Source organism: Burkholderia sp. 4NA327C6 (genome assembly GCF_005502655.1).
Classification (GTDB): domain Bacteria; phylum Pseudomonadota; class Gammaproteobacteria; order Burkholderiales; family Burkholderiaceae; genus Burkholderia; species Burkholderia contaminans.
Window position 1 is genome coordinate 1 of sequence record NZ_SCNZ01000029.1, and the last position, 56,537, is coordinate 56,537.

General features: G+C 68.3%; 49 protein-coding genes and 4 pseudogenes (1 of these 53 running past the window's edge). 28 read left to right on the forward strand and 25 right to left on the reverse strand.

Annotated features, from left to right (window positions below; genetic code table 11):
- The coding region (locus tag FFS49_RS25945) for a glycosyltransferase (RefSeq protein WP_137951024.1) at positions 1-254 on the reverse strand (254 nt) is incomplete at its 3' end.
- Between the two features lie 317 nt (positions 255-571).
- Here FFS49_RS25945 and FFS49_RS25955 point away from each other — a divergent pair.
- Positions 572-940, forward strand: a pseudogene (locus FFS49_RS25955) (phage protein NinX family protein); the annotation flags it as partial.
- A gap of 28 nt (positions 941-968) precedes the next feature.
- Here the strand turns inward: FFS49_RS25955 and FFS49_RS25960 are convergent.
- Together FFS49_RS25960 and FFS49_RS25965 are read right to left on the reverse strand one after the other, a co-directional pair.
- On the reverse strand, positions 969-1,955 hold the full coding sequence (locus FFS49_RS25960; RefSeq protein WP_137951025.1) for an ABC transporter substrate-binding protein: 987 nt from the start codon (positions 1,953-1,955) through the stop codon (positions 969-971).
- Positions 1,956-2,112: 157 nt separating this feature from the next.
- On the reverse strand, positions 2,113-2,991 hold the full coding sequence (locus FFS49_RS25965; RefSeq protein WP_105816134.1) for a LysR family transcriptional regulator: 879 nt from the start codon (positions 2,989-2,991) through the stop codon (positions 2,113-2,115).
- Between the two features lie 100 nt (positions 2,992-3,091).
- Here FFS49_RS25965 and FFS49_RS25970 point away from each other — a divergent pair, with 100 nt between their 5' ends.
- Complete coding sequence (locus FFS49_RS25970) at positions 3,092-4,663, forward strand: MFS transporter (protein ID WP_105816133.1); 1,572 nt, start codon at positions 3,092-3,094, stop codon at positions 4,661-4,663.
- 39 nt (positions 4,664-4,702) lie between these two features.
- A pseudogene (locus FFS49_RS42685) lies at positions 4,703-4,867 on the forward strand (AEC family transporter); the annotation flags it as partial.
- Positions 4,868-4,945: 78 nt separating this feature from the next.
- Here the strand turns inward: FFS49_RS42685 and FFS49_RS25980 are convergent.
- The 4 genes from FFS49_RS25980 to FFS49_RS26000 all read right to left on the reverse strand — a co-directional run bounded on the left by FFS49_RS25980 (position 4,946) and on the right by FFS49_RS26000 (position 9,107).
- The gene (locus tag FFS49_RS25980) at positions 4,946-6,139 is read right to left on the reverse strand and encodes a LysR family transcriptional regulator (protein WP_105816132.1); all 1,194 of its coding nucleotides are present in this window, start codon (positions 6,137-6,139) and stop codon (positions 4,946-4,948) included.
- A 61-nt stretch (positions 6,140-6,200) separates the two neighbouring features.
- On the reverse strand, positions 6,201-6,929 hold the full coding sequence (locus FFS49_RS25985) for an aspartate/glutamate racemase family protein (RefSeq protein WP_039370162.1): 729 nt from the start codon (positions 6,927-6,929) through the stop codon (positions 6,201-6,203).
- 22 nt (positions 6,930-6,951) lie between these two features.
- Positions 6,952-8,502, reverse strand: a complete 1,551-nt coding sequence (locus FFS49_RS25990; protein WP_105816131.1) for an NCS1 family nucleobase:cation symporter-1 — start codon at positions 8,500-8,502, stop codon at positions 6,952-6,954.
- A gap of 251 nt (positions 8,503-8,753) precedes the next feature.
- A complete protein-coding gene (locus FFS49_RS26000; protein ID WP_076841375.1) occupies positions 8,754-9,107 on the reverse strand; it encodes a hypothetical protein in 354 nt (117 codons plus the stop codon).
- Positions 9,108-9,195: 88 nt separating this feature from the next.
- Here FFS49_RS26000 and FFS49_RS26005 point away from each other — a divergent pair, with 88 nt between their 5' ends.
- Positions 9,196-9,744, forward strand: coding sequence for a DUF3005 domain-containing protein (locus tag FFS49_RS26005; protein WP_039370157.1), 549 nt, complete (start codon positions 9,196-9,198; stop codon positions 9,742-9,744).
- 64 nt (positions 9,745-9,808) lie between these two features.
- On the opposite strand, the gene FFS49_RS26010 is transcribed toward FFS49_RS26005, so the two are convergent.
- Both FFS49_RS26010 and FFS49_RS26020 read right to left on the reverse strand, forming a co-directional pair.
- Entirely contained in the window at positions 9,809-10,570 is a 762-nt protein-coding gene (locus tag FFS49_RS26010) for a DUF4397 domain-containing protein (RefSeq protein WP_105816130.1), read from the reverse strand.
- A gap of 293 nt (positions 10,571-10,863) precedes the next feature.
- Positions 10,864-12,171, reverse strand: coding sequence for an MFS transporter (locus FFS49_RS26020; protein ID WP_105816129.1), 1,308 nt, complete (start codon positions 12,169-12,171; stop codon positions 10,864-10,866).
- A gap of 533 nt (positions 12,172-12,704) precedes the next feature.
- Here FFS49_RS26020 and FFS49_RS26025 point away from each other — a divergent pair.
- Entirely contained in the window at positions 12,705-13,151 is a 447-nt protein-coding gene (locus FFS49_RS26025; RefSeq protein WP_039370146.1) for a MarR family winged helix-turn-helix transcriptional regulator, read from the forward strand.
- Positions 13,152-13,214: 63 nt separating this feature from the next.
- Here FFS49_RS26025 and FFS49_RS26030 read toward each other — a convergent pair whose 3' ends face one another.
- The 5 genes from FFS49_RS26030 to FFS49_RS26050 form a co-directional block, all read right to left on the reverse strand.
- Entirely contained in the window at positions 13,215-15,500 is a 2,286-nt protein-coding gene (locus FFS49_RS26030; RefSeq protein ID WP_137909916.1) for a molybdopterin cofactor-binding domain-containing protein, read from the reverse strand.
- 219 nt (positions 15,501-15,719) lie between these two features.
- On the reverse strand, positions 15,720-16,373 hold the full coding sequence (locus FFS49_RS26035) for an isochorismatase family protein (protein ID WP_105816126.1): 654 nt from the start codon (positions 16,371-16,373) through the stop codon (positions 15,720-15,722).
- Positions 16,374-16,392: 19 nt separating this feature from the next.
- Complete coding sequence (locus tag FFS49_RS26040; RefSeq protein WP_039370136.1) at positions 16,393-17,433, reverse strand: 2,5-dihydroxypyridine 5,6-dioxygenase; 1,041 nt, start codon at positions 17,431-17,433, stop codon at positions 16,393-16,395.
- A gap of 48 nt (positions 17,434-17,481) precedes the next feature.
- Positions 17,482-18,312, reverse strand: a complete 831-nt coding sequence (locus FFS49_RS26045; protein WP_105816125.1) for an alpha/beta fold hydrolase — start codon at positions 18,310-18,312, stop codon at positions 17,482-17,484.
- 27 nt (positions 18,313-18,339) lie between these two features.
- Complete coding sequence (locus tag FFS49_RS26050; protein ID WP_039370131.1) at positions 18,340-19,092, reverse strand: Asp/Glu racemase; 753 nt, start codon at positions 19,090-19,092, stop codon at positions 18,340-18,342.
- Between the two features lie 299 nt (positions 19,093-19,391).
- On the opposite strand from FFS49_RS26050, the gene FFS49_RS26055 reads away from it, so the two are divergent.
- The 4 genes from FFS49_RS26055 (at position 19,392) to FFS49_RS26070 (ending at position 24,196) form a co-directional block, all read left to right on the forward strand.
- Complete coding sequence (locus FFS49_RS26055; protein WP_105816124.1) at positions 19,392-20,549, forward strand: FAD-dependent monooxygenase; 1,158 nt, start codon at positions 19,392-19,394, stop codon at positions 20,547-20,549.
- A gap of 142 nt (positions 20,550-20,691) precedes the next feature.
- Positions 20,692-21,195, forward strand: a complete 504-nt coding sequence (locus FFS49_RS26060; RefSeq protein ID WP_039370125.1) for a (2Fe-2S)-binding protein — start codon at positions 20,692-20,694, stop codon at positions 21,193-21,195.
- Positions 21,185-23,599: a c-type cytochrome gene (locus tag FFS49_RS26065; RefSeq protein ID WP_105816123.1), complete on the forward strand. Its 2,415-nt coding sequence runs from the start codon at positions 21,185-21,187 to the stop codon at positions 23,597-23,599. Before FFS49_RS26060 ends, FFS49_RS26065 begins: the two co-directional genes overlap by 11 nt.
- Positions 23,600-23,863: 264 nt before the next feature.
- The gene (locus FFS49_RS26070; RefSeq protein WP_039357398.1) at positions 23,864-24,196 is read left to right on the forward strand and encodes a hypothetical protein; all 333 of its coding nucleotides are present in this window, start codon (positions 23,864-23,866) and stop codon (positions 24,194-24,196) included.
- A gap of 119 nt (positions 24,197-24,315) precedes the next feature.
- Here FFS49_RS26070 and mmsB read toward each other — a convergent pair whose 3' ends face one another.
- The 3 genes from mmsB to FFS49_RS26085 form a co-directional block, all read right to left on the reverse strand.
- Positions 24,316-25,206 (reverse strand): 3-hydroxyisobutyrate dehydrogenase, encoded by an 891-nt coding sequence (gene mmsB / locus FFS49_RS26075; protein WP_039357328.1) that lies wholly within the window; start codon positions 25,204-25,206, stop codon positions 24,316-24,318.
- A gap of 16 nt (positions 25,207-25,222) precedes the next feature.
- Complete coding sequence (locus FFS49_RS26080) at positions 25,223-26,749, reverse strand: CoA-acylating methylmalonate-semialdehyde dehydrogenase (protein ID WP_039357325.1); 1,527 nt, start codon at positions 26,747-26,749, stop codon at positions 25,223-25,225.
- Positions 26,750-26,861: 112 nt separating this feature from the next.
- Positions 26,862-28,181 (reverse strand): MFS transporter, encoded by a 1,320-nt coding sequence (locus FFS49_RS26085; RefSeq protein WP_105816122.1) that lies wholly within the window; start codon positions 28,179-28,181, stop codon positions 26,862-26,864.
- 159 nt (positions 28,182-28,340) lie between these two features.
- On the opposite strand from FFS49_RS26085, the gene FFS49_RS26090 reads away from it, so the two are divergent.
- The gene (locus FFS49_RS26090; RefSeq protein WP_105816121.1) at positions 28,341-29,300 is read left to right on the forward strand and encodes a LysR family transcriptional regulator; all 960 of its coding nucleotides are present in this window, start codon (positions 28,341-28,343) and stop codon (positions 29,298-29,300) included.
- Between the two features lie 282 nt (positions 29,301-29,582).
- Positions 29,583-30,080 (forward strand): SRPBCC family protein, encoded by a 498-nt coding sequence (locus FFS49_RS26100; protein ID WP_105816146.1) that lies wholly within the window; start codon positions 29,583-29,585, stop codon positions 30,078-30,080.
- A gap of 64 nt (positions 30,081-30,144) precedes the next feature.
- Here the strand turns inward: FFS49_RS26100 and FFS49_RS26105 are convergent, their stop codons facing one another.
- Positions 30,145-30,867, reverse strand: a complete 723-nt coding sequence (locus FFS49_RS26105; RefSeq protein WP_071333647.1) for a haloacid dehalogenase type II — start codon at positions 30,865-30,867, stop codon at positions 30,145-30,147.
- A 477-nt stretch (positions 30,868-31,344) separates the two neighbouring features.
- Between FFS49_RS26105 and FFS49_RS26110 the strand changes: the two genes are divergently transcribed.
- Positions 31,345-33,597, forward strand: coding sequence for an EAL domain-containing protein (locus FFS49_RS26110; protein WP_105816119.1), 2,253 nt, complete (start codon positions 31,345-31,347; stop codon positions 33,595-33,597).
- Positions 33,598-33,616: 19 nt separating this feature from the next.
- Here the strand turns inward: FFS49_RS26110 and FFS49_RS26115 are convergent, their stop codons facing one another.
- Both FFS49_RS26115 and FFS49_RS26120 read right to left on the reverse strand, forming a co-directional pair.
- Positions 33,617-34,684, reverse strand: coding sequence for a PleD family two-component system response regulator (locus tag FFS49_RS26115; protein WP_071332830.1), 1,068 nt, complete (start codon positions 34,682-34,684; stop codon positions 33,617-33,619).
- A gap of 66 nt (positions 34,685-34,750) precedes the next feature.
- Positions 34,751-35,755 (reverse strand): chemotaxis response regulator protein-glutamate methylesterase, encoded by a 1,005-nt coding sequence (locus FFS49_RS26120; RefSeq protein WP_039357305.1) that lies wholly within the window; start codon positions 35,753-35,755, stop codon positions 34,751-34,753.
- Between the two features lie 339 nt (positions 35,756-36,094).
- On the opposite strand from FFS49_RS26120, the gene FFS49_RS26125 reads away from it, so the two are divergent.
- Positions 36,095-36,523 carry a hypothetical protein gene (locus tag FFS49_RS26125; RefSeq protein WP_105816118.1) on the forward strand — a complete coding sequence of 143 codons (429 nt, stop codon included), beginning with the start codon at positions 36,095-36,097 and terminating at the stop codon, positions 36,521-36,523.
- 51 nt (positions 36,524-36,574) lie between these two features.
- Here FFS49_RS26125 and FFS49_RS26130 read toward each other — a convergent pair whose 3' ends face one another.
- Positions 36,575-36,799, reverse strand: a complete 225-nt coding sequence (locus FFS49_RS26130) for a hypothetical protein (protein ID WP_039357299.1) — start codon at positions 36,797-36,799, stop codon at positions 36,575-36,577.
- 336 nt (positions 36,800-37,135) lie between these two features.
- Here FFS49_RS26130 and FFS49_RS26135 point away from each other — a divergent pair, with 336 nt between their 5' ends.
- The 4 genes from FFS49_RS26135 to FFS49_RS26150 all read left to right on the forward strand — a co-directional run bounded on the left by FFS49_RS26135 (position 37,136) and on the right by FFS49_RS26150 (position 40,244).
- On the forward strand, positions 37,136-37,825 hold the full coding sequence (locus FFS49_RS26135; protein ID WP_039357296.1) for a DUF969 domain-containing protein: 690 nt from the start codon (positions 37,136-37,138) through the stop codon (positions 37,823-37,825).
- Positions 37,822-38,772 (forward strand): DUF979 domain-containing protein, encoded by a 951-nt coding sequence (locus FFS49_RS26140; RefSeq protein ID WP_071332827.1) that lies wholly within the window; start codon positions 37,822-37,824, stop codon positions 38,770-38,772. The genes FFS49_RS26135 and FFS49_RS26140 overlap by 4 nt, the downstream gene beginning before the upstream one ends.
- Before the next feature lie 10 nt (positions 38,773-38,782).
- Positions 38,783-39,805 (forward strand): DUF2891 domain-containing protein, encoded by a 1,023-nt coding sequence (locus FFS49_RS26145; RefSeq protein WP_105816117.1) that lies wholly within the window; start codon positions 38,783-38,785, stop codon positions 39,803-39,805.
- A gap of 115 nt (positions 39,806-39,920) precedes the next feature.
- Complete coding sequence (locus FFS49_RS26150; RefSeq protein WP_011355604.1) at positions 39,921-40,244, forward strand: hypothetical protein; 324 nt, start codon at positions 39,921-39,923, stop codon at positions 40,242-40,244.
- 42 nt (positions 40,245-40,286) lie between these two features.
- Here FFS49_RS26150 and FFS49_RS26155 read toward each other — a convergent pair.
- Positions 40,287-40,514 (reverse strand): annotated as a pseudogene (locus FFS49_RS26155) (IclR family transcriptional regulator); the annotation flags it as partial.
- Between the two features lie 45 nt (positions 40,515-40,559).
- On the opposite strand from FFS49_RS26155, the pseudogene FFS49_RS26160 reads away from it, so the two are divergent.
- Positions 40,560-40,724: pseudogene (locus FFS49_RS26160) on the forward strand (phosphonoacetaldehyde dehydrogenase); the annotation flags it as partial.
- A gap of 45 nt (positions 40,725-40,769) precedes the next feature.
- On the opposite strand, the gene FFS49_RS26165 reads toward FFS49_RS26160, so the two are convergent.
- On the reverse strand, positions 40,770-43,010 hold the full coding sequence (locus FFS49_RS26165) for a TonB-dependent receptor (protein WP_105816116.1): 2,241 nt from the start codon (positions 43,008-43,010) through the stop codon (positions 40,770-40,772).
- A 323-nt stretch (positions 43,011-43,333) separates the two neighbouring features.
- Here FFS49_RS26165 and FFS49_RS26170 point away from each other — a divergent pair, with 323 nt between their 5' ends.
- Positions 43,334-44,398, forward strand: a complete 1,065-nt coding sequence (locus FFS49_RS26170; RefSeq protein ID WP_105816115.1) for an asparaginase — start codon at positions 43,334-43,336, stop codon at positions 44,396-44,398.
- Between the two features lie 99 nt (positions 44,399-44,497).
- Here the strand turns inward: FFS49_RS26170 and FFS49_RS26175 are convergent, their stop codons facing one another.
- Positions 44,498-45,472 carry a LysR family transcriptional regulator gene (locus tag FFS49_RS26175; protein WP_105816114.1) on the reverse strand — a complete coding sequence of 325 codons (975 nt, stop codon included), beginning with the start codon at positions 45,470-45,472 and terminating at the stop codon, positions 44,498-44,500.
- Positions 45,473-45,626: 154 nt separating this feature from the next.
- Between FFS49_RS26175 and aspA the strand changes: the two genes are divergently transcribed.
- A complete protein-coding gene (gene aspA / locus FFS49_RS26180; RefSeq protein WP_105816113.1) occupies positions 45,627-47,033 on the forward strand; it encodes an aspartate ammonia-lyase in 1,407 nt (468 codons plus the stop codon).
- A gap of 108 nt (positions 47,034-47,141) precedes the next feature.
- On the forward strand, positions 47,142-48,653 hold the full coding sequence (locus tag FFS49_RS26185) for an amino acid permease (RefSeq protein WP_105816112.1): 1,512 nt from the start codon (positions 47,142-47,144) through the stop codon (positions 48,651-48,653).
- Positions 48,654-48,714: 61 nt separating this feature from the next.
- Here the strand turns inward: FFS49_RS26185 and FFS49_RS26190 are convergent, their stop codons facing one another.
- A complete protein-coding gene (locus FFS49_RS26190) occupies positions 48,715-49,398 on the reverse strand; it encodes a phospholipase (RefSeq protein WP_105816111.1) in 684 nt (227 codons plus the stop codon).
- Positions 49,399-49,612: 214 nt separating this feature from the next.
- Here FFS49_RS26190 and vapB point away from each other — a divergent pair, with 214 nt between their 5' ends.
- The 7 genes from vapB to FFS49_RS26225 form a co-directional block, all read left to right on the forward strand.
- Positions 49,613-49,855, forward strand: a complete 243-nt coding sequence (gene vapB, locus FFS49_RS26195; RefSeq protein WP_071333646.1) for a type II toxin-antitoxin system VapB family antitoxin — start codon at positions 49,613-49,615, stop codon at positions 49,853-49,855.
- A gap of 65 nt (positions 49,856-49,920) precedes the next feature.
- Positions 49,921-50,229 (forward strand): PIN domain-containing protein, encoded by a 309-nt coding sequence (locus FFS49_RS26200; protein ID WP_224755997.1) that lies wholly within the window; start codon positions 49,921-49,923, stop codon positions 50,227-50,229.
- Positions 50,230-50,547: 318 nt separating this feature from the next.
- On the forward strand, positions 50,548-50,856 hold the full coding sequence (locus FFS49_RS26205) for a DUF485 domain-containing protein (RefSeq protein WP_039357260.1): 309 nt from the start codon (positions 50,548-50,550) through the stop codon (positions 50,854-50,856).
- Positions 50,853-52,583, forward strand: coding sequence for a cation acetate symporter (locus FFS49_RS26210; protein ID WP_105816110.1), 1,731 nt, complete (start codon positions 50,853-50,855; stop codon positions 52,581-52,583). The genes FFS49_RS26205 and FFS49_RS26210 overlap by 4 nt, the downstream gene beginning before the upstream one ends.
- A gap of 457 nt (positions 52,584-53,040) precedes the next feature.
- Positions 53,041-55,422 carry an MCP four helix bundle domain-containing protein gene (locus FFS49_RS26215; RefSeq protein WP_105816109.1) on the forward strand — a complete coding sequence of 794 codons (2,382 nt, stop codon included), beginning with the start codon at positions 53,041-53,043 and terminating at the stop codon, positions 55,420-55,422.
- A 22-nt stretch (positions 55,423-55,444) separates the two neighbouring features.
- Positions 55,445-56,173, forward strand: coding sequence for a methyl-accepting chemotaxis protein (locus tag FFS49_RS26220; protein WP_046548509.1), 729 nt, complete (start codon positions 55,445-55,447; stop codon positions 56,171-56,173).
- Positions 56,170-56,537: the 5' portion of a hypothetical protein gene (locus FFS49_RS26225; protein WP_105816108.1), read on the forward strand. 214 nt of this gene lie beyond the right edge of the window; only the first 368 of its 582 coding nucleotides appear in the window; it begins with the start codon at positions 56,170-56,172; the stop codon falls past the right edge of the window. Before FFS49_RS26220 ends, FFS49_RS26225 begins: the two co-directional genes overlap by 4 nt.

Sequence of the window (56,537 nt, forward strand, 5' to 3'; positions counted from 1 at the left end):
GTGAGCGCGGCTTCCTTGCCGAAGCGGCGGGTGAGATCGACGATGCGCACGCGCGGGTCGCCGGCGGCGACGTCGATCAGCCTGCCGAGCGTGTCGTCGCGGCTGCCGTCGTTCACGCAAACGATTTCGAAGCGCGTGGCGTCGATGGATTCCAGGATGGGAAGGGTGGTCGCGAAGAATGCTTCGATCGCTTCCGCCTCGTCGTGAAAGGGTACGACGAGCGATACCAGTGGTTTTCGGGTGTGCCTGGACATATGTCCCCCCGTGAAATCCGGTCTGCGCCGCATTGTCTGGTCCGGTTGTCGCCGACCTTGCGGAAACGGGTCCGGATCGGCGCAATTCTTGTGTGTTTTCTGTTTGTAATGTCCTCGTCCGTTCGCCGCGAACCGCGGCGGCAAGCGGTACAGATCATTGTACGCACGAATGACGTGGCGGTGACAGCGTGCGCGGGTTTGCTCGGGGCAGGGATTTCAGCGATAGGGCAGCGCGGGGCGGCGCCATCGGAGACCGCAGCGGATGCATGCGCAACGGTCGGCATGTCGATTCCACGACGACGGTGATGGAGAGAGGCATGCAAGTCGAGGATCTGACAGGCGCGCCGCTGGATTTCTGGGTCGCGGTCGCGGAAGGCCACGACGCCCCGCGCGCCGATGCTTCCGGATGTACGTCGATTCGCGCGGCGGCCGGTGTGCCGGCGCCGTTCGCGCCGTCGACGTCGTGGGCGGACGGGGGCCCGATCGTCGAGCGCTTGCCGTTTGCCGGGGGCGGGCGCGACGGGCGGCGCGGCGCATGGCGGGCGGTGCTGCACCGGGCCGTGCCGGCCACGGGCAAGCGCCGCACGTTCAACCCGTCCGGCCCGACGCTGCTGGTCGCCGCGATGCGCACGCTCGTCGCGTCGACGTACGGTGACGACGTGCCCGACCTCGATATGGCACGGCCATGCCGATCGCAGCCAGGCGCGTCATCGTTCAGGCCGATACGTTGCGGATCGCGATCGATGCGACATCGACGCGCCTCGGCAGGATCGCGTCGGCCGCCGCGCGGTCGGCGACACGCTGCAGCACGTCGATGTCCGCGCCGCTGAGGCTGCGCTGCGCAAGCGCGGCCCGGCGTGCGATGTCGGTGGCCGCGTCGGGCGGCAGGCGCGTGAGCGACGCATAGACGCTCGCATAGTCGGCCGGATGCGCGAGCGCCCATTGGCCCGCGCGGGCGAGCCGCTCCAGCACGTCGGCGAGCGCCGCGCGCTTCGCGCGATCGTCGAGGGTTTCGATCGGCGACGTCAGGAATGCCAGCCCGGAATTGATGCCGCTGCCGTCGCGGACGATGCGCGCGCCGCGCCGTACCGCGTGCCCGTAGTACGGGTCGAACGTCGCCCAGATGCCGATCCGCTTCGCCTCGAATGCAGCGAACGCATCGACGGGCAGCACGAAGCGCACGTCGACATCACGCGGCGCGAGGCCGTGTTCGCGCAGCGCACCGTACAACTGGTACTGCGAGATGCTGCCGCGCGCGGACGACACGACGACGGTTTGCCCTTTCAGGTCGGCGACCGTGCGGACCGGCGAATCGGGCTGTACGACGATGCCGAGCGACGCCGGCGAGCCGACGCGCGTCGCGACGATCCGCAACGACGGGTCGCCGAGTGCGGCCGTCAGCACGGGCAGGTCGCCGGCCGGCGCGAGATCGATCGCGCCCGCGCGCTGCGCCTCGAACAGCGGCGCCGCGCCCTGGAAGTTGGCCCAGCGAAACCGGTAAGGCGTGCCGTCGAGCACGTGCGCGGCTTCCGCGAGCGCGCGCAGGCCGCCGGCCTGGTCGCCGAGCACGAGCGTCACACCCGACAGGTCGGCGCCGGCCGCGTGGGCGGGCCGTGCGAGGCCGCCGGCGAGCGGTGCGGCGGCGAGGGCGGCAAGCCGCTGCAGCACGCGGCGGCGCGGCGGGGCGGAGGTGGGATTCATCGGCGGGGTGTCCTCGGTGATCCGCGCGCAGGCGGCGCGGCTGCCGGGCAGGTTACGGAATCGGTTTCCGGCCGACAAACATCGAATCGTGCAATGCATATTCGTGCGGCGACGGCCGGCATGGCAACGATCGCCGCACGCGGGCTTCAGGCGGGGCTTACGCGGCGGACGGAACCGTCCGCAGGAACGCGCGTACCGCCGGCGCCTTTTCGAAGCGCCGGTGCGCGAGCGCCAGTTCCGACGTGATCGGCTTGCCGACGATCGGCCGGTACACGACGCCCGGCAGCGACACGCAGCCCGCGAGCGCATCGGGAATCACCGCAACCCAGCCATTCACGGACACGCATGCGAGCACAGCGAGCAGGCCGCCCGGGCGGGCGGCGATCAGTGGTGCGAAGCGGCCGCGGCGCGCGACTTCGAGCGTGCCGCGCTCCTGTTCGGGCACCGCGAAGCGCGCGTCGGCGAGGTCGGCTGCGCGAATGGCGGCCATCGATGCGTAGCGCGACCCGGCCGGCACGGCCGCGACGAACACGTCGCGCTGCAGTGTGACGACCCGCAGGCCGCCGGGCAGCGGCAGCGGCGGACGCACGTACGCGAGGTCGATCCGGCCGGTGTCGAGCTGGTTCGCGACGTCGTCCATCGGCACTTCGCGCAGGTTCAGCTCGATGCGCGGGTGCGCGTCACGAAACGCGCCGACGGTGCGCTGCAGCGTGCCCGAATAGACGGCCGACGACACGTAGCCGATCTCGATCCGGCCGAGTTCGCCGCGCTCGGCCAGCGCAGCGAGTTCGCGGCCGCGCTGCAGATGCTCGACCGCGGCGCGTGCCTCGGCGAGGTAGGCCTCGCCGGCCGCGCTCAACGTGACGGCGCGGCGCGACCGGTGAAAGAGGCGCACGCCGAGCACGCGCTCGGCCTCCTGGATCTGCCGCGTGAGCGCGGGCGGCGCCATGTCGAGCGCTTCGGCCGCGCGGGCGAAGTGCAGGTGCTGCGCGACGCTCAGGAACGCGCGCACGTGGCGGAATTCGAGTCGGTCCATGATTGCAATTTTTGTCAATAAAACAGCATCGGTGTGTCAATGACAGGCAATACGGGCCGAGCCTAGCATACGGCTCGTTCTTCCTGTTCCGGAGTAGCCAATGTCCCAGCCTTCCCTGGCGTCGCGCGCAGGCGCGGCTGCCGCTCCGCCCAAGGGCGCCCGCCTGCCCGCCGCCGCGACGCTCGCCGTCGCGTCCGCCACCTGCTCGCTGATCGTGCTCGATACCAACGTCGTCGCCGTGTCTCTGCCGAGCATCGCGCGCAGTTTCCACGCGAGCTTCGCCGATATCGAATGGGTCGTGAGCGCCTACATGACCGCGTTCGCCGCATGCCTGCTGCCGGCCGGCGGGCTCGCCGACCGCTTCGGGCGCAAGCGGATGCTCTTCACGGGGCTCGCGCTGTTCTTTCTTGCATCGCTCGGCTGCGGCGTCGCGCCGACGGCCGGCTGGCTGATCGCCGCGCGGGCGGTGAAGGGCGGTGGCGCCGCGCTGCTGCTGACGGCCGCGCTCGCCGTGATCGCGAACCGCTTTCCGGACGGGCGCGAACGGGCGCGCGCATGGGCGATCTGGGGCATGTGCATGGGGATCGCGACGGCCATCGCGCCGCTCGTCGGCGGCGCAATCACGCAATGGATCGGCTGGCGCTGGGTGTTCCTGCTGAACCTGCCCGTGTGCCTGCTGCTCGCGGCCGGTGCGCACGTTGCGATCGACGAGTCGCGCGATCCGCACGCGAAGCGCGTGGACGCGGCCGGCAGCCTGCTGTTCGGCGCGGCGCTCGCGTGCGCGATCGCGGCGCTGATCGGCGCGCCGTCGCACGGCTGGTGGTCGGTGGCGACGCTCGGCCGGCTCGCGCTGGCCGCCGCGCTGTTTGCGGCGTTCATCGGCGCGGAGCGCTGGCAGGCGCGGCCGATGATCGATCTCGCGCTGTTCCGCCAGCCGCGCTTCGTCGGCGCCGTGCTTGCGATGTTCGGCTATGCGGCGTGCGCGCAGGTGATGATGACGTTCTTGCCGCTGTACCTGCAGAACGCGTTCGGGATGCCGGCGATCGACGCGGGGCTCGGGATGCTGCCGTTCGCGTTCGCGATGATCGCGGGGCCGTCGCTCGGCGCGGCGCTGGCCGCGCGCGTGTCGTCCGGCGGCGTGCTGGCGGGCGGGCTCGCGCTGATCGGCGCGGGCAACCTTGCGACCGCGGCGCTGACGGCCAGCGGCGACTACCGGCTCGTCGCGCTCGGCATGTTCGTGACGGGTTGCGGCGCGGGCATCATGAACGGCGACACGCAGAAGGCGATCATGGCGTGCGTGCCGCCGAACCGCACCGGCATGGCATCGGGCATCAGCACGACGACGCGTTTCTCGGCGATCGTGACGGCCGTCGGCGTGCTCGGCGCTGTGCTGGCGGCGAGCACGCAGGCGCGGCTCGACCGGCTGCTGTCCGCCGCGCCCGGCCTGAGCGCATTCGCCGACGCACAGTTCATGTCGAGTCTGCTGGCCGGCGACCTGGCGCGGGCGCTCGAGCGTGTGCCGCCGTCGGCCGCCGGTGCGCTTGCGCAGGCGGCGCCCGTCGCGTTCGCGAGCGGGTTCGCCGATGCGCTGACGGTGAGCGGCGTGCTTGCGCTGGGCGCGGCCGTCGTTGCCTACAAGTTGCTTGAGCAACCGATGCGCGACGGCGCGTGACGCACGGGGCGGCCCGCGCCGCGTATTGAGCGCGACCCGGTGGAACCATCAAGCTCGCGCGTTCCGGTTTCACGCGGCGTATTCCGGATGTCATCGACGTTCGAGATTCTGCTGCCCGTGTTCGGGCTGATCGAGGCAGGGTTCCTGTGCAGACGGCGCGGGGTGCTTGGGCCGGCCTCAGCCCCGGATCTCAACCGATTGATCGGTTGTCGGGCCGTGCGGCGGGTCGACGGAGATTGAAATGCGTATCGGCTGGTCGTCGCGCCTGTCGATCACGCGCGATCAATGCGACTTCGTCGAGAGGCGGTGGATGCGTGCCGCATGGGCGACACGCCGAGGATGCGACGCGTGGCAATGCGTTGCCTGCCTGCGGCGCGTGCGTCGCGCGTGTTCGGGTGTATCGGCCGCGGCCGGCGTGCTGTTCCGCGCGTCCACGTCCACGTCCACGACCGCACCGGCCGCCAGTGCCGCAACCGCCGCCACCGCCGGCTGCATCGCGTCGGCATCAAGCCACGCACGCGTAGCTTCCGCGATCAGCCCGCGCAACCAGCGCACGCCCTCGACGCACTCGCCCGATTCGTTCCAGGTCATCCTGTACACGATGTCCGGCGGTTCGGCCGGCAGCGCGACGGCGGCGAGCGGCAGCAGCTTCGCGTAGTGCCGCGCGAGCCGGTACGTGGTGGTCAGCAGCATGTCGGTGCGCACGAGTGCATGCGCGGCGAGTTCGAAATGCGGCAGCGTGACGACGATCCGCCGCTGCAGGCCCACGCGTTCGAGCTGCCTGTCGATCGCGCCGGACGCCTCGAGCCACGACGGTGTCGGGCACAGCTGCGGCGCTTCGGCAAATTCGGCCGCCGTCATCGTGCCGCGCCGCGCGAGCGGATGCGTCGCACGCATCAGGCACACGACGCGATCGTCGAACAGATCGTCCTGCCGGAACCGCGACGAGCGTGCGGGGCGATTGTCGATCACGACGTCGAGTTCGCCGTCGGCCAGTGCGCGCTCGTCGTCGAAGCCGTCGCCGAGCGGGTGAAACACGAGTTGCGCGTCCGGTGCGCGTTCGCGGAACAGCGCGACGAGCTTCGGCACGAACAGCACGTTCAGGTAGTCGGGGCAGCCGATCCGGTAGGTGCGCACCGACGTGCGCGCGTCGAACCTCGGCTGCTGGATGCGGATGAAGTCGATCACGCGCAGCGCGTTGCGCAGCGGCTCGATCAGCCGCGCGCCGAACTCGGTCGGCACCATCCCGTAGCGGCTGCGCACCAGCAGCGGATCGCCGAGCAGCGTGCGCAGGCGCTTGAGCGCGGCGCTGGTGGCCGGCTGCGACATGTTCAGGCGCACGGCCGCACGCGACACGGTGCGCTCGGTCAGCAGCACGAGCAGGATGCGCATCAGCCGCGCATCGAGCACGTCGAGCGAGACCGCGGCGTCAGGCGCGTCGCCGGGCAGGGCGTTCGGGTCTAGTGGGGCCCGCATGCCGATCCGCCTCCCGGCGACCCGATGCCCGAGTGCGACGCAGCAGCGGGCCGGCGCCGCGTCATTGCGCGAAGGTGCCCGGCCAGCCGACGATCCGCTTCGGGCGCGGCGGCGCGTACGTGCGGACTTTCGACGTCTTCAGCTTCAGGCGCACCAGCGACTCGGCGAGCGCGACGGCCGCCGATACGCCGTCGACGACCGGCACGCCCGTGCATTCCTCGATCTGCCGGTCGAGGCCGGCCATCCCGCCGCAGCCGAGGCAGATCACTTCCGCGTGATCGTCCTTCACCGCGCGCTGCGCCTGGCCGACGATCGACTCGATCGCACGGGCCGGATTCTCCTCGAGTTCGAGCACCGCGAGGCCGCTGGCGCGCACCGACGCGCAGCGCGCGTCGAGCCCGGCGAGCTTCAGGCGATCCTCGATCAGCGGCACCGTGCGGTCGAGCGTCGTGACGACCGAGTAGCGGTGGCCGAGCAGCATCGCGACGCTCGCGGCTGCTTCGGTGATGTCGACGACGGGCACCGTCAGCAGTTCCTGCAGGCCTTCGCGGCCGTGTTCGCCGTAGCCGGCCTGGATCACCGCGTCGTACGGCTCGTCGTAGTGCATCACGCGATCCATCACGGCGATCGCCGCGAGGTAGCTCTCGAAGTTGCCTTCGATCGACTCCGCGCCGAAGCGCGGCGTCAGCCCGACGATCTCCGTACCCGGCGATGCGGAGGCCTGCGCCTGCGCGGCGATCGCGTCGGTGATCGACTCGGTCGTGTTGACGTTGACTACCAGGATCCTCATTGCGACTCCGTATGCAGGTGTTTCAGTGTCGGGCGCAGGCGACCGCGATGGGTTCGCCCGAACGCTCCTCGTAATGCCGGTTGCGATCGGCCAGCAGCCAATACACGCTGCCCGCGATGGCCGCGCCGAGCAGCCACGAGAACGGCGTCATCGCGCTGAAGGCCGGCACGACGGCGAGCGTGATCGAGATCAGCGCGGACGGCACGAGCGCCGCGAGCGCCTTGCGGTTCACGCCGCGCGTGTAGAAATAGGCACCGGTCGGCGCTTCGGTATAGAGGTCGGGCACGTTCACGCGCTGCTTGCGCACGAGCCAGTAGTCGACGGTGATGATCCCGTACAGCGGGCCGAGCAGCGCGCCGAGGCCGGACAGGAAGTAGACGATCACGATCGGGCTGTTGTACAGGTTCCACGGCAGGATCAGCACGGCGACCGTCGCGCTGATCAGGCCCGCGCGGCGGAACGACAGGCGGTGCGGCGCGAGGCTCGTCAGCACGAACGCCGGTGCGACGAAGTTCGCCATGATGTTCACCGCGACCGTCACGATCAGGAACGCGAGGCAGCCGAGCACGAGGAACAGCTTGTTCGGCACCGTCGCGATGATTTCCGTCGGGCTGTGGATGATGTGGCCGTTCAGCTTGAACTGCGCGCCGGCGAGCACGAAGCTGATCGTCGCGAACACGAGGATGTTGACCGGCAGGCCCCAGAAGTTGCCCACGCGCACCGTCTTCGCGCTCGGCGACGAGCGCGCGAAATCGCAGAAGTTGAGCACCAGCGTGCCGTAGATCGCGAGCCACAGCGAGCCGCCCGCGAAGATCTCCGTCCACATCCTGAAGCCGGTCAGCGGCTTGCCGATCGACATCGCGAGATGGCCGCCGGTGCGGCTGAACATCCATGCGGCGAGCGACAGCGTCGTGACGAGGATCACCGGGCCGGCGAGCCCCTCGTACTTGCGCACCATTTCCATCCCGTACGTGAGGATGCCGATCTGCACGAGCCAGATCGCGACGAACGTGACCCAGCCGAGCGTCGACAGCCCGAAGATCGCGTTCTGGTCGAATGCGGCGAGGCCCGGCCAGATCGCGGTGAGCAGCACGCGCAGCACGACCGACGCGAGATAGGTCTGGATTCCGAACCATGCGATCGCGATCACCGCGCGGATCATCGCGGGCAGCAGCGCGCCGTAGATGCCGAAGCTCATCCGGCTGATCACCGGGAACGGCACGCCGGTCTTCTGGCCCATGTAGCCGGTGAGGTTCATGAAGCAGTACACGAGCACCGCGCCGATCGCGAGCGATGCGAGCATCTGCCAGCCCGACAGGCCGAGCGCGAACAGCCCGATCGCGAACGAGTAGTTCGCGATGTTGTGCACGTCGTTGGTCCACAGCGCAAAGATGCTGTAGCGGCCCCACGTCCGGCCCTCGGCCTTGGTCGGCGCGAGGTCGGGGTTGTGCAGCCGCGGGCTCAGCACGGGGTCGCGCGCCGCCGAACCGGTTCGATGCGATGCGTCGTCCGCGCCGGGCACGATGCCCGGGCGGTGGGTGGCTTCCAGTTGCACGCCGTTGTCTCCTTCCATGTGCGGGGCGCGAAACCGGCAACGTGGGAACGCTGCGCCGGCCCGGCCGCCGTGGACGTTATGTCTCGTATGTGTTCGCGAGTATGGGAGGCCGGCAACGCGATGGGAAATTAAATATTCGGTTGGCCGTCATTTGAGAAATGAATGGAAGCGGCCAGCCGCGGTGGCTGGACAAGGCACGCGAATTGCGCGCCTGCGGGCTCCATCCACATCGACATCAGCGGAGGTGTCATGCAGCGATATTCACTTCGTCACGTATCGCGAGCCGTCTTCGCCGGCCTCCTGATTGCGGGCCTGGCGGCAGGTGCGGGCTGCCAGAAGAAGAGCGACAACGGCGGCGCAAGCTCGGACTCGAGCGCAACGGGCGGCATGTCGGCCGCCCCGTCCACCGCACCGTCGGGTACGCCGAGCAGCGGCGCGGCCGGCAGCAGCGGCGACAGCGGCGCGAGCTTGCCGGGTGCGGCTTCCGCGCCGGGCGGCGCGAGCGGCGGCTGACGCGCGGAGCGGACGTCGCGCCGGCTGCGCGCGGGTGCGCCGTCCGTACGAAGGGTGCCGTGCCGGTCCGGCACGTGCGCCCGGAGACGTGCGTGCGCAGCCGCGCACATGAAAGATTTGCAAGGACCGTTGTAGCGATTCCCGGGCCGTCGGCGGCAGCCCTGATGCCGACGCGCGCGGGCCGGACAAGGAGGTGCAATGCAGAACGCGGAATCGAACCCGACCCCTGAAAAGCAGCGGGAACAGATCGAGAAGAGCCCGGTGAAGACGCCGGCGGCCGGCGACATGCCCGACGCGGCGACCCAGGCGGCGCAGGTCGCGCAGCATCCGCTGACACCGGAGAAGATTGCCGGGAAGATGCCGACCGGCCTGCCGCCGATCGAGCGCGGCACGCAGGCGCCCGACAGCGGCGATCCCGTGCGGCGAGCGGCCGCCCGGATCCCGACGCTCGACAACGCGAACATGGCGATGACCGACAACACGGTCGACGTCGACGGCAAGGGCATGGAAGCCGCCGCGGGCGCGTCGAAGTGGCACGACAACGTGATTTATTCGAACGCGTCGCTCGACGAAGCGGTCGAGACGCCCGACGAAGGGCTCGGCGGGATCGAGAGCCGACCGTCCGGCAACATGCCCCAGATCGCGACGCGGCCGGGCTGGCGCGTCCGCCATATCGGCGATGTCGACGTCGAGCACGGCGACCGCACGCGCGCCGAGCATGTGATCGTCCTGGAGCGGAACAACTGACCGCGTGACGGGAAGATGCGGCGGGCGGCACGATCGCGCCGCCCGCCGCCATCATCGGCGGTCCTTATTGCGGACCGAGTTCCTGCGCGGACGTATCGGCGTCATTGCCCTGCGCAACCAGCACGTGGATATCGTTCGGCGTCACGTCGCCGACTCCGCCCGACGGGATCGTCAACAGCAGCCAGTCGGCGTTGTTGTTGATGGTGACCGGCGCGGTCTTGAGGATCGGCGTCTTGCTGCCGGTCGTCGTGACGATCACCTGGTAGCTGCCGCCGTTCAGGTAGATCGAATCCTGCGTCGATGCCGGCACCGCGTTCTGGTAGGCCGCGCCCGCGAGCGTCGGGCTTTGCGTCGTGATGTCGGTGCCGGGCGGGACGACGTACACGTCGACGTTCTGCGCGTTCGGCGACGCGTTGAAGCTGCGCACGCGCGCCTTGTCCGACAGCAGGCCCTTGGCGTACGGATCGTCGATCACGGAGATCAGCGACGTGGTGCTCGGCAGCGCGATCGTCGTGTAGTGATGGCCGTTTGCCGCGCTGAACGATTGCGCGGCGATGGTCGACGTCGTGCCGGAGAGGTCGTAGCTCGCGTTCTGCGTGCCCGAGTCGACGTCGTGATAGCGCGTCACGCCCTTGTACGCGATGTTGCCCTGGTCGAGCTTCGCGTTCAGGTAGTAGTCGAGGTTGGGCCCGGCCGGCACCGCGTTGATGAAGCGCGCCTGCGGCTTCGAGATGCCGAGTTCGGTCCCGGCGTCATCGCCGCCGCCGCACGCTGCGAGTACGGAAATGACCGAGCACAGGGCCACTATCGTTCGTATTGATTTCATGTCGTCCTCTCGTTCAGGAAACCTGCTTGCGATGCGGGATCGCCGCGCGAAGGATCGCGCGGTGCGCAGCGCCGGTTGGAAGGAAGATGGCTGTCCGCCGGATGGCGGGCGCGGAGATGACGCAAGCGATGTGCCTGCGCGGAGAAAAAGCCGGCGAACGACGGCCGCGCGGGGGCGCGAAGTGCGCACGCGCCGGGCTGGCGGCGTGCGCGGGATGACACGGGGAGCGTTGGGGCGGGCCGCGCGACCGGCGCGGTTGTAAAAAGGCAGCGTCGCGCAGGCGGCGCGCTGTGTCAGCGGTTCACGAGCCGGGCCGGATACGCGAGCGCGAGTGCGCAGCCGACCAGCATGCACGCGGCGAAACCGTACAGCCCCGCGCTTTGCGAATGGAACGTGTCGCGCAGCCAGCCGATGAAGTACGTGCTGCCGAACCCGCCGAGGTTGGCGATCGAGCACGCGAACGCGATCCCGCCGGCGGCGGCCGAGCCCTTCAGGAACGTCGAAGGCAGGGCCCAGACGACCGGCATGGCGGCGGCCGCGCCCGCATTGATCAGCGAGAACAGCAGGACCGTGCCGAACGTGCCGTGCGACGACGATGCCGCGATCGCCAGCGCGACGGCCGACACCACGAACGGCACGACGATATGCCAGCGGCGTTCGCGCGCGCGGTCGGAACTGGCGCCGCAGTAAAGCGTGGCGAGCACGGCCGCGGCATTCGGGATCACCATCAGCCAGCCGATGTGATACGCATCCTTCACGCCGGTGTCGCGCAGGATCGTCGGCAGCCAGAAGCTCACCGCGTAGAGGCCGAGCAGCACGCAGAGGTCGATCAGGCCGAGCGCCCACACCTTCGGATCGGAGAACGCCTTGCCGAGTGCATGGCTCTTGTTGCCGGACGGATCGGCATCGAGGTTCGCACGCAATGCATGCTTCTCGTCGGCGTTCAACCACTGCGCGGATTCGATGCTGTTGGGCAGCCAGCGCAGCACCGCGAAGCCGAGCAGCACCGACGGCAGCGCTTCGAGCAGGAACAGCCACTGCCAGCCGCCGAGCCCCTGCGTGCCGTCGAACGCGCGCATGATCCACCCGGAGATCGGGCTGCCGATCATGCTCGACAGCGGCAGCCCGACCATGAACAGCGCGACGATGCGCGCGCGGCGTGCATCGGGATACCACTGCGTCAGGTACAGCAGCACGCCGGGCAGGAAGCCGGCCTCGGCCGCGCCGAGCAGGAAGCGCACGATATAGAACTGCATCGGCGTGTGCACGAACATCGTCGCACCCGACAGCAGGCCCCACGTGATCATGATCCGCGCGATCCACAGCTTTGCGCCGACGCGTTGCAGCACCAGGTTGCTCGGGACTTCGAACAGGATGTAGCCGGCGAAGAACAGGCCGGCGCCGAGCCCGTACACGGTATCGCTGAACTTCAGCGCGTCGAGCATCTGGAGTTTCGCGAGCCCGATGTTGATGCGGTCGAGATAGGCCGCGAAGTAGCACAGGCAGAAGAGGGTAATCAGGCGCAGCGTGACCTTGCGATAGAGATTGCCGTGCAGCGCGTCGTCGGGGGAAACGGCGGCGCTCGGGTGTGCGGTAGACATGGGATTGCCCCTGTTCGAATGTGACGGATGAATGGGTGGCCGATCGACGCGAGCGGGCGTTCCGCTGCGCACTGGAGTCTGTATATCACGGCAATTAAATAGCGTACACACTAGAAAATACCGAATCGAACAGGCACGATTCCGGTCGTGTGACGGAAAGCGATTTCGTGAGAAACACCACGTGTTTAACGAGGTTTTTGATGGATTCGTATGCACGTTGAAAGCGGGCGGCGAGACGAGGTCGCATGCACAAAATTCGTGCGTATGCGCTTAAAAGTAAAGTGTGTGCACGAAAGTCCGCCGATGTGCGCAAGCACGTGCGCGGCAGCAGGTCGAACGCGCATGGCTCGCCGTCTCGGCGGCATTCGCGGCCGGCAATGCGCAGCCGTCGGGCGATCGTCAGGCGCGCTGCGCGCCGGCGGCCGCGAATCCTGATGCACCGCAATGAAGCGGCAACCCGGCTGAGGGCCGGGTCGAATTGAGGGTGTACACTGCTTGCCTTTCCATTACACGTGGCGCGGGCCTGCACTTTCATGGCGTCTTCCAAGGATTCCTACGACTTTCACGACCAGGTCGGGCACCTGCTGCGCCGCGCGTATCAGCGGCACGTGTCGATCTTCCAGGAGGCGATCCCCGATTCGGATCTCACGGCCGCGCAGTTCGTCACGCTGTGTGCGGTCAAGGAGCGCCAGGGGTGCTCGCTGAACGACATCGTCAAGGCGACCGCGATCGACCAGGCGACGATTCGCGGCGTGGTCGACCGGCTGAAGGCGCGCGCGCTGATCGAGGTGCTGCCTGATCCGAACGACGGCCGCAAGCTGATCGTGCGTGCAACCGCGACCGGCCTCGCGCTGATCGACCGCACGGTGCCGTTCGCGCGGCAGGTGACGGAGCGCACGTATGGCGCGCTCAATCCGGGCGAGCGGGTCGCGCTGCAGTTCCTGCTGCGCAAGATGATGGAAGAGGAAGGCGACGCGTGATGCGCGTCGCTCGCGGGGAGGGGGAGCCGCTCCGCCCGGCCCCCGCGACGCAGCCCGCGGCTTCTAAGCCGTGCCGGTTGCCACCTGTACGCCACCGCCATCGGCCTTCATCAACCGGCCTGCGTCGCGTAACGCCGCCCGGACCGTCTCCGGCGTAAACGGCGGCGCGTAGAACCGCACACCGGTTGCATCGAACAACGCGTTCGCGACGGCGGCCGGGCCCGGCACCGACGCCGATTCTCCCGCGCCGAGCGGCGGCTCGCCTTGTCTCGGCATCAGCACGACGTCGACATCCGGCACCTCCGCGAAGGTCAGGATCGGATAGCTCGCCCATTCGCGCGACGCGACCTTGCCGTCGGCGAAGCGCACGCGCTCCTTCAGCGTGCGGCTCAATACCTGGATCACGTTGCCGTGGATCTGGTGGCGCACGCCATCGGGGTTGATCATCGTGCCCGTGTCCTGGCCGACCGTGACGCGTTCGATGCGGATCTCGCCCGACACGCGATCGACGCTCAGGTCGACGATCCATGCCGACCACGCCGCGCCGAAGCCGGGGAAGCGGCTGTGCACGTAGCGCGCGTAGGCGATCCCGCGGCCGCGCACGAGCCGCGACGTAGCGGGATCGTGCGGCGCGCCTGGCACGTGCGGCGTCCAGCCCGCGCGGTCGGCCACGGCCTGCAGCAGTTCGGTCGCGCGCGTGTCCCGCAGGTGGCGCAGTCGGAACGCGAGCGGGTCGACGCCGGTCAGCGCCGCGCATTCGTCGACGAACGAATCGTGCGCGAACGAGTTCGGCAGCGCCGACACGCCGCGCAGCCACGATGCGCGCACCAGCGGCGCGAGATCCTCGCAGACGAAGCGGCGATGCGGGCTCGCGTACGGCGACACGGCCGTGCGGTCGCCCATCTCGAACACGCGCGGCTCGGGCGCGATCGTGCCGGTCAGCAGCGCCGCGAGCAGCGGCGCGTCGTTCGACGGGTAGCGCGTCGTGAAGTCGTAGCCGAGCAGGCGGCCGTCGCGCGTGACGGTGCCGCTCACCTGCATCGACTGGCCCGCGCCTTTCGGTTCCCACAGATGTTCGTCCGCGCGCGACAGCTGCACGCGCACCGGGCGGCCGACCGCGCGCGACAGCAGCAGCGCGTCGCCGCATACGTCGTCCGCGCCGTTGCGGCCGTAGCAGCCGGCCGCTTCCATCCGCACCACGTCGAAATCGGCTTCGTCGCGCGCAACGAGCGTCGCGAGGTCATGGCGCAGCGACACGGGATTCTGCGTGCCGGACCACACGGTGATCCGGCCGTTGCCCGGTTCGCGATAGTCGGCGAGCGCGCATGACGGGCCGATCGAGCCGTGCATCTGGAACGGCCACGCATAGGTGCGGGACAGCGTGATCGTGTCGGGCTGCGCGCGCGCCGCATCGACGTCGCCTTCGTCGAGCAGCACGCGGCGTTTGGCCGGCGCGGCGGCGATCGCGGCAGCCGGTTCGTCGAGCGGCGGCAGCGCGGGGAGCGGCCGCCATGTCACGCGCAACTGGCGCGCCGCGCGGATCGCGTGTTCCTCGCGCTCGGCCACCACGCCGACGAAATCGCCGATGGCAACGACGGCCACGAGCCCCGGCACGTCGGCCACCGATGCGCGATCGACGTCGATCAGCGAATCACCGACGAACGAACCGCTGTCATGCCCCGCATAGGGCGGCCGCACGACACGGCCGTGCAGCATGCCCGGCACGCGCATGTCGTGCACGAACGTGAGCTGGCCGGTTGCCTTCGCGGGCAGGTCGACGCGCGGCGACGACCGGCCGACGATCCGGTATAGGGCGGGATCTTTCGTGCGGGTGTTCAGGTCCAGCGTCAGCGCGATCCGGCGTGCGGCGACGAGCGTGGCGAACGTGGCCGTTTGCCCGTTCGCCGAGATCGTCGCGTCGTCGATCTGCAGTTGCGCCGCGTCGACATTGAACCGTTCGGCGGCAAGCGCCAGCAGCGCATGGCGCGCCTGCGCGGCCGCACAGCGCAGCGGCGTCGCGGAAATCTGGATCGTCGCGCTCGCGATGGTCGGGCCCTGGTTCGGTGTCGCGGCCGTGTCGCCGAGCACCATCGTCACGCGCGCGGCCGGCACATCGAGTTCCTCGGCGACGATCTGCGCGAGCGACGTGCGGATGCCGGTGCCGAGATCGACGTGGCCGTTGAACGCGAGGATGCGGCCGTCGTCGAGGATCGCGACGAACACTTCCGGCAGCGCCGGCACGTAGGACGACAGGCTGCCCGGCTGGCCGGGCGCCGGCTTGACGGGCGGCGCGGGCGGCCGGATCACGGTGAGGCAGCCGTCGCGCGCGATCAGGTCGGAGCGATTCACGGATGAAGGGTCCTGTCGAGGGAGAGGCGTCGCGCGGCCGGATGCAGCGTACGCGGGGCGAGGCGGCCGGCGGCCCGGGCGTCCTGCTCGCGGTGTGCGTCGAGCGCCATGACGGTGACCGTCGCGAGCGCGCGCGTCCCCAATCTAGGCCGCCAAAAGCGCAGCGTCAATCGCACGGGCGGGCGCCGGCCGGTCATGCCGCCGGCCCGCCGCGACGATTCAGCGGGCGCGTGCCTGCACCGCATCGATTGCCGCGATCGCATCGTCGAGCGGCATTACCGCCGCGTATTTCTGCTGCATGTCGAACAGGTTCGCGTCGTGCGGCGCGATCGCGCGATCGCCGACACAATCGGCCAGCACGAGCGGGCGGAACCCGTGCGACATCGCGTCGACCACGCTCGCGCGCACGCAGCCGCTCGTCACGGCGCCCGCGACGAGCAGCGTCTGCACCGCGCGCTGCGCGAGCCACGGTGCCAGATGCGTGCCGAAGAACGCCGACGGCACGGTCTTGCGCACGACGAGTTCGCCCGGCGCGGGCGTGAGCTCGGGCACGATCGCGCTGTTCGGGTGGTGCTCGGTCAGCGTCGCCATGCCGGGCACCTTCAGCGAGAACACGTTGTCGTCGCTGCCGTCGTCCGCATACACGATGCGGCTGTGCGCGACGGGCCAGCCGCGTTCGCGCGCCAGCGCGAGTGCGTGCGTCGTGCGCGCGATCGCCGGCGCGATGTTGCCGCCGCCGAACGTCGCGGGATCGGCGAAGCCGACCACGAAATCGACGATCAGCAGGCCGATGTTGCCGTGCGGCGGCAGCGGCGTGCCGAAACCCTGCTGGCGGTAGACGTTCGCTTCGGCGTGGCGGGAAAGGTCGTTCATGATGTCGGTCGCTCGTCGGTCAGGCGGGTTGGTCGGTCACGCGGCCGTCGCGCACGACGGTTGCGCCGTCGAGTTCGACCGTGCAGCGGCGCAGCGGAATGTCGATGTGGCAGGTGGTCGTGCGGTTGCCGCCGCCTTCGTTGTTCGGGCCGAGCGAGAACAGGAAGTTGCCCTCGAACGCGCGCGCGTCCATGCCGATCGTCGCCTCGCGGTCGTACAGCCCGAGCGTCGACCAGCGCGCGCGCGGCTGCAAGCCCCAGCCGATATGCGAGATCGCATAGCCTTCCGGGTCGGCGAAGGTCTCCATGTAGTCGCGCAGCAGATCGGCGTCGACGCCGCCTTCGATGCGCGTCGCATAGCCGGCTTCGACGGTCAGCGCGATCGGCTCGCGCACGTAGTGCTTCTGCGGCAGCAGGATGTCGCCGCGATCGATCACGATCGTGCCGCGCGCGGTGCGGTCGTTCGGGTAGGTCAGCGCGAAGCCGCTCGGCCAGTGATCCCAGCGGCCCGGCGCGTCGACGAAGCCGTATTCGGCCGTTGGCGGGAACTCGCCGAGCGGGCACACGAGCGCGGTGCCGGCCGCGGAGGTCACGCGCATCTCGCGGGCGGCGGCGATCCGTTTCGCCGCGGCGAGCACGCGCGTGCGGTCGGCCGGCGTCGGCACCATCCGCACGAGCACTTCGGGCGGCTCGACCGCGAGCAGGATTTTCGTGCCGGACTTCAGGATCTCGTGCTGCTCGGGCGAGAACAGCAGCGTCATCAGGTCGAGCACGAGGTCGCTCTCGCGCAGCGCGGCGATCGCGGCCTTGTTGCCGGTCAGCGGCGTCGTGCCGAGATACGCGAGCGGATCACGGCTGAACGCCTTGTCGCCGTTCACCGGCGGCAGGTCGAGGCGGTTGACGATCGCGCCCATCGCTTGCGTCGCGATCAGCGCGCACGACAGCGTCTGCGGATGGGTGGCCGCGCTCGTCAGGATCGTGACGGTCTGGCCCGGTTCGAGGCGCGACAGCGTGAGGACCTGCTTCCACGCGTCGATCAGTTGGGAATCGCTGACTGGCATCGTCGGCTCCGGTAAAGGCATGAAGGAAAGGGGCGGGGCGCCGCGCGATCAGGCTGCGAGCGGCGCGCCGAGGAAGTCGCCGAACGCCGCGTAGAAGCCCGGTGCGTTGTCCCACGGAATCATGTGGCCGGCGCCGGGCACGCGCACGTGCCGCATCGACGGTGTCGCGCGCTGCAGTTCGGCGACGTCGTCGTCGCGCACCACGTCGCCGCGTTCGGCCGTGATCAGCAGCGACGGCACGGCCAGTTGCGCGGCGTCCGCGTGGAAATCGTCGGCATGAAAGCCTTCGTACGACGCGCGCACCGCGCGCTCGTCGCAGGTATGCAGCCATTCGGCCCGCAACTGCAGCTCGGCGTCCGTCCAGGTCGGGCAGAACGCGCGCATGCCTTCGGCGTCGGTGCCGGCGCGCGCGAGCGCCATCGAGTCGATGTACCACGGCAGCTTGCCCGGATAGTCGCGGCGGTTCGGGCCCGACACGGGCGGATCGACGAGCACGACCGATTCGAGCCCGTGGACGCCGCGGCGAGCGGCGCGCGCGGCGATCCGCGCGCCCATCGAATGGCCGACGAGGCTGGTGCGCGGCAGGCCGAGCGCGGCGACGAGCGCCGCGATGTCGTCGGCCTGCGCATCGAGGCTGTAGTCGAGCGACGGCGACGCGTCGGACAGCCCGCGGCCGCGCACGTCGAGCACGTAGGTATCGAACGCCGCGCCGAATACTTCGCCGACGAAACCCCACGTGATCGCGGGGCTCGTGATGCCGGGAATCAGCACGATCGCAGGGCGCGACGCGCGTGCGCCGGTCGCGCCGCCGTAGCGCAGGTAGTGCTGGCGAATGCCGTTCGCGCGGATGTTCGCGCCATACAGGAAAGTCGAGGGCATGAAGGGACTCCGTCGAAAGGGCCGCGCTCAGTACGCGCCGGACAGCAGCGCGCCGGCGCCGGGCACGATCGGCTCGAGGTCGAGCTCGCGCAGCATCGCGTAGGTCGTCGCGATCGCGGCCGTGATCACGGGCTTGCCCGTCATCGCCTCGACCTTCGCGACGGCCGGCAGCGACGGCATCTGCACGCAGGCGGACAGCACGATCGCATCGGCGTCCTGGTAAGGCAGCGTCTTCACGATGTCGGGCAGGCGCGCCGGATCGTGGCGGCCGACGTCGAGGTTGTCGGGGATCTCCAGCGCGCGGTACGCGAGCACGTCGAAGCCTTCGTTGCGGATGTAGTCGACCACGAGTTCGGTCAGCGGCAGCATGTACGGCGCGACGACGACGATCCGCTTCGCGCCGATCACCTTCAGTGCGTCGACGAGCGCGCCTGCGCTCGTCAGCACGGGCGCTTGCGCGCCGTTGTCCGCCGTGTGCTTCGTCAGGCGTGCCTGCGACACACGGTGGTAGCCGTGCCCCATCGCCATGATCGCGACCAGGCACGCGTAGCCGAGCACGTCGACGCGTGCATCGCTCAGTTCCACCGCGCAGCGGTCGGATTCGGCATCCATTGCCGCGAGTTCTTCCTTGACGACCTTCTTCATCCGCATCCGGCTCGAATGGTACGTGAAGCGCTCGGGGCGGATCGTTTCGCGCAGCCGCAGCATCGCGGGAATCTCGGTTTCCATCGTCGTGTTGGAACTCGGCACGATCTGGCCGATGCGGTAGGTCTTGCTCATGACGGGGAGGCTCCGTGTCGGTAAGAGTGGGGCGGCACGCTGGCGCGGGATCGCCGGATGTCGAGCAAAGTCTAGTGTGTACATTTGAAAATGGCAATGAATCAAAATGATCTCGATCGAGCGGCGTCCGCTTTATGGTGCGTATATTCGAGGAATTGTTGGTGTTTTCCCGAATGTCGGCATGGCCGGCAACAATCCTCTTGTTCTGAATAAATTGAGTGTGTACGCTACATAAATGCCATTCAATCCGCCCGTTCTCGTGCCGCATTCGGCGACGGGCCCACGATCAGGAGATCCGCATGAGCACACCCCGTATCGCAATCATCGGCGCCGGTCTCGGCGGCACGGCCGCCGCGGCGCTGCTCCAGCGCGGCGGCTACGACGTCGCGCTGTACGAGCAGGCGCCGGCGTTCTCGCGCCTCGGCGCGGGCATCCACCTCGGCCCGAACGTGATGAAGATCATGCGGCGCATTGGTTGCGAGGACGCGCTGGAGACGATGGGTTCGCATCCGGATTTCTGGTACAGCCGCGACTGGCAGACGGCCGACGTACTCGCGCAGATCCCGCTCGGCGACTACGCGCGCAAGGCCTACGGCGCGCGCTACCTGACCGTGCATCGCGGCGATTTCCATGCATTGATGACGCAGGCGGTGACGCCCGGCACGATCCGCTTCGGCAAGCGGCTCGCCGCGGTGGAGGACACCGGCGACGCGGTGCGCCTGACGTTCGCCGACGGCAGCGTCGAGACGGCCGACATCGTGATCGGCGCGGACGGCGTGAATTCGCGAATCCGCGAGCACCTGCTCGGCGCGGAACCGCCGCGCTATACGGGCTACGTCGCGCACCGCGCGGTGTTCCCGGCGTCGCTGCTCGGCAACAAGCCGTACGACATGTGCGTGAAGTGGTGGTCGGAGGATCGCCACATGATGGTCTACTACGTGACCGAGAAGCGCGACGAGTATTACTACGTGACCGGCGTGCCGCAGGCCGAATGGCCCGAAGGCGTGTCGATGGTCGACAGCAGCCGCGATGAAATGCGCGAGGCGTTCGCGGGTTTCCATGCCGACATCCAGCACCTGATCGACGTGTCGCCGTCGATCACCAAGTGGCCGCTGCTCGAACGCGATCCGCTGCCGTTGTGGAGCCGCGGCCGCCTCGTGCTGCTCGGCGACGCGTGCCATCCGATGAAGCCGCACATGGCGCAGGGCGCGGCGATGGCGATCGAGGATGCCGCGATGCTCGCGCGCTGCCTCGATGAAGTCGGCGTCGGCGACTACGCGGGCGCATTCGCGTTGTACGAGGCGAATCGTGCGGCGCGCGCGTCGAAGGTGCAGCTCGTGTCGCACAACAACACGTGGCTGCGCACGAACGAGGATCCGTCGTGGGTATTCGGTTACGACGTGTTCGACGTGCCGCTCGTCTCGCCGTCGCGCGACAGCGTCGCGGCCGTGGCCTGACGCGTACGCGGTGCCCGCGCCGTCCGGCGCTTCGCCGTCGCGTGCGCCGCTGCGTCGGTACGCGTGTTTTCGGCGTGTTATATGTCAGGCGCGCCGGCGGCAGTGCCCGCTGCCGGTCGCTCGCCGCATTCCGGATCCATTCATGTCCCATCCCGCTTCTCCGTCGCGGCCGCTGGCGTTTCGCGTGAACGGCACGCCGCACACCTTCGCCGAGGCCGCGCCCGACGCGCCGCTGCTGCTGGTCCTGCGCAACGACTGCGCGCTCAACGGCCCAAAGTACGGCTGCGGGCTCGGGCAGTGCGGCGCGTGCACGGTGCTGGTCGACGGGCAGGCGACGCGTTCGTGCGTCGTGCCGGCCGCCGCCGCGAGCGGGCGCGACGTCACGACGCTGGAAGGGCTCGGGTCGCGCGACGCGCCGCATCCGATCCAGCGCGCGTTCATCGACGAGCAGGCCGCGCAGTGCGGCTATTGCCTGAACGGGATGATCATGAGCACGAAGGCGCTGCTCGACCGCCATCCCGCGCCGGACGACGCGGCGATCCGCGATGCGTTGCGCTTCAATCTTTGCCGCTGCGGCACGCACTTGGAGATCATCCGGGCCGTGCATCGCGCGGCACGCTATCTGCGAGGCGGCGATGAAGCCTGACGCAGGCTTGCCCGTTGCACCGGAGCGCGTGGCGGGCCCCGCGCCGCGCGATGAAGTCGGCACCGATGCATTGCGTGCGCACCACGCGCGCTACACCTGGCCGATCGGCGATGCGCATGCGGACGCGCAGGTATCGCTCGACGTCGAAACGCGGACTGCGTCCGACGGGCGGATGACGACCTGGCGCTATCGCGCGCGGGCGACCACGGACGATCGTCCCGCGCCCCACGGTGCGAAGACAGAACGTGCGGATACCGGCCCGACCGAGCCGTTCGTCTACCGGCACGCGCAGACGTCGATCGAACTCGCCGAATCCGGTCACACGATTCCCTGGCATGCGCACGTGTTCGCGCGCGAATCCTTCGTCGACGAACTCGCGGGCGCGTTGCGGCGCGATCCGGTTGCGTTGCGCCTGCAGCATCTCGATGCGGCGCGGGACGCCGGGCCGCGCGAGATTATCCGGATGGTCAGTGAGCGCGCTGCGTGGGGCGCGCCGGCCGCGGTCGGCCCGGCTGCCCATGCGCGCCTGAGCGGGCGCGGCTTCGCTTTCGATGGTGCCGCAGCGTCTTCCCGCAACCCGCCGTCGACCGCCGACGCGATGCGCGACGGCGATGCGCGCTGGTCCGCATGGGTCGTCGATCTCGATGTCGACCGCGCGACGGGCGACGTCGCGGTGCGGCGCGTCGTGGCCGGGCAGGGTGCCGGCGCACCGGGCGACGCGTCGATGGCGGGCTTGCCCGCATGGCAGATCGAGGCGGCGATTTCGCGCGTGATGGGCGCGCGCCTGTCCGCGCGGCCCGCGCACGACGAAACCGGCCGGGGGGCGCAGCCGGATGCGATCGCGCATGAACTGATTGCGCTCGGCGGCACGGCCCGTCGCGCACACGGCGAGCTGTCGGTGCACGACGCGCGCCGGATCGAGCAGGCGGCGGCGCCCGCGGCGGCGGCGATCGCGAACGCCCTGTACGACGCGACGGGCGTGCGGTTTCGCGCACCGCCGTTCGACGCCGGGCGCATTCGCGCGGCGCTCGCGCAACCGGTGCCGGCCGATTCCGCCGAAGCGGGGCGCAGCGACCCGCGTCGCGCATCGCGCTGGCGCCGCTGGCTGGCCGGCGGCGGCGTGGGCGCGGTGGTCGGCGGGCTGATCGGCCTCGCCTGCGCGATCCTGCCGGGCTTCGCGCCGATCGCACCCGTTGCGCCCGGCGGCGCGGACGGCGCGATGTGGAGCGCGGCGACGCTCGAGCGCGGCCGCCTGGTCGCCCTCGCCGGCGACTGCGCGGTGTGCCACACGGCGCCCGGCGGCGCGACCAACGCGGGCGGGCTCGCGCTCGATACGCCGTTCGGCAGGATCTACACGACGAACCTCACGCCCGATCCGGAAACCGGCATCGGCACGTGGTCGTATCCGGCGTTCGCACGCGCGATGCGCGAAGGCATCTCGCGCGACGGCACGCACCTGTACCCGGCGTTCCCGTACACGGCGTTCGCGAAGCTGAGCGAGCCCGACCTGCTCGCGCTCTATGCGTACCTGATGTCGCAGCCGCCGGTGAAACATGTGCCGCCGAAGACGAAGCTGCCGTTCCCGCTCGACCAGCGGCGCATCGTCGCCGGCTGGAACTGGCTGTTTCACGATGCGCGGCCGTTCGCGCCGGACCCGGCGCGCTCCGCGATGTGGAATCGCGGCAAGTATCTGGTCGACGGCGCCGGGCATTGCGGCGCGTGCCATACGCCGCGCAACGCGCTGGGGGCGGAGAAGGGCGGTTTGGCGTACCTGTCGGGCGGCGAGGCCGAGGGTTGGGTCGCGCCGCCGCTCGTCGGGTCGCCGGCTTCGCCGGTGCCGTGGACCGAGGGCGCGCTGTTCGATTACCTGCGCACGGGCTTCTCTGCGCAGCATGGCGTCGCAGCCGGGCCGATGGCGCCCGTCGTCGCGGGGCTCGCGTCGCTGCCCGAGGCCGACGTCCAGGCGATCGCGCACTATCTCGCGTCGCTGTCGCCGCCCGTCGACGCAGCGGCCGCCGCCGATGCGGCCGCCCGGCAGGTGCGCGGCGCGGAAGCCGTTGCGACGCTCGGCCTCGAAAACGGCCGCCGTGCGTTCGACGCCGCGTGTGCGGTCTGTCATGCGGAATCGGGCGGCGTCGGGCATTTCGGCGTGCGCCCGCTGATGGGGCTCAACACGAGCGTCAGCCAGGCCGCGCCGGACAACCTGCTGCGCGTGCTGCATCACGGGATCGACCAGCCGGCGACCGGCGAACTCGGCTACATGCCGGGCTTCGGCGACGCATTCGACGACCGGCAGATGGCCGAGCTGGCCGCGTATATCCGCGCGCGATACGCGCCGGGGCAGCCGGCGTGGCGGAACCTGGCGGAAGCGTCGGCCAGGATCCGGCAGGCAGCCGCGCACTGATCGGCCGCCAGGCAACGGGCTGCGGGAGGCGGGCGACGGGCGACGGGCGACGGGCGACGGGCGACCGGCCGACCGGCCGACCGGGCAAAACTACCCGTTGGCGCGATCTGGCCCGGAATGGGGCGGAAATATTGCCCCATTTTCATCATCGTTTAACCATTCGAAACAATGTGTTCACCGAAAGGGGCATGATCTCCGGCGATCGAGCGGGCATAATGGCGCCTATGTTGCTCAATGCGCGTCGAACGGCGCGCGCCTGCCCTCATGTCCACTCCAGTTTCCTTTCGAACCTTGCGATGGTTGACCGTCGCGGCTGCCGTATGCTTGCTCGCCGCGTGTTCGACCGCTTCCGACGTGACCGCGACGTCGAACCCGAACGTGTATACCGTGACGACGCGCACGGTCGGCGTGTCGACGACGTGGGCCGATGCCCATACGAAGGCCGTCGACGAGGCCACCAACTACTGCACGCAGCGCGGCATGCGCGCGAGCATGAAGCAGGAATCGCTGACCAGCGGCAGCCGTGTCGGCGCTCGCTCGGAACTCGCGTTCGAGTGCCATCCGACCTTCGAGACGGCGTCGAACCCGCGCGGTTGACCAACCGGCGGCGTTGACGCACCGCCTCTGCCGCTCGTTTTCCTTCCCCCGCATGCAAAACGACCCGCGATGCCGTTCAGGCACATCGCGGGTCGACGCACGTCCGGTGCAGGCGGCGGTTACGCCGGCTGCGCCTCGTACAGCTTCACGCACGCGGAGAAGTCGAGCGTGCCGAGCCCCTGCTGGCTCATCGACTGATAGAGCTGCTGCGCAAGCGCGCCCATCCACACCGGCTGGTGGGCGCTGCGCGCCGCTTCGGTCGCGAGCCCGAGATCCTTCAGCATCAGGTTCGCCGCGAACCCGCCCGCGTAGCCGCGCGCGGCCGGCGCGGTGTCGCTCACGCCCGGATACGGGTTGTACGTGTCCGAGCTCCAGCAGCGGCCGGTCGACGTATTGATGATGCCGGCCAGCACGGCCGGATCGATCCCGAGCGCCGCGCCGAGCGCCATCGCTTCCGATACGCCCATCATCGAGATCCCGAGCAGCAGGTTGTTGCAGATCTTCGCGATCTGCCCGGTGCCCGTGCCGCCGCACTGTACGACGTTCTTGCCCATGTCGAGCAGCACCGGGCGGATGCGCTCGAACAGCGCGGCGTCCGCGCCGACCATGAAGGTCAGCGTGCCGGCCTGCGCACCGCCGGTGCCGCCCGACACGGGCGCGTCGGCGAGCGGGAAGCCGCGTTGCGCGGCGGCGTCGGCCACCGCGCGCACGGTGCCCGGATCGATCGTGCTGCAGTCGATCAGCGCAGCGCCGGCGCGTGTGCCGGCCAGCACGCCGTCATCACCGAGATAGACCGCGCGCACGTGCTGCGCGGCCGGCAGCATCGTGATCACGATGGCGCCGCGCGCGGCCGCTTCGCGCGGCGAGCCGGCGGCCGTCGCACCGGCGCGCACTGCGACGTCGACCGCGTGCGCGTCGAGGTCGAACACCGTCAGTGCGTGGCCGGCTTTCAGCAGGTTGGCGGCCATCGGGCCGCCCATGTTGCCGAGTCCGATGAATGCAATTTCCATGGTCAGGCTCCGTGGGTCAGCGCAGCGCGATCGTCGTGTTCACGCCACCGGCCGTCGCGTCGTCGTCGAACCAGCGCGCGGTGACCGTCTTGGTCTGCGTATAGAACTGCACGACCTGCTTGCCGTACGGGCCGAGATCGCCGAGCTTCGAGCCGCGCGAGCCGGTGAAGCTGAAGTAGGGCACCGGCACCGGGATCGGGATGTTGATGCCGACCTGGCCGATGTCGATCTCGCTCTGGAATTTGCGTGCGGCCGCGCCGCTCTGCGTGAACAGGCCGACGCCGTTGCCCATCGGGTTGCGGTTGACGAGCGCGATCGCTTCATCGAGCGTGTCGGCTTCGAGCACGACCACCACCGGCCCGAAGATTTCTTCCGTGTAGATCGACATGTCGGTCGTCACGCCCGAGAAGATCGTCGGGCCGACGAAGTTGCCCTGCTCGTAGCCGGGCACCTTCACGTTGCGGCCGTCGAGTTCGAGCTTCGCGCCGGCTTTCACGCCTTCGTCGATCAGCGCGGTGATGCGCGCATGCGCGGCCTTCGATACGACCGGGCCGACATCGGTACCCGGCTCGTGGCCCGCGTTGATCTTCAGCGCCTTGGCCTTCTCGACGAGTTCAGGCAACCAGTCGCGCGCCTTGCCGACCAGCACGACGACCGACGTCGCCATGCAGCGCTGGCCGGCCGCGCCGAAGCCCGCGCCGACGAGCGCGTTGATCGACTGCTCGCGGTGCGCATCGGGCAGCACGACCGCGTGGTTCTTCGCGCCCATCATCGACTGCACGCGCTTGCCGTGCTGGCTGCCGAGGTTGTACACGTGCGTGCCGACGCGCGTCGAGCCGACGAACGAGATCGCCTTGATGTCCGGGTGCGTGCAGAGCCGGTCGACCACCGTCTTGCCGCCGTGCACGACGTTCAGTACGCCTTGCGGCACGCCGGCCTCGATCGCGAGTTCGACGAGCTGCATCGTCGACAGCGGGTCCTGCTCCGACGGCTTCAGCACGAACGTGTTGCCGCACACGATCGCCATCGGGAACATCCACAGCGGGATCATGCCGGGGAAGTTGAACGGCGTGATGCCCGCGCACACGCCGATCGGCTGGCGCAGCGTGTAGGTATCGACGCCGCCCGCGACGTTCTCCGCGAATTCGCCTTGCTGCAGCGTGCCGATCGAGCACGCGTGCTCGACCACTTCGAGGCCGCGGAAGATGTCGCCCTGCGCGTCGGGCAGCGTCTTGCCTTGCTCGGCCGTCAACGTGTGCGCGATCCGTTCGAGATTGCGGCGCACGAGATCCTGGAATTTCAGCATGATGCGCAGCCGCGCGCCGATCGGCGTCGTCTTCCACGTCTGGAACGCGCGCTGCGCGGACGCGATCGCGGCATCGACCTCGTCGAGCGTCGCAAACGGCACGCGGCCGATCACTTCCTGCGTCGCCGGGTTGACGATGTCGCCCCATTCGGCGCTTTGCGATTCGACGAACGCGCCGTCGATCAGCAGCTTGGCGGTGGGCAGGGCGAGGGTGGTCTGGGGAACTGCGGCGTTCATGGATGTCTCCGTAAAGCGGTGTGACGATGAAAAGAGTGTCTGCTTCCGCCGCGCATGGATGCGCGGCGGGCAGCAGGCCGAACTGAAATCGATCGAATGCAGGCCGGCGTGCTCAGGCGCGTGCCGGTCGCATCAACGCGGTGCACATGAGCGCGAACACGCCGAAGCCGACGAGGTACGCGATCACGTAGTGCGGCTGGCCGCCGCCGGCCTTGAGCAGCGACGTCGCGATTATCGGCGCGAATCCGCCGCCGATCACGCCCGCCAGCTGCACCGACAGCGAGATGCCGCTGTAGCGGATTTCCGCGGGGAACTGCTGTGCGAACAGCAGCGATTCCGGTGCGTACAGGATCGGGAACACGACGCCGAGGCCGAGCACGATCGCCCACCACGCGTACGACACCTGCTGCGTGCCGAGCATCAGGAAGAACGGCGCGGCGAACGCGCACATCAGCACGAGGCCGATCGCGAACATCCGGCGCTGGCCGATGCGGTCGCTCAGGTGTCCGCACAGCGGCATCGTGACGAGCGAGAGCGCCGCGCCGGCCGTGATCGCGTGCAGCATCTCGGCCTTCGGCAGGTGCAGCTGCTGCGTCGCGTAAGCGAGCGCGAACGTGACGACCATGTAGAACCAGGTGTTCTCGGCGGCGCGCGCGCCGACGATCGTCAGCACCTCGCGCGGATGACGGCGCAGCGCGGCCGTCACCGGCGATTTCTCGGCCTTGCCCTGGCGCTGCATCTTCTCGAAGTCGGGCGATTCGGGCACCTTCGCGCGGATGAACCAGCCGAGGCCGACGAGCGCGATGCTCGCGAGGAACGGCACGCGCCAGCCCCACGACAGCATGTCGGCTTCCGGCAGCGCGGCCACCGCGGCCATCGCGACCGACGACAGGATCAGGCCGAGCCCGACGCCCGTCTGCGGCAGGCTGCCGAACAGCCCCTTGCGGCCCTTCGGCGCGTGCTCGACGGCCATCAGCACCGCGCCGCCCCATTCGCCGCCGACGGCCATCCCCTGCAGGAAGCGCATGGCGATCAGGAGCGCGGCGGCCCAGTAGCCGATGTGGTCGTACGACGGGATCAGCCCGATGATCATGCTCGGCACGCCCATCAGCAGCAGCGTGATCATCAGCATCGACTTGCGGCCGATGCGGTCGCCGAAGTGGCCGAACACGATGCCGCCCATCGGCCGCCCGATGAAGCCGACCGCGAACGTGCCGAACGCGGCGAGCGTGCCGACGACCGGGTCCAGCGACGGGAAGAAGATGCGATTGAAGACGAGGGCGGCGGCGGTGCCGTAGAGGAAGAAGTCGTACCACTCGATCGTGGTGCCGGCCATGCTGGCCCAGCCGGCCAGCAGGTAGTGCTTCGCGGTGCGCTCGGGCGCCGGCGCCGCGATGGTCGCATGCTCATCGAGGGTGGATCGGGTCTGCATGGTGTCTCCGTATTTATTGCCCGCGGCTCATGGTCCGCAGGTCACGGTCGAGTATAGTTATGCGCAGATTCATGATGTACCGATAAAGAAACCGGTTGGATATGCATTTATGCATATCGACGTCCGGCCCGGAGACTCCAGCCCCTTTTTCCCTCGCTAATGCGACACGCCACCGAGCCGGTTTCCGGCAACCTGAACTGGGACGACCTGCGCTTTTTCCTCGAAGTCGCACGCACGCAGCGCGCGAGCGGCGCCGCGAAGCGGCTGGGCGTCGACTACACGACCGTCGCGCGGCGCATTCGCGCGCTCGAGGCCGCGATGGGCACGCTGCTGTTCGACAAGTCGCGCTCCGGCGGCTTCACGCTGACGGCCGAAGGCCAGCGCCTCGTCGCGTATGCGGACGCGATGGAGACGACCGTGCAGTCCGCGTGCGACCAGGTCGCGAATACGGGCGAGGCGCTGTCGGGCCATGTGCGGATCGGGTCGACCGAAGGGTTCGGCTGCTTCTTTCTCGCGCCGCAGCTCGCGCAGTTTCGCGCCGAGCATCCGCACGTGACGGTCGACCTGCTGCCGGTGCCGCATTTCGTCAACCTGCCCAAGCGCGAGGCGGACCTGGCGATCACGCTCGAGCGGCCCGAGCGCGGGCCTTACGTGGTCACCAAGCTGTGCGACTACCAGCTGCGGCTTTATGCGACGCGCGACTATCTCGCGAACCACGCGCCGATTACGTGCAAGGACGATCTCGCGCAGCACGCGTTCATCAGCTACGTCGACGATCTCGCATTCAGCAACGAATTGCTGTACCTGGACCGAGCGGTGCCGGGCGCGACGGCCGGCCTGCGCACGACGAGCGTGATCGCGCAGTATTTCGCGGCGCTGCAGGGCGGCGGGCTGGCGATCCTGCCGTGCTTCATGGCGGCCACACAGCCGGCGCTGGTGCCGGTGTTGCGGGACGACGTGGTCGTCACGCGGTGCTTCTGGCTGACGTGCCGCGAGGATCTGCGCAAGCTGCGGCGCGTGACCGCGCTGTGGGATTACCTGCGTGCGGCGGCGGATGCGAACCGCGCGCTGCTGTCGGGGGAGTCGGGGAAGCTGAGATTCGTCGGCGAGCCGGAATAGCGGAGCGAGGGGGCGACGGCGACGGCGACGATGTGATCGATCTGGACGAAAAAAGCGGCCGACGAAGATCCGGCCGGTTATCGGGGAAACGCAGATCTGGGCGCGCGGGAATCCGCAGCAGTGGCCGGTGTGGGTGCTGGCGCTCACCCTGCTGTTCGCGCTCGCACTGCTGCCGTTGCTGCTCATCTACGCGCGAACGGCTTGGCGCGCGGTCGTGAAGTAGCGGAGGCGGCGGGGCGGTTGTGCCATGATGTCGGCACCGACAGCCGCCAGGAGACGGTCGTGGAAATTCACTCGCAGTGGACGTTCGATTGTCGGCCCGAGCATGTCTGGCCGCATTTTCTCCATGCGCGGATGGACGACACGCGGCCGTTGCTGTTCCACCTCGGCGTGCCGAAGCCGGTCAGTTGCCGCGTGCTGGAAGGCGTGCCGGCCGTCGGCAACACGCGGCAGTGCACGACCGATCGGGGCACCATCGACCAGCGGATTCTCGTGCTCGACGAGCATCGCCGGCTGCGTTACCGGATGGTGGCGTCGACGGTGTGGTGCCGCGACTGGGTCGGCCTGCTCGAGGACGAATTCACGCTGACGCCCATCGAAGGCGGCAGGACGCGCGTCGAGCGGCGCACCGTGTTCAGTGCACGCGGCCTTTTCAGGCCGGTCCGGCAGATCGGGTTGTGGCTCGCGTTGCAGCAGGCGCACCGGTATGCGGCCCGCAACTGGCGGCGTCTCGCGACGGCGGCGCAAGGGCAGGCGGTCGGGATGGCGCCGGCGCGCTAGGCCGTGGGAGCCGGCGTTCGACAAGCCGCCGGCCTCCTCGCGATCGCGCACCGGAACCCGGTTTTCAACGCGGGCACTCGAGCCGGTCCGCGAGTTCGTTCAGGTCCTTGACGTCGAAGTCCCACGCGTCGTCGGCTTTCAGGTCGGTCGTCTGGCCGGGCCCGTGTTCGGTCGGCCGCAGCACGAACGCGGTCGACAGCCCCTGCCGGCGCGCGGCCGCGAGATCGCCGTTGTGCGCGGCGACCAGGCACAGTTCGGCTGGTGCGACGCCGAGAATCTCGACCGTATCGCTATAGACCTGCGGCGACGGCTTGTACGCGCGGACGACCTCCGCGCCGAGAATCGCATCCCACGGCAGCCCCGCGCGTTTCGCGACGTCGACCATCAGCCGGATGTTGCCGTTCGACAGCGGCGCGATGATGTAGCGTCGCTTCAGCCGTTGCAGCGCCGCGACGGCGTCGGGCCACGGGTCGAGGCTGTGCCACGCGAGGTTGAGCGCGTCGATGTCGGCGTCCGGCACGTCGACGATCCCGTAGCGGTCGAGCGTGCGGACCAGGTTCTCGCGGTGCAGCACGTCGAGGCGCACGTAGCGGCGGCGCCCGCTGCGGATTTCTTCCATCGACGGCGAATATTCGGCCCGCCACGCATCGGCGAATTCGAGCGGGTCGAGCGAGGGGGCATGGCGGTCGAGGAACGCGGCGGCGCCGCGTGCGACGCCGCTTCTCCAGTCGACGATCGTTCCGAAGACATCGAAAACGAGCGCCTTGATTTCGGCAGGGTTCGTCATGGTGATCCAGTGAGGGTCGATCGATGAGGTGGCGAATCGCCGTGCCGCCGGAATGCGCGACGCCGGCTCGATCGTCATTGAATCACGGATAGGGAATGGCGGCTTGGCCGACAGCGAGGTCGTGCGGCCTGCTCGTCGAGTTCGCGGACGCAGGCCTGTCGCCGCCACAATCTGACGAACGGTTTGCATGCTCGCCGCGCACCACGCTCGGCGTGGCCCCGGGCCGTCGCGCCGCGCGCAAGTCTTTCGGCGAGCTGACTGCCGGCTGCAACCGCCGAGCGGACCACGCGTAACCCCTATGCACGCGGATGCGCCGCTTGTCGCGGATTGGTGTTAAATGTACTTCGGCGCGCGTTGGCACCGCGCGCAATACGGGGCGCACCGGGCATCGGCGTAAACCCGGAGCGAAAAGCGGCACGAAGGATCGAAAACGAATCGGGCGCATCAGACCCGATCGGACAGACGGCAGGATTCATCTTGAATACCGAACCGCAAAGTTCTCGTTACAGTCTCGGGCTCGCGGCGGAAGTGCTCGCGTCCGAGCAAAGCGTGCTGAGGCTGATCACGCGCAACACACCGCTGCCGGAGCTGCTCGTCGAAGTCTGCCGGCGCGCTGAAGCTTTGCTCGGCGACGGTGCATCGTGCACGATCCTGCTGCTCGATAGCGACGGCACGCATGTGCACGTCGGCGCAGCGCCATCGCTGCCCGCGCAGTACAGCACGGCGATCGAAGGCGCGCCGATCGGGCCCGCGGCCGGCTCGTGCGGCACGGCGATGTACCTGCGCCGGATGGTCGTCGTCGAAGACATCGAAACCGATCCCCTGTGGGCCGATTACCGTGCGGTCGCACTGCCGCTGGGCTTGCGCGCATGCTGGTCGGTGCCGTTCCTCGACGAGGCGGGCGTCGTGCTCGGCGCGTTCGCCGTCTATCACCGCGCGCCACGCCGGCCGGGCGACGAGGAAACCGCACTGTTGCGCGATATCGGCAACAGCGTCGGCCTCGCGGTGCACCAGGACCGGATCGCGCGACAGCTCGCGCGCAGCGAGGAACATCACCGGCTCGTGGTCAACAGCCTGAACGAAGGGATCCTCGTGGTATCGCGCGACGGCGTCGTGATCGCGAGCAACCCGAGTGCGAACCGGATGATGCGCGTGAAGGGCGACCTCGTCGGCCGCCGGCTGACGACGGTGATCCTGCGCAAGCTGCACGAGGACGGCACGCCGATCGCACCCGACGACTGGCCGAGCCGGCGCGCGCTCGAGACGGCCACGCCGCAGCTCGACTACACGGTCGGCTTCGGCCTCGCGGACGGCGACATCATCTGGGTGCGCGGCAACGCGGTGCCGATCGTGAGGCCCGGCGAGAAGCAGGCCGACTCGGTGCTCGTGTCGTTCAACGACATCGGCCCCGTGCGCGAAGCGCAGCAGCAGTTGCGCTACCTGGCGACGCGCGATGCGCTGACGGGCCTCTACAACCGCCGCTGGCTCGGCGACCGCATGCGCGAGCTGTTCGGCGGACACGATGCGGCGGCCGGCGGGCCCGCGCGCGTCGCGATCCTGTTCATCGATCTCGTCGGTTTCAAGAAGGTCAACGACACGGCCGGTCACGACGTGGGCGACGCGCTGCTGCGCAGCGTGGCGGCGCGGCTCGCGGCGTGCGGCGGCGGCCAGTACGCGCTGACGCGGGTCGGCGGTGACGAGTTCGTGATCCTCGTCGACGATTGCGACGATCCCGACCGGCTCGCGGTGCTCGCGCGGGAGGTGATCGACGCGATCGCCAAGCCGTTTGCCATCGCGAACAACGAATACTGGCTCGGCGTGTCGATCGGGATCAGCGTCGCGCCGCGCGACGGCGACGATGCCGTCACGCTGATGCGCAATGCCGATTCGGCGATGTACGACGCGAAGCAGCGCGGCCGCAACCACTTCACGTTCTTCACCGCGCAGCTCAACCTGCGGCTGCAGCGCCGCTTCGCGATCGAGCAGTCGCTGCGGCGCGCGCTTTCGTCGGACATGCTGCGGCTCGCGTACCAGCCCGTCGTCGATGCGCGCAGCGGCCGCACGGTCGGCGCCGAGGCGCTCTTGCGCTGGACGAGCCCCGAGCTCGGGCCGATATCGCCGGCGGAGTTCATTCCGGTCGCGGAAGATACGGGGCTGATCGTCGCGATCGGCCAGTGGGTGCTCGAAACCGCGTGCCGGCAGGCGGCCGAATGGCGCCGCACGATCGCGCCCGACATGATGCTGGCCGTCAACCTGTCGCCGCGGCAGTTCCACGAAGGGCTCGTCGAATCGGTCGAGCGCTGCCTCGCGCAGACTCGGCTCGATCCGTGCGCGCTCGAACTCGAGATCACCGAAGGACTGCTGATGAACGACACGGACACCGTGCTGCCGATGCTCGAGGCGCTCACGGACATGAACGTGCGGATCTCGGTCGACGATTTCGGCACCGGCTATTCATCGCTCGCGTACCTGAAGCGCTTTCCGCTGCACAACCTGAAGGTCGACCGCTCGTTCGTGTCAGGCGTGCCCGATCATCACGACTCGGTGGCGATCACGCAGGCCGTGGTCGCGATGGCGCATTCGCTCGGGATGAAGGTCACGGCCGAAGGCGTCGAGACGCAGGCGCAATCGTGGTACCTGCAGCAGATCGGCTGCGACATGCAGCAGGGCTATCTGTTCAGCCGCCCGCTGGACCCGAACGACTACGCGCGCCGGCTCGGCGCGATGTGAGCGGGCACGCGTTCGGTGTTCAGTCGACGCGTGGGCCGCCGAAACCGCCGGGGACCGGCGTCGTCGGCGTCGCATCGATCTCGACACGGTTCTTGCCTTCGTGCTTCGCGCGATAGAGCGCGCGGTCGGCGGCTTCGATCAGCACGGTCGTCGGCAGGCCCGGCGTCGGCACGATGCTCGCACCGCCGATGCTGATCGTCACGGTGTTGCCGGTCGACGAATGCGCGTGCCGCAGTCGCAGCGCCTCGATCGCGAGGCGGATCTTCTCGCCGAGCAGCCGCGCGGCGCCCGGTGACGTGGCCGGCATCACGACCGCGAATTCCTCGCCGCCGAAACGCGCGGCGAGATCGCCCGACTGGCCGAGGCAGCGCTCGATGGTCGACGCGATCTGCTTGAGCACGCTGTCGCCCGACACGTGGCCGTACGTGTCGTTGTACAGCTTGAAGTTGTCGACGTCGATCATCAGCAGCGACAGCTCGCTGCGCTCGCGCGTGCCGCGCCGCCATTCGGCGGCGAGGTATTCGTCGAGATAGCGCCGGTTCGACAGCCCGGTCAGGCCATCGGAATGGGTGAGGCGCCGCAGCTCGAGATTGGCTTCGAGCAACTGCTGCTGCGATTGCCGCAGCGCGCGATAGGCCTCGTCGCGCTGCAGCAGGTTCATGTACGAGCGCGAGTGGTAGCGCACCCGCGCGACGAGCTCGATGCGGTCGGGCAGCTTCACGAGGTAGTCGTTCGCGCCGGCCGCGAACGCGGCGCTCTTGATCACTGGCTCTTCCTGCGTCGACAGCACGATGATCGGCACGTCGCGCGTCGCCGGGTTCGCGCGGTACGCCTTCACGAGGCTCAGCCCGTCGGTGCCGGGCATCACGAGGTCCTGCAGGATCACGGTCGGCCGCGTCTCGATCGCGGTGGCCATCGCGTCGTCCGAGCGCGGGCAGTAGTGGAAATCGATGCCTTCCTCGTCGACGAGCGCGCGTCGCACGGCTTCCGCGACGATCGTCTGGTCATCGACCAGCAGCACCATCGCCGGCACGTCGACGGGCGGCGTGTAGTGGCCGCCTGGCGGGCGAGTCGGGTCAATGGTCATGGTCGATGCGGGTTGTTGCGGTTGTTGCAGGGGCAGGCATGGTGTTGCGCGTGTTCATCGTCGGGCTCAGATTCTCGCGAGCGCCGCCAGCTCGCCCGCGATGCGCCCGAGCGGCAGGATCGCGCGCGCCGCGCCGAGTGTCGCGGCCGCTTTCGGCATGCCGTACACGGCGCTCGTCGCCTCGTCCTGCGCGATCGTATGGTAGCCCTTCATCCGCAGTGCCTTCAGGCCGATCGCGCCGTCGCGGCCCATCCCGGTGAGCAGCACGCCGATCACGCGGCCGGGCCAGTGCTCGGTCAGGCTGTTGAAGAACACGTCGACCGACGGGCGATACGGCGTGGCGGCCGGCTCGCGCGTGTATTCGAGCGTGCCGGCACGCGTGATGCGCAGGTGGTCGTCGGTCGCGGCGAGCAGCGCGACGCCGGGCTGCGGGCGGTCGCCTTCGTGCGCGACGCGCACGGTGAGGGGCGTCTGGCCGTCGAGCCATTGCGCCATGCCCTCGGCGAACGCGCGGTCGACGTGCTGGACGATCACGATCGGTGCACTGAAATCGGCCGGCAGGCCGCCGAGAATCGACGCGAGCGCGCCGGGGCCGCCGGCCGATGCGCCGATCGCGATCAGCGGCCCGCCGCCGGCGCGGGAGGCCGTGCCGGCGAGGCGCGTGCCGCCGGGTGCGTCGAGCAGGCGGCCGATCTGGTCGATCTTCGCGAGCAGCAGGCGGGTCGTGTCGCCGGCTGCGCCGTCGCCGAGCCGCGGCGTATCGACCGCGTCGAGCGCGCCGGCGCCCATCGCCTCGAACACGCGCCATGCATTCGCGCCGATGCAGCTCGTCACGATCAGGATCGCGCACGGTCGTTCGGATCGCATGATCCGCCGCGTTGCTTCGATCCCGTCGAATTTCGGCATGATCAGGTCCATCAGCACGACATCGGGCGGCTGCGCGGCGCACAGCTCGACGGCTTGCGCGCCGTCGGTCGCGACCCACAGCACGCGGTGCTCGGGCCGGCGCGCTATCGCGCGGCGCATCGCCTCGACGGCAAGCGGGAGGTCGTTGACGATGCCGATGTTCACAAGCGGAATTCTCCGGTCGGTTCGTAATGTTGGAGGTGGGCCGGGTTCATGGAAGGGGCTGCCTGTTCGGCGCCGCGGGACGGCATCGGCGGCCGGACGGCACGGCATTCTTTGGGTTGGCGACGCCCGAATGCTGTCATGCGGCGCGGGCGGCGGCAATCGAAAAATTCGCGCATTGTGCCGTTTCAGTGCGTTTCCTCTATGACTGTGGGGTGTTTGCCGAGCGCCGTGGAGCCGGGGCGGCCCGCGCATGCGTGTCCGGCGGTTTCCGCGCGACCGGCCGCGGAAGCAGCCATGTTACCGTGGCGGCTTCGATAAAAAAGACGGGGAGCATGCCGGATGAGCGCGCCCGACACCGTACTGGTCAGCCGCGATCCGTACGCGCCGATCGTGATCGAGCACGACGGCCGGATGCTGTACAGGATCCATATCGAGAGCGGGCACGCGTCGTTCCACCGCGATTTTCCGGTCGATCCGGACGCGGTGCGCGTGCTGCGCGACGACGCCGAGCGCTTCTATTTCCTGTTCGCGGCGCTACACCATCCGTATCAACTGCGCGCAACGAACCTGTCCGACGCGCAGCGCGAACGCTACTTTCACACGATCCTGTTTGCCGGCCGCGACGAAGTCGAAGCGTTCATGACGGAACTCGACCGGACCAGCAACGGCGCGGTCGCGAACCTGCTGAGGATCTTCACGCAGGCCGACTACCGGCAACTGCGCGCGGGCCGGTGGTTCGACACGGGCGCCGGTACGCCGGCCGCGTAGCGCTCGCGTCCGGCCGTCCCGTCGTCCGCTTCGACGGGCGCAGCCGCGCCGTCAATGGCTGCGCGCGTACCCCTGGATCAGCGCGCGCATCATGCCTTCGACCGTCGCGTCGAGCAGGTCGGCTTCCTGCTCGGACTCCTCGACGAGCGCGGCATACGCGGTCGCGAGCGTCACGCGGTCGACCTCATGGCGTTGCTCCATCAGCGTCACCATCCCGTCCTTCGCCAGATGAGCGGAGAACGCGCGGCTGCCGATGGTCTGGAATACGTCAATCATGGCGGCTCTCCCGTCCGTTGCCGATGCTTTCCAGTGTAGTCGGCGCACCGGTGCTCCGCCACGCGCGGCGGCCCGCTGCGCGCCGCCTGCGGGGGCGCTGACGCGCGTGCCGCGACCGGCGCGTTCGCGCCGTCCGGCACCCCCCGATTCCTCCGACGAAACGCCACCGACACATGGCCCGGGCACGGTGTCCGCACGTTTCAACGTTTACCCGAAGCAATAAATTGTCGACTTTTTGTCGATAAAGTCTCGTGTTAGATTGCGCCGTCAGAGCCCGGTCCAAACCGGGCAGGCGGCGCAGGCCAAGGCGCCGCGCGTCCGATCCAAGGAGGAGCAATGCTGGTGCTGATTGGGGTGCCGATCGTCGTGATCGGCTTTGCGCTGCGCTTCAATGCGCTGCTGGTGGTCACGATCGCGGGGCTCGCGACGGGGCTGGCGGGCGGGCTGAATCTCGTCGACATCGTCAGCGCGTTCGGCAAGGCGTTCACCGAAAACCGCTATATGGGGCTCATCTGGCTGACGCTGCCGGTGATCGCGCTGCTCGAGCGCAACGGGCTCAAGGAGCAGGCGAAGCGGATGATCTCGCGCGTGCACGCGGCCACCACGGGCCGCGTGCTGATGCTGTACTTCGTGCTGCGCCAGGCGACGGCCGCGCTCGGCCTCACGTCGCTCGGCGGCCATGCGCAGATGGTGCGGCCGCTGATCGCGCCGATGGCCGAGGCCGCCGCGGTCAACCGGCATGGCGAACTGCCCGATTCGGTGCGCCAGCAGATCCGCGCGCACGCATCGGGCGCCGACAACGTCGCCGTGTTCTTCGGCGAGGACATCTTCATCGCGATCCAGTCGATCCTGCTGATCAAGGGCTTTCTCGAACAGAACGGCATCTCGATCGAGCCGCTGCACCTGTCGGTGTGGGCGATCCCGACCGCGATCGCGGCACTCCTGATCCACTGCACGCGCCTCGCGCTGCTCGACCGCCGGCTCACGCGCGGCTTCGGCCTGGTGGGGCAGGAGGGCGCACGATGATCGGCCTCGAATCGCTGTACACGCTCGCGGGGCTGATGTTCGCCGCGTTCGCGTTCTTCAACCTGACCGATCGCACGAACCCGCGTCGCGTCGTCAATTTCGCGTTCTGGGCGATCTACGCGGTCACGTTCCTGTTCGGCGCGTTGCTGCCGCATTTCGTGACGGGCTGCCTCGCGATCGCGCTCGCGGTGATCGCCGGCTCGGGCAAGCTCGGGCGCGGCAAGTCCGACGAAGCAGGGGAAGCGGCGGCCACGCGGCGCGAGACGCTCGCGCAGCGTTTCGGCAACAGGCTGTTCCTCCCCGCGCTGCTGATTCCGGTCGTCACGCTGATCGGCACGTTCGCGTTGAAGCTCGTGCCGTTCGTCGAGCAGAAGAGCGTGACGCTGATCTCGCTCGTGCTCGGCACGCTCGTCGCGTTCGCCGTCGCGCTCGCGATGCTGCGCGATTCGCCCGTGCATGCGGTGAAGGAGGCACGCCACACGATGGACGCGGTCGGCTGGGCCGCGATCCTGCCGCAGATGCTCGCGGCGCTCGGCGCGCTGTTCGCGGTCGCGGGTGTCGGCGGCGTGGTGTCGGGGCTCGTGAGGGAGTGGGTGCCGATCGATTCGCCGTTCGCGGTGGTCGCGGCCTACACGGTCGGCATGGCGCTGTTCACGATGATCATGGGCAACGGCTTTGCCGCGTTCCCCGTGATGACGGCCGGCATCGGCCTGCCGCTGATCGTCCACCAGTTCCACGGCAACCCGGCGATCGTCGGCGCGATCGGGATGCTGAGCGGCTTCTGCGGTACGCTGATGACGCCGATGGCCGCGAACTTCAACATCGTGCCGGCGGCGCTGCTCGAACTGAAGGACAAGAATGGCGTGATCAAGGTGCAGTGGCCGACGGCCTTGCTGCTGCTCGCCGTGAACACGCTGCTGATGTATGCGTTCGCATTCCGCTTCTGACGAGACCCCAATGACCGACCGACTGACTCCCGAACTCGCCTCGAAATTCGCGTCGCTCGCGCTCGCGCACCTGACCCGCGAATATCCGAACAAGCTCACGCATTCGCTCGCAGGTCCGCACGACGTGCAGGGGCCGCGCGCGCTGCACCCGATCTTCTACGGCAGCTACGACTGGCATTCGTGCGTGCACGGCTACTGGCTCGTGCTGCGCGTGCTCGAACGCTACCCGGCATTGCCGGAGGCCGAGCGCATCGTCGCGATCGTCGATGCGCACTTCACCGATGCGAACGTCGCCGGCGAGCGCGCGTATCTCGCGCTGCCGCACAACAGCGGCTTCGAGCGGCCGTACGGCTGGGCGTGGCTGCTTGCGCTGTCGGCGCAACTGGAGCGGCTCGCGCTGAAGGGGGCGATGCCGCAGGCCGCGCGCTGGGCGAAGACGATGGCGCCGCTGACCGACCTGTTCGTGTCGCGTTTCGAGACCTTCCTGCCGAAAGCGACCTATCCGCTGCGGGTCGGCACGCACTTCAACACCGCGTTCGCGCTGGCGCTCACGCTCGATTTCGCGCGCGACACGCAGCGCGACGGGCTCGCGGCGCTGATCGTCGATACCGCGAAGCGCTGGCACCTGAACGATGTCGCGTGCCAGGCGTGGGAGCCGTCGGGCGACGAATTCCTGTCGCCCGCGCTGATGGAGGCCGAGCTGATGCGGCGCGTGCTGCCCGCTGCCGAATTCGACGGCTGGTTCGCGCGCTTCCTGCCCGATCTCGCGCGCGGCGAGCCGGCGACGCTGTTCGAGCCGGCGACGGTCAGCGATCGCAGCGACGGCAAGATCGCGCACCTCGACGGGCTGAACCTGAGCCGCGCGTGGTGCCAGCGCGCGCTCGCCGGCGCGCTGCCGGAAGGCGATGCGCGACGCGCGAAGCTGTTCGAGGGGGCCGACCGGCATCTTGCGAGCGCACTCGCGCACGTGGCCGGCGACTACATGGGCGAGCACTGGCTCGCGACGTTCGCGTTGCTCGCGCTGGAGGCGTAGCGCGCGAAACCCCGCCGGCGGCAAGGTCTTCGGCACGCGGCTATACTCGCCGCTCGGGTTGCATCGCGCCGCATGCGTTGCGCGATGCGGCCATCTGTCTTCTTGCCGCCTCGCCATGGACAAGCTCATTTCCTACGTTGCCGCGATCCACGGACTCTCGGGGCCGGTGTCGATCGTGTCGCACACGACGTCGCACGATCGCTGGACCGACGACGACGTCGAGGTCACCCGCGACGAAACCGAATACCGCTTCGACAACGGCGCGATCGTGCGCCGCTCGGTCGAGCAGGACCGCGCGCCGTCCGATCTGCTGTGCGCGGAATGCTGGATCGACTACGACGTGCTCCGCCATCCCGATGCACAGCCGATCGGCCCGACGCGGATCACGTTCGACAACGCCTGCCGCGAGACTTTCTGGTTGCGTTATCACCTGGCTTGAACGTTTCGACGCGTTAGCGCGTAACGGTAATCAACCCGGCAATCAACCCGGCGGCGCACCGTCGGCCGCATGCAGCAGCGGCGCGAGCCGCGTAGCCGCTTCCCGCATCTTCGGCACGTTCTCCAGCAGATCGTTGAGCGTCGCGCGCGTGGTCGGCGCATGCACGGCGAGCGGGTCGAGCTCGGCTGCGAGCAACCGCGCATCGGTCAGCGTCCGGTAGGTCATCTTCTTCAGCGTGAGCATCGCGTTGCGCTCCAGCGCAACGATCCGATCATCGTGATGGAAGACACCGACCTCGACGAAGTGCGCACGCTCGCACTGTCGTCGTCGGTCTGCACGAACCGCTTCAACCACATCACGCGCTTCATCACCGAGCTTGAAGTCGGCGGCGTGAAGGATTCGGGGCTCGGCTACAAGGAAGGCGTGCAGGAAGCGATGAAGAGCTTCACGAACGTGAAGACGTACTCGCTGCCGTGGTGAGCGCGGCCGGGAAGGGCGTACCAAGCCCTCCCGCCGCCCGCAGCGTTACTGATAGAAGTTGAGCGTGACCATCGCAGAGCGGCCCGGCGCCCACGTCGCATAGATCGGATACGCGCTCGCGTAATACTTCTTGTCGAACAGGTTCTGCACGTTCAGTTGAACATCCATCGTCTTGTTCACGCGCCACGTCGCGGCTGCGTCGAAGCGTGCATAGCCGGGCGTCCATTTTTTCGTCGTCGCGGATACCGACGCGTAGGTCTGGCTCATCACCGTCGCACCGGCGCCGAGCGTGAGCTTCGGCATCACGTCGTAGCTCGTCCACAGCGTGAAGTTGTGCTTGGGCACCATCACCATCGGCAGGCCCGATGCGCCCGGGCTGCCGGGGCCTGCATCGGTCGTGATCGCGTTCAGGTACGAGTAGCCGCCGAACACGTGCCACTTCGGGCTCAGGTTGCCCGCGAAGCCGAATTCGACGCCGCGCACGCGCTGCTTGCCCGCGTTGACCGTGTGACCGAGGCCGTCGCTCACGCGCGCGTTGGTCTTCTCGGTCTGGAACAGCGCCGACGTCAGCGAGAGTTGATCCTGCAGCACGTCCCACTTCGCGCCGATCTCGATGTTGCGCGAACGCTCCGGCGCGAGATCCTGGTTCGTCGCGGTGATCTGGTCGGTGCCGCCGCCGAGGCCGCCGTTCGAACCCGGCGGGTTCGACGACGTGCCGTACGACGCATACAGGCTCACGTTGCTCACCGGCTTGAACACGAGGCCGAACTGGTAGCTGAACAGGTTCGACGTGTTCGACAGATCGGCCACCCCGGCCTGCTTGCCGGTCGTGTCGTAGCGGTCGAAACGCAGCCCCGTATTGAACTGCCAGCGCTCGGACAGCTTCACGGTATCGAAGATGTACGCGGAAACCGTGTCGGTGCGCGTGTTCGTCGTCGCGCCGGGGAAGGCCTTGTCGCCGTTCAGCACGATGCTGCCGGTCCACGGCATGTTCGGGTTCCAGCCGCCCGCGAGCGGCGTGCAGTTGCCGGCCACCGAGCACGGGCCGCCCGAGCGGATGTTGTCGCCGGCCGAATCCGACACGAGGTAGCCCTCGTAGCGGGCCTGTTCATGGCTGAACTCGACGCCGGCCGTCATCGTGTGCTTCATGCCGAACAGGTTCGCGCTGCCGGTCACTTCGGTCTGGTTCGAGAAGCCGTTGAGCGCGTACTTGCCGCTCTTCGCCTGCAGGCTCAGCATGGTCGGGTTCGACGCGAGGATCTGCGGGTTCGTCGCGACGTAATCGAGCGTCGAGCGGCCGAACATCGTCGTGTTCTTCAGCTTCCAGTCGTCGTTGAGCTTGTGCTCGACGCGCACCTGGGCGGTGTCGGTCTGCCCGTAACGGTAGTCGCGCGTGTTCAGCCCGAAGAACTGGCCGCGATCGGTCGGCACCGGCGTGCCGCCCGACGCGCGGAACGGCACGCTGAAGTCCGGCATGTCGTACGAGTTCATGTGGTAGTAGCTGACCGTGACCGTGGTCGGCGTGTTCAGCCCGAACACGATCGACGGCGCGACGCCCCAGCGCTTGTTGTACACGTCGTTGCGGCCGGCCTGGTTCGCGTCGTGACCCATCACGTTCAGGCGCACGGCCGTCGTGTCGTTGATCTTGTGGTTCGCGTCGACCGTCGCGCGCTTGTAGCCGTCGGTGCCGAAGCCGATGCTGCTGTTGATGAAGTTGTCGTTCTTCGGCGTCTTCGTGACGATGTCGATGCTGCCGCCCACCGAGCCGCGGCCCGCGTAGACCGAATCGGAGCCCTTGATCACGCTGATCTGCTCGACCGCGAACGTTTCGCGGTTCTGCAGCCCAGAGTCACGCATCCCGTCGACGAAGATCGAGTTGCGCGATTCGAAGCCGCGGATCACCGGGCGGTCGGCCGACGGGTTCGCGGCCGCATCGCCGCCGAGGAACGTGATGCCGGGCACCGAGCGCAGCGCGTCCGCGAACGACGTGACGTTCTTCTCCTTGATCAGTTGCTCGGGGATCACCGTGACCGAACGCGGCGTGTCGAGCAGCGGCGCGGTGAACTTGTACGACGGCGAACGCTTCACCTGCATGTCCGATGGCGCGGTCGATTGAACCGTGATCGTCGGCAGCGTCGCCTGCACGTCGGCGGACGGGGCCGGCTGATCGGCGGCGGGCGCGGGAGCAGGGGCGGTTTCGGCGGAAGCGAGCAGCGGGGTCAGGAAAACGGAGCAGGTCAGCGCCGATACGAGGGCGCGAGGCCTCGTCTTGAACTGGGCGGGCATATCGAGAGGCAGCAGAAGGTTCGGTGAGCGGGTGCGTTTTCTCGATGCCGGGCAGGCAGCGCGGCGCGTCGGAAAACGTCAATGTAAATGCGTATGATTCGCGTTTGCGATCGCAATTGTACGGATTGGTACTAATTCTGTAAACGATCGAATGGTTTTTGTACTAATTTGGTCAGGCTTTCGTGGGGGGCGGATTGCCTTTGCGCGGCGTGCAACACCACTTTTCATCGCCCGGCCGGTGCGCCGCGGCGGCGACTCGATACACTGCCGTACCGGTTGGACGGGCCCCGGCAAGCAGGCCCCGAGCATGGAGACAAAACACGATGGACACCCAACGCGCAGCAGTCGTCACGTACCGAGGCGATGCGATCGAGAACACGCACGTCGCCCATGTGGCGGTGGTCGATGCACGCGGCAGGCTGCTGGCCCGGTTCGGCGATCCGTTCCGGATGACGCTTGCGCGCTCGGCGGCCAAGCCGGCGCAGGCGCTGTCGGTGATCGAGACCGGCGCGCCCGAACGCTTCGGCTTCGACGATGCGGATATCGCGCTGATGTGCGCGTCGCACAGCAGCGAGGACCGGCACATCGAACGCACGCGCACGATGCTCGCCAAGGTCGCCGCGCACGAATCGGACTTGCGTTGCGGTGGACATCCGCCGTTGTCGGACGCGGTGTATCGCGCGTGGATCAAGCGCGACTACACGCCGACGGGCGTGTGCAGCAACTGTTCGGGCAAGCACGTCGGGATGCTGGCCGGCGCGCAGGCGATCGGCGCCGCGATCGCCGATTACCATCTGCCCGACCATCCGATGCAGGTACGCGTGAAGCACGTGGTGGCCGATGCGTGCGGGCTGCGCGACGACGAGGTGGGCTGGGCGATCGACGGATGCAACCTGCCGACGCCGGCGTTTTCGCTGGACCGGCTCGCGCGTCTGTACGCATCGCTGGCCGACGGGGCGGATACGGTGGAAGCGGGCGGTGGCGACATCACCGATCGCGTGCGTGCGCTCGCGCGCATTCATCATGCAATGACCGCGTATCCGGAGTTGGTCGCTGGCGAAGGCCGTTATTGCACGGTGCTGATGAACGCGTTCGACGGGCAGGTGGTCGGCAAGCTCGGCGCCGATGCGTGCTACGGGATCGGCGTGCGTGCGTCGGCGCGCACGCGGGCGCTGGGCGCCGATGGCGCGCTCGGCATCTCGGTGAAGATCGAGGACGGCAATCTCGACGTGCTCTACATGGTCGTCAGCGAACTGCTCGAGCGGCTGCAGATCGGCACGGCCGAGCAGCGCGCGCCGCTGGCCGGCTTCCATCGGCCGAGAATGCTCAACACGCAGGGTGTCGAGATCGGGCACGCCACGTTCCCGTTCGAATTGCAGGCGGCCTGAACGGCCTGAACGGCCTGAGCGGCGTGAATGCGCGGCTGCCGCGGTGGCCCGCGACGCGGGCCGTGTGCAGCGGTGCGAACGCGACCAAGGGCGCGTGCGCTACACGCTCGCGCCGCGAATCTTCGTCAGCTCCAGCGCCGATAGCTCGCCGATATGCGCGAGGTGCTCGAGGAGAAAGTCCTTCAGCACGCGCAGCTTTGCCGAGCTGCGCCGGTTCGCCAGATAGGCAATGTAGATGTATTCGCCCGTCAGCCGGTTCTGCAGCCGGTAGCGCGGCAGCACGGCTTCGAGCCGGCCGCTCGCGAGCAGGTCGCGCACCAGCCAGATCTCGAACTCCGCGATGCCGAGCCCCGCGCAGGTCGCTTCGAGCAGCAGCTCCGAATGGTCGGTGACGAGGTTGCCGGCCGGCAGCACGCTGTGACGCACGTCGCCTTTCACGAGATCCCAGCGCGGATCGCCTTCCGGGTGCACGTAGCGCAGGCAGTTGTGTTGCTTGAGATCGTCCGGCGTGGACGGGCGCCCGCAACGGTCGAGGTAGCCGGGCGTCGCGCACAGGATGCTGTCGTTGCGCGACAGGCGGTGGACGACGAGGTTGTCCAGGTAGTTCTCGCCCTCGTGAATGTCGAGATCGAAGCCGCCGGCCACGAGGTCGTTGTGGTTGTCGGTGAGCCGCACGTCGAGCTGGATCGTCGGGTAGCGCGCGAGGAACGGTGCGACCAGCGGCGCGAGATGGCGGCGGCCGAACGCCACCGGCGCGGTGAGCTTCAGCGGCCCGCTCGGCTGCGCATTCAGCTCGGCGACCACGCGCAACGTGTCGTCGAGATCGGCGATCAGCGTGACGGCGCGTTCCAGGTAGATATGGCCGGCTTCGGTGAGCGTCACGCTGTGCGTGGAGCGGTGCAGCAGTGCGACACCGAGGGCCTCCTCGATCGCCGTGACCTTGCGCGCGACGGTGGACGTCGACACGTGCATCTCCTTCGCGACCGCCGAAAAACTCCCCGTTTCGACCACCCTGACGAACGCGCGCATCGCGCCCATGTGATCGATGCTGGTTTCCTTCGCGCCTCTTTTCATTCGATTCTCATTGTTGCGTCCCACGCAAAACCGCTTTCGATAATACAGAAGTGAGCTTGTTTTTGCAAAGGCATAGAATGCGAACCCGTCGCATCGGGAAGCGGCGCACGACAAAGCGGCACGACGAGCGGCACGAGACATCCAGGAGGGCACGATGACAGAAAACGGCTTCCGCGTCGAAGCGGATCTTTTAGGTAAGCGAAGCATTCCGAGTGAGGCCTACTACGGCGTCCATACGCTGCGCGCGAAGGAGAATTTCGACATTTCCGGCCGCACGATTGCATCGCTGCCGTTCCTCGTGATGGCGCTCGCCGCGGTGAAGGAGGCCGCGGCCGACGCGAACTGCGAGCTCGGGCTGCTGCCGCGGCCGCTTCGCGATGCGATTGCCGCTGCGTGCGTCGAGATCCGCGAAGGGCGCCTGCACGACCAGTTCGTCGTCGACATCATCCAAGGCGGGGCCGGCACGTCGACCAACATGAACGCGAACGAGGTGATCTGCAACCGCGCACTCGAGATCATGGGGCACGCGCGCGGCGAGTACGAATACCTGCATCCGAACGAGCACGTGAACCTCGCGCAGAGCACCAACGACGTCTATCCGACCGCGATTCGCGTCGCGACCTGCTTCGCGGTCGAACACCTGCTCGAAGCGATGGCGCGCCTGCGCGATGCGTTCGCGGAGCGGGCCGACGCGTTTGCCGGCTTGCTGAAGCTCGGCCGCACGCAACTGCAGGACGCGGTGCCGATGACGCTCGGCCAGGAGTTCTCGACCTACGCGGTGATGCTGACGGAAGACATCGCGCGCCTGCAGGAAGCCGGCTGGCTGATTCGCGAGATCAATCTCGGCGCGACCGCGATCGGCACGGGGATCACCGCGCATCCGCAGTACGCGGAGAAGGCGCTCGCGGCGCTGCGGCGCATTACCGGGCTCGACCTGAGCACCGCGCCGAACCTGATCGAAGCGACGCAGGATTGCGGCGCGTTCGTGCAGGTGTCGGGCGTGCTCAAGCGGATCGCCGTGAAGCTGTCGAAGATCTGCAACGACTTGCGGCTGCTGTCGAGCGGCCCGCGCGCCGGGTTCGGCGAGATCAACCTGCCGCCCGTGCAGGCCGGCTCGTCGATCATGCCCGGCAAGGTGAATCCAGTGATCCCTGAGGTCGTGAACCAGGTTGCGTTCGAGGTGTTCGGCAACGACCTGACCGTGACCTTCGCGGCCGAGGCCGGGCAGCTTCAGTTGAACGCATTCGAGCCGGTGATCGCCAGCGCGCTGTTTCGCAGCTTCAGTCATCTGACGGCCGCCTGCACGACGCTCGCGCAGCGTTGCGTGAGCGGGATCACCGCTAATCCCGAGCGGCTGCGCGAAACGATGGAGCGCTCGGTCGCGCTCGCAACCGCGCTGAACCCGTACATCGGCTACAAGCGCGCGACCGCCGTGGCGGCCGAGGCGCACGCGACCGGCAAGTCGATCCGCGAAGTCGTACTGGAGCGCGGGTGGATGACCGATGCGCAGCTCGACGAAGCGCTGCAGCCCGAAGCGCTGATCCGGCCGCGCGTGCTTTGACGCCGGCTGCGCGGGCTGCCGGTGCCCGACGCCGGCGGCTTGCATGCGGCTGCATCCGAAGCGCCCCCGCGCGGGGCGCGACACATCAAGAAACTACGGAGACACACGATGACTCACAGCAGTGAGCGCCCGGCCGATCCGGCCGGCGGCGCGGATTCCCGACATGCCGACCCCGATGCGATGTTCGCGTCGCACGAAGCCGGCTATGCGAAGCAGTTGAAGCCCCGGCACGTGCAGATGATCGCGATGGGCGGCGCGATCGGCACCGGCCTCTTTCTCGGCGCGGGCGGGCGCCTGCAGCACGCGGGGCCCGCGCTCGCGCTCGTGTACCTCGTCTGCGGCGTGTTCGCGTTCCTGATCATGCGCGCGCTCGGCGAGCTCGTGATGCACCGGCCGACCAGCGGCAGCTTCGTGTCGTACGCACGGGAGTTCATGGGTGAACGCGCATCGTTCGTCGCGGGCTGGATGTACTACCTGAACTGGGCGACGACCGGCATTGTCGACATCACCGCGGTCGCGATCTACATGAAGTACTGGGCCGTGTTCACGGACGTGCCGCAGTGGGTGTTCGCACTCGGCGCGCTCGGGATCGTGTCGGTGATGAACATGATCGGCGTGAAGGTGTTCGGCGAGATGGAGTTCTGGTTCTCGCTCGTCAAGGTGGGGACGCTCGCGGTGTTCCTCGCCGTCGGCGCCGTGTTTCTCGCGAGCGGCCACCCGGTCGCCGGCCAGATGCCGGGGCTGCACCTCGTCGCGGATCACGGCGGAATCTTCCCGCACGGCATCCTGCCGGCCGTGCTGATCGTGCAGGGCGTCGTGTTCGCGTATGCGAGCATCGAGCTCGTCGGCGTCGCGGCGGGCGAGACCGCCGATGCGCGCAAGGTCTTGCCGAAAGCCATCAACAGCGTGATGTGGCGGATCGCGCTGTTCTACGTCGGCTCGGTCTTGCTGCTGACGATGCTGCTGCCGTGGACGGCTTACAGCGCGCACGAAAGCCCGTTCGTCACGTTCTTCAGCAAGCTCGGCGTGCCGTACGTCGGCACCGTGATGAACGTCGTGGTGCTGACCGCCGCGCTGTCGAGCCTGAACTCCGGCCTCTATTCGACCGGGCGCGTGCTGCGCTCGCTCGCGATGGGCGGATCGGCGCCGCGCTTCGTGTCGCGGATGAACGCACGCGGCGTGCCGTACGGCGGGATCGTGATCACGGTCGCGATCAATGCGATCGGCGTACCGCTGAACTACATCGTGCCGGCGCAGGCGTTCGAGATCGTGCTGAACATGGCGTCGCTCGGGATCATCACGACGTGGGGCTTCATCGTGATGTGCCAGATCCTGTTCCGCCGCGCGGTCAACCGCGGCGAACTGAGGGCCGTGTCGTTCCGGATGCCCGGCGCGCCGTTCACGTCGTGGCTCACGCTGGCCTTCCTCGTCGGCGTGCTGGTGCTGATGGCATTCGATTACCCGGGCGGCACGTGGACCATCGCGACGATTCCGGTCGTCGTGCTCGCGCTGGTGGTCGGCTGGAAGCTGGCGAAGCGCGGCGCCGCGCGGGAGCGGGCGGCGGATGCGCTTGCATCTTCGGCCACGCGCGCCGTCGCCGATCCGGCGCGGGGCGCCTGAAGACGGTATGCGCCGGGCGCGCCGAGTCGTTCGCGGCCGGCGCCCCGGCCCTTCGTGACAGTCAGTTCAATCCGGTGCGTTCGCTGATCCAGCGGCCGAAATCGCCGGCCATCTCCGCGGTCAGCTCGTGGCCGGCTGCGTACAGCCGCGTCTCGTGCGCGACGCCGAGCGCCGTGAGTTTTGCATCGGCGGTATCGGCCCATGCGACAGGCAGCTTGTCGTCGAAGCGGCCGTGCACGATCAGCGCATGGAGCGGGCGAAGGGCATCGCGCGGCGCGATCAGCGGATCGATTTCAGGCAGGATGCGCCCGCACAGCACCGCGAATGCGGTGACGTCCTGCGGCGACGTGAGCCCGACGCTCGCGCTCATGATGCCGCCCTGGCTGAAGCCGGCAATCACGGTCGGCAACGCGGCGCCTGCGTCTTTGCCGGCGCGCAACGCACGCAGCAGCGTGATCAGCCGGATGCGGCTCGCGTCCGCGCGGGCCGCGTCGATTTCGGGCCCGTTCGGGCCGAAGCGCACCGGAAACCACGCGTGCTGATCGGGCCCGAACGCAAGCGGGGCGCGCAGGAATGCGATTTCAACGCGCGGATCGATGACGTCGGCCAGGTTCAGCAGGTTGGTTTCGTTGCCGCCGACGCCATGCAGCAGCAACAGGCGGGCAGCGGGGCGGCCGGCGGCCGGGCGCAGCCGGTACTGGAGGCCGGATTCGGGATCGGTGGTCAGCGGCAGGACGTCGGTCATTGCGTTGGGTCCGGGAGGGGGAGCGATGCGACAGTCTAGAGCGGGCCGGCGGGAAGGTGAATCGCCGGATGGGGATTGATTGTTTCCCGAGGGGAATGAATCGGGTGTCCCACGGCGCTCGGCCGGCAGGTGCCCAGTGCCGAGGGCATGGCTCGTCATCGGGGTGCACAGTTGTTAAAGTGGGTGCATTTTGTAAGTGCATGAGGAAATGGGGATGGATACTGCCAGGATTTTCGAGCATGGCGGATCGCAGGCTGTCCTTCTGCCGAAGGATTTCCGCTTCGAAACGACCGAGGTACGGATTCGTCGTCACGGGTCATCCGTCATCCTCGAACCGGTGCCGCAAGACTGGGCCTGGCTAACGCCAATGATCGGCCCGGTCGACGCCGATTTCGAGGCTGCGGCAACGACCGGGCCTGCCGCTCAGCAGCGCTCAGGTCTGGACGTATTTGAATGAATTTTTGCTGGATACCAATGCGGCAATCGCCATCATGAAAGGCGAGCCGGCCATGCTGGCCCGGCATGCCGGCGATCGTCGCGCATGAACTCTATTGCGGTGCCTGCAAGCGCCAGAGGGCGGCAGCGAACATGGCACGTGTCGAAGCACTTCAGTTCGAGGTGGTGTCGTTCGATGTGGAAGATGCCCGGCACGCCGGCGCGGTTCGTGCGCACCCGACTGCGGTCGGCACTCCGATCGGTCCGTACGATGCGTTGATCGCGGGGCAGGCGCGCGCACGGCCTCTGGTGCTTGTCACATATAACGCGCGCGAGTTTGCGCGAGTCCCGGCGCTACAGATCGAGGATTGGCTCGTCGAGACGCGTGAAGACTGATCGCGTCGATGCCATGCTCCGTCTGCGCTCGTACCCTTCCATCGGCATCGATCGATGCGAGTAACTGTCCTTGCGCGGAAATGTCCGTTTATTGAGGACGGTCGAAAAATCGCGTCCTGACTGCCCCGCATTGCGACGCTGAAACCGCATCGCGGTTGCAGCGCGCCCCGCACACGCATCCAGCGCCTCGCGTGCGGCAGCACCGCGTACCGCTAGGGAAAACCATAGCGCGCACACGCAAGATCGAGTAAGCCCGCAGTCAGTTTCGCTCTTCAGAATCGCCACACTCATTCAAAAAAGCACATCAGGAGACAGGCGATGCATGATGGGTTGGTGAAAAAAATCGAAGCGCATCCGAAGTATGCGCTGCTCAAGCGACGGCGCAATGCGCTCGGCATCTGCCTGACCGTGCTGATGCTGATCGTGTATTACGGCTACATCGCATTGATCGCATTCGACAAGTCGTTCCTCGCGAAGCCCGTGAGCACCGGCGTGACGAGTGTCGGCGTACCGGTGGGCATGGCGGTGATCGTGTTCACCGTCGTCATCACCGGCATCTACGTGCGCCGCGCGAACAACGAATACGATCAACTGACGCAGGACATCCTGCAGGACGTCGCTCAATGAAGAAGACACTTTCGATGACGCTGGTCGCGTTGCTGGCCGTGCTCGCGTGCGGCGCGGCCGTCGCGGGCGGCGGCGATGTCGGGCAGACCGCCAAGCAGGCAACCAACACTACGGCCATCGTCCTGTTCGCGCTGTTCGTGGCCGGGACGTTGTGGATCACCAAGTGGGCGGCTTCGCGCACGCGTTCCGCCGCGGATTTCTACACCGCCGGCGGCGGCATCACCGGGTTCCAGAACGGCCTGGCGATCTCGGGCGACTACATGTCGGCGGCATCCTTCCTCGGCATTTCCGCGGCGGTGATGACGTCGGGTTACGACGGCCTGATCTATTCGATCGGCTTCCTGGTCGGCTGGCCGGTCATCACGTTCCTGATGGCCGAGCGGCTGCGCAACCTCGGCAAGTTCACGTTCGCCGACGTCGCGGGCTACCGCTTCGAGCAGGGGCCGATCCGCAGTTTCGCCGCGGTCGGGACGCTGGTGGTGGTGGCGTTCTACCTGATCGCGCAGATGGTGGGCGCGGGGCAGCTCATCAAGCTGCTGTTCGGTCTCGACTACTGGATGGCCGTCGTGATCGTCGGCGCGCTGATGATGGTCTACGTGCTGTTCGGCGGCATGACGGCCACCACCTGGGTGCAGATCATCAAGGCGTGCATGCTGCTCGCGGGCGTGACCTTCATGGCGATCATGGTGCTCGCGCAGTACGGCTTCAGCCCGGAGGCGCTGTTCGCCCATGCCGTGGAAGTCAAGACCGCGATCGCCGCGAATGCCGGCAAGTCGCCGGACGACGCGACCCGGATCGGGCTGTCGGTGATGTCGCCGGGCGGGTTCATCAAGGATCCGATCTCGGCCATCTCGTTCGGCATGGCGCTGATGTTCGGCACCGCTGGCCTGCCGCACATCCTGATGCGCTTCTTCACGGTGCCGGATGCGAAGGAAGCGCGCAAATCGGTGTTCTGGGCCACCACGTGGATCGGCTACTTCTACGTGCTGATCTTCATCATCGGTTTCGGCGCGATCACGCTGGTGCTGACCAATCCGGAGCTGGCCGACGTGGCCAAGGGCGTGATCAAGGGCGGCGCGGGCACGGCCAACATGGCCGCGGTGCTGGTGGCCAAGACGGTGGGCGGCGACGTGTTCTACGGCTTCATCTCGGCCGTGGCGTTCGCGACGATCCTGGCGGTGGTGGCCGGGCTCACGCTGTCGGGTGCGTCCGCTGTGTCGCACGATCTCTACGCGACCGTTTTCAAGAACGGCAAGGCCAACAGTGCCGACGAACTGAAGGTGTCGCGCATCACGACGCTGGTGCTCGGCGTGATCGCCGTGCTGCTGGGCATCGCGTTCGAGAAGCAGAACGTCGCGTTCATGGTGTCGCTGGCGTTCGCGGTGGCGGCATCGGCCAATTTCCCGGTGCTGTTCCTGTCGATGATGTGGAAGGGGTGCACCACGCGTGGTGCGGTCATCGGTGGCTTCCTCGGGCTGGTCTCGTCGGTGGGGCTGACGATCGTGTCGCCGTCGGTGTGGGAGGCGACGCTCGGTCATCCGAAGGGTTCGGCGTGGTTCCCGTACACGTCGCCCGCATTGTTCTCGATGACCATCGGCTTCGTGGGCGTGTGGCTGTTCTCGGTACTCGACACGAGCCTGCGCGCGAAGGCGGAGAAGGGTGCGTTCGCCGCACAGCAGGTGCGTTCGGAAACGGGGCTGGGGGCGACGCGCGCCAGCAGCCACTGATCGGTCGTTAGCCGCCCACGCCCGCCCCGGGGCCGACAATGCAGCTCAGCGCATCGTCGGCCCCGGGGCGGGCGGAATCGTTTTCATCCGGCCGTCAAATCACGCTCCGACAATAATAAATCGCGAATTGGATTGAATTCGTCGATAATGAGCAAACGTTTTACGAAAGCCTGATTACGGCTAATCCGCGGATTAAATAAATAAAAATAAAATATCCGAATATGGAATTTCCTGGCTGCGCAGGATCACCGGCCGAAGCCTTGTGACATGAGGTTAACGGCAAATTCCGGCAATACTTTAGGGTGCTTTTGCCACAATTGTTCATTTCATTTTTATCAATGAACGATTGATTTCCGGTCATCGGATCGTCATACGCCATCCCCGATAATTCGGCGCTCACATTCTTTCAATAGACCAAACGGCGGTCGAAGCCGGATCGCTGCGGGGAGCTGTAACCATGACCATCCGTCATCGCATTACGCTGCTAGTCGTCCTGACGTTCTTCGCGCTGTCCGCGATCGGCATCTATGCCGTGTACCAGACACGCAAGAGCGCGTCCGAGGTACGCCAGGTCACCCAGGGCATCGTGCCGAGCGCGCTCGCGTCGGCCGATCTCGTCGCCGATGTGAAGAACATCCAGATCGCGACGATGACGCTCGTCTACGCGCCCGACGCGAACACCGCCGCGCAGGCGCGCGACGAGCTGAAGGCAAAGCAGGGCGCGCTGCGCGCCGCGCTCGACGTGCAGGCGAAGTCGGCGGTCGGCCAGGCGCAGGTCGGGCTCGTCTCGCAGGCGAAGGAGAGCGCCACGAACTATTTCGCGGCGATCGACGACACCGTGAAGATGAAGACCGACGGCAAGCCCGAGATGGCGCAGGCGTACCTGTTCGCGAACGTCGCGCAGTATCGCGACGAACTCGAAAGCATCGTCGATACGCTGCGCGTCGAGAAGAACCGCCAGAAGGACGACGCGATCAGCGCACTGAACGGGATGCTGTCGACCACGGCGACCGCGATCGCGGGCGTCGCCGGCACGGTGATCGTGCTGCTGACCGCGCTCGGCCTGCTGCTGTATCGCCAGATCACGCGCCCGCTGATCGGGATGCAGACGGCGATGAGCGAGATCGCGACGAGCCAGGATTTCACGCGCCGCGTGCCGGTGGGCCGGATGGACGAAATCGGCCATTCGATCGTCGCGTTCAACGGGATGATCGAGAAGATCCAGGAGAACTCGGCGCAGCTCAAGCAGAAGACGGCCGACATCCAGGCGATGCTGCAGAACATGCAGCAGGGGATCCTGACCGTCGTCGAAGGCGGCGTCGTGCATGCGGAGTATTCGGCGTACCTCGAAACGATCTTCGAGACGAGCGACATCGCCGGTCGCGACCTGATGGCGCTCGTGTTCGACGACTCGAACATCGGTTCCGACGCCCGCTCGCAGGTCGACGCGGCCGTGCACGCGTGCCTCGGCGAAGACAGCATGAACTTCGAGTTCAACGAGCACCTGCTCGTGAACGAAGTCGCGAAGCGGATGCCGGACGGCCGTGACAAGTGGCTCGACCTGAGCTGGTCGGCGATCACCGACGAGACCGATACGGTCGTGCGCCTGATGCTGTGCGTGCGCGACGTGACCGAGATCCGCGAGCTGACCGCGCAGGCCGGCGAGCAGCAGCGCCGCCTCGAAATGATCGGCGAGATTCTGTCGATCAGCCAGGACAAGTTCCACGACTTCGTGCACAGCGCGAAGGGCTTCCTCAGCGAGAACGAGCGGATGATCCGCCAGCACGAGCGTGCCGATCACTCGATCGTCGCGGCGCTGTTCCGCAACATGCACACGATCAAGGGCAACGCGCGCACGTACAGCCTCCAGCATCTGACCAACATCGTCCACGAAGCGGAGCAGGCATACGACTCGCTGCGCCGCGCGGACGGCGGCCCCGAGTGGAACCGCGATGCGCTGATGGACGACCTGGCCCGCGTGCGCGACGCGGTCGAGCACTACGCGACGATCAACGCGGTCACGCTCGGCCGCAGCGGCGAAGCGGTGCAGGGCGCCGACTTCCTGATGGTCGAACGCGCGCACATCAGCGAGAGCCTGCGCATGCTCGACGGCGCCGATCCGGCGAACGCGTCCGACTGGCACGCGGCCCGCGACGCCGTGCGCCGCATGTTGAGCCAGCTCGGCACGCAGGGCATCGGCGATGCGCTCGGCGGCGTGATCGAGTCGCTGCCGTCGCTCGCGGCTGAACTCGGCAAGCCGGCGCCGGTCGTGCATATCGACAGCCACGGCCAACGCGTGCGCAGCGAAATCGCCGCGACGCTGAAGAACGTGTTCATGCACCTGCTGCGCAATTCGATGGACCACGGGATCGAATCGTCCGACGAGCGGCGAGCGGCCGGCAAGGCGGCATCCGGCACGATCGACATCGCGGTCGGCGTGGGCGGCGGCGAGCTGTGGTTCGTGCTGAGCGACGACGGCCGTGGCCTCGCGCTCGACCGGATTCGCAGCGTCGCGCGCGAGCGCGGATGGATCGATGCCGACCACGACGCGGCGCTGTCCGACGAGGAGGTGGCCGAGCTGATCTTCCGGCCGGGCTTCTCGACCGCGAGTGCCGTGACCGAGGTGTCGGGTCGCGGCGTCGGCATGGACGCGGTGCGCAACTTCCTGAAGCGCGACGGCGGCGACATCGCGTTGCGCTTCACCGACGATCGCGTCGGCGCGCCGTATCGCGCGTTCGAGACGATCGTGTCGCTGCCGGCCCGCTTCGCGGCGGACGGTGCCGCGCAGGGCGCCGGGCACGAACGTGCGCGCAGCGCGGATATCGGCGCGGCGGAGTGACGACGTGATCGTGCAGGCTTGGATGCTCCAGATGGCCGCCGCACTGGCGGGCGGTGTCGTCGTCGCAATCGTGGCGGCGGTCTTGTTTCGCGTGACGCGCAAGCGGCTCGTCGCGGCGCTCGAGCGCGACACGGCGCAGTTGCGCAGCGCGCTCGACGCGGCCGATGCGCGCGTCGCCGACGCGGCGTCGGCGCATGCGGAGGCGGCCGACGCATGGGCGCAGCGCGAGGCGCAGCTCGAGGATGCGCTGGCGCGCGAGACGTCCGCCGCGGGCACGCAGCGCGACGCGATGCAGGCGTTGTCGGCCGATCGCGCGGCGCTGGCGCAGCACGCGCAGAAGATCGCCGACGAAGCCGCGCGCCTGCGCGGGCTCGCCGGCACTTTCGAGCGCTGGCACGAGCAGATGATCTCGCTGACCACGCAGAACCAGGACATGCGCGCGAAGAACCTGGAGCTGTCGGCGATCGTCGCGCACGTGTCGATCGTATCGCTGAACGCGTCGATCGAGGCCGCGCGGGCCGGCACCGCCGGGCGCGGCTTCTCGATCGTCGCGAGCGAGGTGCGCGGGCTGGCCGCGCGCTCGCAGGAACTGTCGAACAGCTACCGCGACAGCCTGAACCGCAACGATCTCGTGACGGCCGCGACGTTCCAGGACATCCAGGCCGGCGGCAAGATGATCACGGCCGCGCTCGCGACCGTCGAGACGCTGGCCGGGCAACTGCACGCGCGGATCGAAGGAGAAGCCGCGTGATCAGTGCGCAGGCGAGGGCCGGGTTCGAACGGATCTTTTTCGATGCCGCGCGCACGCGGCTCGCGGCCGGCGGCGCGTGCGACATCCGGCCGGCCGCCGGCCACGGACACGACGCGCCGGATCGCGCGCACGCGAAGTCGCGATCGAAGCCGAAGGCACCCGAACATGTCGTTGTGCTGACGATCTCCGCGCTGCATTTCCGCCTGCTGCTCGCGCTGCGCTTCAGCGACGACGACGCGACGCGCCGCCATTTCGCCGGCGCGACGGCGGGCACGAACAGCCAGCGACCGTTGACCGACGCGTTCATGGAAGTCGCGAACCTGTGTTGCGGCGCGATCAACCAGGCGCTGACCGCGTCGTTTCC

What these genes read in the sequence shown, in the direction of transcription:
- FFS49_RS26135 (WP_039357296.1), top strand. Translation starts at nt 37,136, where the DNA reads ATGCTGGTGCTGATTGGGGTGCCGATCGTCGTGATCGGCTTTGCGCTG.
- FFS49_RS26190 (WP_105816111.1), bottom strand. Translation starts at nt 49,398, where the DNA reads ATGACCGACGTCCTGCCGCTGACCACCGATCCCGAATCCGGCCTCCAG.
- FFS49_RS26060 (WP_039370125.1), top strand. Translation starts at nt 20,692, where the DNA reads ATGTCCCATCCCGCTTCTCCGTCGCGGCCGCTGGCGTTTCGCGTGAAC.
- FFS49_RS25990 (WP_105816131.1), bottom strand. Translation starts at nt 8,502, where the DNA reads ATGGAAGGAGACAACGGCGTGCAACTGGAAGCCACCCACCGCCCGGGC.
- FFS49_RS26130 (WP_039357299.1), bottom strand. Translation starts at nt 36,799, where the DNA reads ATGATTGACGTATTCCAGACCATCGGCAGCCGCGCGTTCTCCGCTCAT.
- FFS49_RS26065 (WP_105816123.1), top strand. Translation starts at nt 21,185, where the DNA reads ATGAAGCCTGACGCAGGCTTGCCCGTTGCACCGGAGCGCGTGGCGGGC.
- FFS49_RS26105 (WP_071333647.1), bottom strand. Translation starts at nt 30,867, where the DNA reads ATGACGAACCCTGCCGAAATCAAGGCGCTCGTTTTCGATGTCTTCGGA.
- FFS49_RS26175 (WP_105816114.1), bottom strand. Translation starts at nt 45,472, where the DNA reads ATGAAAAGAGGCGCGAAGGAAACCAGCATCGATCACATGGGCGCGATG.
- FFS49_RS26000 (WP_076841375.1), bottom strand. Translation starts at nt 9,107, where the DNA reads ATGTGCGCGGCTGCGCACGCACGTCTCCGGGCGCACGTGCCGGACCGG.
- FFS49_RS26050 (WP_039370131.1), bottom strand. Translation starts at nt 19,092, where the DNA reads ATGAGCAAGACCTACCGCATCGGCCAGATCGTGCCGAGTTCCAACACG.
- FFS49_RS26145 (WP_105816117.1), top strand. Translation starts at nt 38,783, where the DNA reads ATGACCGACCGACTGACTCCCGAACTCGCCTCGAAATTCGCGTCGCTC.
- FFS49_RS26210 (WP_105816110.1), top strand. Translation starts at nt 50,853, where the DNA reads ATGAAGAAGACACTTTCGATGACGCTGGTCGCGTTGCTGGCCGTGCTC.
- FFS49_RS25970 (WP_105816133.1), top strand. Translation starts at nt 3,092, where the DNA reads ATGTCCCAGCCTTCCCTGGCGTCGCGCGCAGGCGCGGCTGCCGCTCCG.
- FFS49_RS26185 (WP_105816112.1), top strand. Translation starts at nt 47,142, where the DNA reads ATGACTCACAGCAGTGAGCGCCCGGCCGATCCGGCCGGCGGCGCGGAT.
- FFS49_RS26010 (WP_105816130.1), bottom strand. Translation starts at nt 10,570, where the DNA reads ATGAAATCAATACGAACGATAGTGGCCCTGTGCTCGGTCATTTCCGTA.
- FFS49_RS25980 (WP_105816132.1), bottom strand. Translation starts at nt 6,139, where the DNA reads ATGCGGGCCCCACTAGACCCGAACGCCCTGCCCGGCGACGCGCCTGAC.
- FFS49_RS26090 (WP_105816121.1), top strand. Translation starts at nt 28,341, where the DNA reads ATGCGACACGCCACCGAGCCGGTTTCCGGCAACCTGAACTGGGACGAC.
- FFS49_RS26200 (WP_224755997.1), top strand. Translation starts at nt 49,921, where the DNA reads ATGCCGGCGATCGTCGCGCATGAACTCTATTGCGGTGCCTGCAAGCGC.
- FFS49_RS26035 (WP_105816126.1), bottom strand. Translation starts at nt 16,373, where the DNA reads ATGAACGACCTTTCCCGCCACGCCGAAGCGAACGTCTACCGCCAGCAG.
- aspA (WP_105816113.1), top strand. Translation starts at nt 45,627, where the DNA reads ATGACAGAAAACGGCTTCCGCGTCGAAGCGGATCTTTTAGGTAAGCGA.
- FFS49_RS26215 (WP_105816109.1), top strand. Translation starts at nt 53,041, where the DNA reads ATGACCATCCGTCATCGCATTACGCTGCTAGTCGTCCTGACGTTCTTC.
- FFS49_RS26220 (WP_046548509.1), top strand. Translation starts at nt 55,445, where the DNA reads ATGCTCCAGATGGCCGCCGCACTGGCGGGCGGTGTCGTCGTCGCAATC.
- FFS49_RS25965 (WP_105816134.1), bottom strand. Translation starts at nt 2,991, where the DNA reads ATGGACCGACTCGAATTCCGCCACGTGCGCGCGTTCCTGAGCGTCGCG.
- FFS49_RS26140 (WP_071332827.1), top strand. Translation starts at nt 37,822, where the DNA reads ATGATCGGCCTCGAATCGCTGTACACGCTCGCGGGGCTGATGTTCGCC.
- FFS49_RS26055 (WP_105816124.1), top strand. Translation starts at nt 19,392, where the DNA reads ATGAGCACACCCCGTATCGCAATCATCGGCGCCGGTCTCGGCGGCACG.
- FFS49_RS26080 (WP_039357325.1), bottom strand. Translation starts at nt 26,749, where the DNA reads ATGAACGCCGCAGTTCCCCAGACCACCCTCGCCCTGCCCACCGCCAAG.
- FFS49_RS26205 (WP_039357260.1), top strand. Translation starts at nt 50,548, where the DNA reads ATGCATGATGGGTTGGTGAAAAAAATCGAAGCGCATCCGAAGTATGCG.
- FFS49_RS26020 (WP_105816129.1), bottom strand. Translation starts at nt 12,171, where the DNA reads ATGTCTACCGCACACCCGAGCGCCGCCGTTTCCCCCGACGACGCGCTG.
- FFS49_RS25960 (WP_137951025.1), bottom strand. Translation starts at nt 1,955, where the DNA reads ATGAATCCCACCTCCGCCCCGCCGCGCCGCCGCGTGCTGCAGCGGCTT.
- FFS49_RS26125 (WP_105816118.1), top strand. Translation starts at nt 36,095, where the DNA reads ATGAGCGCGCCCGACACCGTACTGGTCAGCCGCGATCCGTACGCGCCG.
- FFS49_RS26165 (WP_105816116.1), bottom strand. Translation starts at nt 43,010, where the DNA reads ATGCCCGCCCAGTTCAAGACGAGGCCTCGCGCCCTCGTATCGGCGCTG.
- FFS49_RS26085 (WP_105816122.1), bottom strand. Translation starts at nt 28,181, where the DNA reads ATGCAGACCCGATCCACCCTCGATGAGCATGCGACCATCGCGGCGCCG.
- FFS49_RS26040 (WP_039370136.1), bottom strand. Translation starts at nt 17,433, where the DNA reads ATGCCAGTCAGCGATTCCCAACTGATCGACGCGTGGAAGCAGGTCCTC.
- vapB (WP_071333646.1), top strand. Translation starts at nt 49,613, where the DNA reads ATGGATACTGCCAGGATTTTCGAGCATGGCGGATCGCAGGCTGTCCTT.
- FFS49_RS26070 (WP_039357398.1), top strand. Translation starts at nt 23,864, where the DNA reads ATGTCCACTCCAGTTTCCTTTCGAACCTTGCGATGGTTGACCGTCGCG.
- FFS49_RS26170 (WP_105816115.1), top strand. Translation starts at nt 43,334, where the DNA reads ATGGACACCCAACGCGCAGCAGTCGTCACGTACCGAGGCGATGCGATC.
- FFS49_RS25985 (WP_039370162.1), bottom strand. Translation starts at nt 6,929, where the DNA reads ATGAGGATCCTGGTAGTCAACGTCAACACGACCGAGTCGATCACCGAC.
- FFS49_RS26115 (WP_071332830.1), bottom strand. Translation starts at nt 34,684, where the DNA reads ATGACCATTGACCCGACTCGCCCGCCAGGCGGCCACTACACGCCGCCC.
- FFS49_RS26005 (WP_039370157.1), top strand. Translation starts at nt 9,196, where the DNA reads ATGCAGAACGCGGAATCGAACCCGACCCCTGAAAAGCAGCGGGAACAG.
- FFS49_RS26025 (WP_039370146.1), top strand. Translation starts at nt 12,705, where the DNA reads ATGGCGTCTTCCAAGGATTCCTACGACTTTCACGACCAGGTCGGGCAC.
- FFS49_RS26150 (WP_011355604.1), top strand. Translation starts at nt 39,921, where the DNA reads ATGGACAAGCTCATTTCCTACGTTGCCGCGATCCACGGACTCTCGGGG.
- mmsB (WP_039357328.1), bottom strand. Translation starts at nt 25,206, where the DNA reads ATGGAAATTGCATTCATCGGACTCGGCAACATGGGCGGCCCGATGGCC.
- FFS49_RS26045 (WP_105816125.1), bottom strand. Translation starts at nt 18,312, where the DNA reads ATGCCCTCGACTTTCCTGTATGGCGCGAACATCCGCGCGAACGGCATT.